Annotated in this window: 31 protein-coding genes (1 of these 31 running past the window's edge); 12 read left to right on the top strand and 19 right to left on the bottom strand. The window is 54.3% G+C overall.

Going from position 1 to position 51132, the window contains the following annotated elements; genetic code table 11:
* Positions 1-91 precede the first annotated feature (91 nt).
* The 4 genes from EVX52_RS10945 (at position 92) to EVX52_RS10930 (ending at position 18251) form a co-directional block, all read left to right on the top strand.
* Positions 92-13312, top strand: coding sequence for an Ig-like domain-containing protein (locus tag EVX52_RS10945; RefSeq protein ID WP_255466709.1), 13221 nt, complete (start codon positions 92-94; stop codon positions 13310-13312).
* A 231-nt stretch (positions 13313-13543) separates the two neighbouring features.
* On the top strand, positions 13544-14836 hold the full coding sequence (locus EVX52_RS10940; protein WP_370278332.1) for a TolC family outer membrane protein: 1293 nt from the start codon (positions 13544-13546) through the stop codon (positions 14834-14836).
* 50 nt (positions 14837-14886) lie between these two features.
* On the top strand, positions 14887-17064 hold the full coding sequence (locus EVX52_RS10935; RefSeq protein ID WP_129991268.1) for a type I secretion system permease/ATPase: 2178 nt from the start codon (positions 14887-14889) through the stop codon (positions 17062-17064).
* Between the two features lie 17 nt (positions 17065-17081).
* Entirely contained in the window at positions 17082-18251 is a 1170-nt protein-coding gene (locus EVX52_RS10930) for an HlyD family efflux transporter periplasmic adaptor subunit (RefSeq protein WP_129952363.1), read from the top strand.
* Between the two features lie 105 nt (positions 18252-18356).
* On the opposite strand, the gene EVX52_RS10925 is transcribed toward EVX52_RS10930, so the two are convergent.
* Positions 18357-20345 (bottom strand): DUF4034 domain-containing protein, encoded by a 1989-nt coding sequence (locus EVX52_RS10925; protein ID WP_129991267.1) that lies wholly within the window; start codon positions 20343-20345, stop codon positions 18357-18359.
* A 772-nt stretch (positions 20346-21117) separates the two neighbouring features.
* Between EVX52_RS10925 and ompC the strand changes: the two genes are divergently transcribed.
* Both ompC and EVX52_RS10915 read left to right on the top strand, forming a co-directional pair.
* Entirely contained in the window at positions 21118-22245 is a 1128-nt protein-coding gene (gene ompC / locus EVX52_RS10920; protein WP_129952365.1) for a porin OmpC, read from the top strand.
* A 183-nt stretch (positions 22246-22428) separates the two neighbouring features.
* Positions 22429-22896, top strand: a complete 468-nt coding sequence (locus EVX52_RS10915; RefSeq protein ID WP_129952366.1) for a nuclear transport factor 2 family protein — start codon at positions 22429-22431, stop codon at positions 22894-22896.
* Between the two features lie 5 nt (positions 22897-22901).
* Here EVX52_RS10915 and EVX52_RS10910 read toward each other — a convergent pair whose 3' ends face one another.
* The 6 genes from EVX52_RS10910 to EVX52_RS10885 form a co-directional block, all read right to left on the bottom strand.
* Positions 22902-23288, bottom strand: coding sequence for a helix-turn-helix domain-containing protein (locus EVX52_RS10910; protein WP_013574628.1), 387 nt, complete (start codon positions 23286-23288; stop codon positions 22902-22904).
* 533 nt (positions 23289-23821) lie between these two features.
* Positions 23822-25594, bottom strand: a complete 1773-nt coding sequence (locus EVX52_RS10905; protein WP_129952367.1) for a penicillin-binding transpeptidase domain-containing protein — start codon at positions 25592-25594, stop codon at positions 23822-23824.
* Positions 25595-25815: 221 nt separating this feature from the next.
* Positions 25816-26058 carry a DinI family protein gene (locus tag EVX52_RS10900; RefSeq protein WP_129952368.1) on the bottom strand — a complete coding sequence of 81 codons (243 nt, stop codon included), beginning with the start codon at positions 26056-26058 and terminating at the stop codon, positions 25816-25818.
* A 74-nt stretch (positions 26059-26132) separates the two neighbouring features.
* Positions 26133-27098, bottom strand: coding sequence for a glutathione S-transferase family protein (locus EVX52_RS10895; RefSeq protein WP_129952369.1), 966 nt, complete (start codon positions 27096-27098; stop codon positions 26133-26135).
* Between the two features lie 194 nt (positions 27099-27292).
* On the bottom strand, positions 27293-29074 hold the full coding sequence (yejM, locus tag EVX52_RS10890; RefSeq protein WP_129952370.1) for an LPS biosynthesis-modulating metalloenzyme YejM: 1782 nt from the start codon (positions 29072-29074) through the stop codon (positions 27293-27295).
* 24 nt (positions 29075-29098) lie between these two features.
* Positions 29099-29326, bottom strand: coding sequence for a YejL family protein (locus EVX52_RS10885; protein ID WP_015696497.1), 228 nt, complete (start codon positions 29324-29326; stop codon positions 29099-29101).
* Between the two features lie 221 nt (positions 29327-29547).
* Here EVX52_RS10885 and yejK point away from each other — a divergent pair, with 221 nt between their 5' ends.
* Complete coding sequence (gene yejK, locus EVX52_RS10880) at positions 29548-30552, top strand: nucleoid-associated protein YejK (protein ID WP_129952371.1); 1005 nt, start codon at positions 29548-29550, stop codon at positions 30550-30552.
* 212 nt (positions 30553-30764) lie between these two features.
* Here the strand turns inward: yejK and rplY are convergent, their stop codons facing one another.
* Both rplY and EVX52_RS10870 read right to left on the bottom strand, forming a co-directional pair.
* Positions 30765-31055, bottom strand: coding sequence for a 50S ribosomal protein L25 (rplY, locus tag EVX52_RS10875; protein ID WP_129952372.1), 291 nt, complete (start codon positions 31053-31055; stop codon positions 30765-30767).
* Between the two features lie 160 nt (positions 31056-31215).
* Entirely contained in the window at positions 31216-32979 is a 1764-nt protein-coding gene (locus EVX52_RS10870; protein ID WP_129991266.1) for a DEAD/DEAH box helicase, read from the bottom strand.
* A gap of 332 nt (positions 32980-33311) precedes the next feature.
* On the opposite strand from EVX52_RS10870, the gene rsuA reads away from it, so the two are divergent.
* The gene (rsuA, locus tag EVX52_RS10865) at positions 33312-34019 is read left to right on the top strand and encodes a 16S rRNA pseudouridine(516) synthase RsuA (protein ID WP_013574637.1); all 708 of its coding nucleotides are present in this window, start codon (positions 33312-33314) and stop codon (positions 34017-34019) included.
* 27 nt (positions 34020-34046) lie between these two features.
* Positions 34047-35243 carry a Bcr/CflA family multidrug efflux MFS transporter gene (locus EVX52_RS10860; RefSeq protein WP_129952374.1) on the top strand — a complete coding sequence of 399 codons (1197 nt, stop codon included), beginning with the start codon at positions 34047-34049 and terminating at the stop codon, positions 35241-35243.
* Positions 35244-35424: 181 nt separating this feature from the next.
* On the opposite strand, the gene EVX52_RS10855 is transcribed toward EVX52_RS10860, so the two are convergent.
* Together EVX52_RS10855 and EVX52_RS10850 are read right to left on the bottom strand one after the other, a co-directional pair.
* Entirely contained in the window at positions 35425-36777 is a 1353-nt protein-coding gene (locus EVX52_RS10855) for an MFS transporter (RefSeq protein WP_129952375.1), read from the bottom strand.
* Positions 36778-37103: 326 nt separating this feature from the next.
* Positions 37104-38087, bottom strand: a complete 984-nt coding sequence (locus EVX52_RS10850) for a LacI family DNA-binding transcriptional regulator (protein ID WP_129952376.1) — start codon at positions 38085-38087, stop codon at positions 37104-37106.
* A 205-nt stretch (positions 38088-38292) separates the two neighbouring features.
* Here EVX52_RS10850 and idnO point away from each other — a divergent pair, with 205 nt between their 5' ends.
* Together idnO and EVX52_RS10840 are read left to right on the top strand one after the other, a co-directional pair.
* Positions 38293-39057, top strand: coding sequence for a gluconate 5-dehydrogenase (gene idnO / locus EVX52_RS10845; RefSeq protein WP_129952377.1), 765 nt, complete (start codon positions 38293-38295; stop codon positions 39055-39057).
* Between the two features lie 11 nt (positions 39058-39068).
* The gene (locus tag EVX52_RS10840; RefSeq protein WP_129952378.1) at positions 39069-39824 is read left to right on the top strand and encodes an SDR family oxidoreductase; all 756 of its coding nucleotides are present in this window, start codon (positions 39069-39071) and stop codon (positions 39822-39824) included.
* 73 nt (positions 39825-39897) lie between these two features.
* Here EVX52_RS10840 and EVX52_RS10835 read toward each other — a convergent pair whose 3' ends face one another.
* The 3 genes from EVX52_RS10835 to EVX52_RS10825 are packed head-to-tail and all read right to left on the bottom strand — an operon-like array spanning position 39898 to position 43579.
* Complete coding sequence (locus tag EVX52_RS10835) at positions 39898-41310, bottom strand: c-type cytochrome (protein WP_129991265.1); 1413 nt, start codon at positions 41308-41310, stop codon at positions 39898-39900.
* The gene (locus EVX52_RS10830; protein ID WP_129952380.1) at positions 41307-42962 is read right to left on the bottom strand and encodes a GMC family oxidoreductase; all 1656 of its coding nucleotides are present in this window, start codon (positions 42960-42962) and stop codon (positions 41307-41309) included. Before EVX52_RS10830 ends, EVX52_RS10835 begins: the two co-directional genes overlap by 4 nt.
* On the bottom strand, positions 42962-43579 hold the full coding sequence (locus EVX52_RS10825; protein ID WP_129952381.1) for a sorbitol dehydrogenase family protein: 618 nt from the start codon (positions 43577-43579) through the stop codon (positions 42962-42964). Before EVX52_RS10825 ends, EVX52_RS10830 begins: the two co-directional genes overlap by 1 nt.
* A gap of 678 nt (positions 43580-44257) precedes the next feature.
* Here EVX52_RS10825 and EVX52_RS10820 point away from each other — a divergent pair.
* The gene (locus EVX52_RS10820; RefSeq protein ID WP_129952382.1) at positions 44258-44602 is read left to right on the top strand and encodes a YejG family protein; all 345 of its coding nucleotides are present in this window, start codon (positions 44258-44260) and stop codon (positions 44600-44602) included.
* Positions 44603-44645: 43 nt separating this feature from the next.
* On the opposite strand, the gene yejF is transcribed toward EVX52_RS10820, so the two are convergent.
* From yejF to EVX52_RS10795, 5 genes are all read right to left on the bottom strand, one after another.
* Positions 44646-46265 (bottom strand): microcin C ABC transporter ATP-binding protein YejF, encoded by a 1620-nt coding sequence (gene yejF, locus EVX52_RS10815; RefSeq protein WP_129952383.1) that lies wholly within the window; start codon positions 46263-46265, stop codon positions 44646-44648.
* 1 nt (position 46266) lies between these two features.
* A complete protein-coding gene (locus EVX52_RS10810) occupies positions 46267-47316 on the bottom strand; it encodes an ABC transporter permease (RefSeq protein WP_165383709.1) in 1050 nt (349 codons plus the stop codon).
* The gene (gene yejB / locus EVX52_RS10805) at positions 47316-48410 is read right to left on the bottom strand and encodes a microcin C ABC transporter permease YejB (RefSeq protein WP_129952384.1); all 1095 of its coding nucleotides are present in this window, start codon (positions 48408-48410) and stop codon (positions 47316-47318) included. Before yejB ends, EVX52_RS10810 begins: the two co-directional genes overlap by 1 nt.
* 10 nt (positions 48411-48420) lie before the next feature.
* The gene (locus EVX52_RS10800) at positions 48421-50226 is read right to left on the bottom strand and encodes an extracellular solute-binding protein (RefSeq protein WP_129952385.1); all 1806 of its coding nucleotides are present in this window, start codon (positions 50224-50226) and stop codon (positions 48421-48423) included.
* Between the two features lie 194 nt (positions 50227-50420).
* A protein-coding gene (locus EVX52_RS10795; protein ID WP_240783458.1) for a cyclic di-GMP phosphodiesterase crosses the window boundary here: on the bottom strand, positions 50421-51132 show its 3' end. The gene runs 872 nt beyond the window's last position; the window shows 712 of its 1584 coding nt (coding positions 873-1584); its start codon lies beyond the right edge, outside the window — the gene reads right to left on this strand; the stop codon is at positions 50421-50423.

The following is a 51132-nucleotide window of genomic DNA, read 5'->3' as shown; positions in this document are numbered from 1 at the left end:
CGGGAATACCGGTGGGGGTAGCACGGGCGGAAATAGCGGTGGCAATAATGGGGGAAATAACGGCGGCACGACCGGGGGCGCTGCACCCACCCTGACGCTGTCGACCTTTGCCAACGATAACACCCTAAACCGCGTCGCCGTTGCCAGCCAGCAAACATTCAGCGGCATATCGACCAACGCGGCTGCCGGCAGCACGATAGTGCTGACGATCAACGGAAAAACCTTCACCACGACCGTGGATGGCAGCGGTCGCTGGAACGTTCCTCTTCCTGCCAGCGAACTGCAAACGCTGGCGGACGGCACCTATGTCATTTCCGTGACCCTGACTAACACGTCAGGCGAAACAGTAACCAGGAGTGTGACGGTGGTGGTGGATACCACGCCGCCAGCGCTGACGATAAATCCTGTGGATGGCGATAACGTTATTGATGCAAACGGGCATCAGCAACCGCTGATTCTCACCGGTACGGCATCTGTTTCTGAAGCAGGCCGTGCGGTGGATATCGTGCTCAACGACATTCATTACAGTGCAACCGTCGGTGCTGATGGCACCTGGTCTGTGACCATCCCGGCAAATATTGTCTCTGCGCTGGCAGAAGGGGCTTATACGCTAACGGCCTCCCTGACCGATGCGGCAGGTAACCCGACCTCTGCGCCGGAAAGTTTTATCATCAGCGACAGCGCCGGGATCCTGACCGTCAATCCGGTTTCCGGTGATGGCCAGCTCAATGCCAGCGAAGCGCAAAGCGCACTGGTGATCACCGGGACGACAGCCAATGTGCCAGCCGGAACAGAAATTACCGTCACGGTAGGCAGTGTGGTTTATCACACGACCACCACCACGGGTGGCGGATGGAGTCTGAGCATTTCTCCAGCGGACTTACAGGCACTGGCTGACGGTTCGACTACCGTGACGGTCAGCATGGTGGATTCACAAGGCAATACCCTCAGTCAGACGACGGGTCTCAATGTGGCTATCCACGGTGTACCGCCGACGCTGGATCCGGTATTCGGCGGTGACAACACCCTTGATGCCAGCGAATCCACGACCAGCCAGACACTGACAGGGAATACCGGTCTGACCGGCAACGGACAGACCGTGACTGTCACGGTGGGCGGTCAGCAAATTACCGGCACCGTAGCACCGGACGGTACGTTTACCGTCACGGTGCCATCCTCCGTACTCGGTGCCCTGCCGCAGGGCAGCAATAATATCGTGGTCGCCGTGACAGATCCGGCGGGTAACCACAGCAGCATCACGACGCCGGTGACAGTCGATACGGTGGCTCCGACGCTTGTGATCAATCCGCTGGCCGGAGACGGGCAGATCAGTCTGGCCGAAGCCGCTGGCGCACTGACTTTAACAGGTACGGCCTCGTCCGCAGACTCGGGCAGAACGGTGAATATCACGATTGACGGCCATCCGTTCACCGCCATTGTGGGTGCTGACGGTGCGTGGAGCACGTCAATCCCGGCGGGTACGCTGAGCGGGCTCAACGGTGATTTCCCGATCAGCGCTACCCTGACGGATGCCGCGGGTAATACCACGACCAGCACCCGTCCGCTGCACGTGGCTGCCGATTCCACCCTCCAGCCGGGCATTACGGTGAACGCGTTTGGTGGTGATAAGGTGGTTGATGGCGCAGAAGTGCAGACGGCGCAGGTACTGACCGGCTCCACGACGCTCGTCGAAGCCGGCCAGATCGTCACTGTTACGCTCAGCGGCCGCATCTACGAGGCCACGGTACAGGCCAGCGGCAACTGGAGTGTGATTATTCCGGCGGCTGATATGGTCACACTGACTGACGGCACCAAAACCATCAATGTCAGCGTTTCTGATAAAGCCGGTAACCCGGCGACCGGCAGCGATACCTTCGACGTTGATACCTCACAGAACGGCATTGCGATTGATCCGGTGACCGGTGATAACGTGATTAATGCCGTTGAAACCGCAAACGGCATTGAAATCAGCGGAACCACACTGGGTGTTGCGGAAAATGCCATCGTTACTGTGCGTTTCGGTTCGCTGTTTAAAACAGCCACGGTGGGGGCGAATGGCAGATGGTTCATGCTGTTAAGCACGGGTGAGATTGGGGATATTAAGGGCGCGAATCCGGACCTCAGCAGCATTTCTGCCACTGTCGAAGGGCCGGGCGGGGTGATTTTATCCAACAGCATTAATATCGGTATCGACAACACCAATCCGGTACCGACTCTCAATACGCCGTTTGGTGATGGCCTGCTCAATAGCGCAGAAGCCGCCGCCGGACAAACTCTCAGCGGCACAACGGGTAAATCTGGTGATGGTCAGACGGTGACCGTTACATTAGGCGGACACACCTATAATGCGACAGTGGCCGCAGATGGCAACTGGTCAGTTCAGGTTCCGGTCGCAGATTTGCAGGCGCTGCCGCAGGGCAATGTGGCTATCTCTGTTACCGCGACGGACAGTGCAGGTAATACCGCTGCCATAAGCGGCAATGCCACGGCTGATTTTACCTCGCCGCTTCTGACCGTTAACCCGGTTTCCGGCGACGGATATATCAACGGTACTGAAGCGGCCGCAGGCGTGGCGATCACCGGCACCGCCTCTATTTCTGAAGCAGGACGTACTGTAACCGTGACCCTCAACGGTGAAACCTATACCGGCATCGTGCAGCCCAACGGCCAGTGGAGTGTTTCCGTGCCTGCTGCCGCGTTTAGCGGGATTGCGGACGGCAACTATCCTCTGCAAGTCCAGCTGTCAGATGCAGCCGGTAATACCACCACTGTGGGTTCAAACGTGCAACTGGTCGCAGATGCGGCCAACGGTCCGACCATCACCGTGAATACTTTTGCGGGTAACAATGTACTGGATGGCGCAGAACAACAAACCGCGCAGTCACTCAGTGGCTCGACCTCACAGGTTGAAGCGGGCCAGACAGTGCTGATTTTGCTTAACGGTCATTCTTACACGGCTGTGGTACAGCCAAGCGGAAACTGGAGCATCAGTATTCCGGCTGCGGATCTGGCGACCCTCGCCAACGGTACCACCCCGATCAGCGTATCCGTGGCAGATAAAGCGGGCAATATCGCGACCGGCAGCGAAACCCTGACGGTCAACAACCAGCTCAGCGGGCTGTCGGTTAATCCGGTGGCGGGCGATAACCAGCTCAATGCCAGTGAAGCCGCCGCCGGCATTACTCTCAGCGGGACGTCCGCTAATGTGCCTGTGAACAGCGTGGTCACCATTACGCTGAACGGCAAAACGTATACGGCAACCACCGGCACTGGCGGTGCCTGGAGTACGCCGATCCCGGCCGCTGATCTGGCACTGCTCAGTGACGGTAACAACACGGTGAAAGTCAGCGCGACAGATGCCGCAGGCAATCCGGTATCCGGCAGCAGTGACTTCGGTGTGATCATTCACTCCCTCCCCGTTGCGACGCTTGATACCCCCTTTGGCGATAAACAACTGAATGCCAGTGAGGCTGCTGCCGGGCAGACACTGACCGGCAGCACCGGGATAAGCGGCGACGCACAGGCCGTCACGGTCACCGTCGGCGGTATTCTGTACACTGCCACGGTGGATGCTAACGGTAACTGGAGCGCCATCGTACCTGCCGGAGATTTGCAGGCTATCCCTCAGGGACCGGCCGCCGTACAGGTTACGGTGACCGATGCGGCGGGAAATACCAGTAATATTTCTGTGCCGGTAACCATCGATACGGTGGCACCGGTAGTTACTATCAACCCGGTCGCCGGTGACGGCATCATTAATGCCGCAGAAGCAGGGGCGGTTATTCCTGTCAGTGGCACTGCCGGTGCCGGTGAGGCCGGGGATATTGTTACCCTCAGTATTGCGGGTCATACCTATACAGGTACCGTGGTGACTGGCGGTGGCTGGACAGTCAACATTCCGGCGGATGCACTGGCGAATGTCGCCAATGGCACTTACATCCTGACGGTCACCGTCACCGATGCTGCCGGTAACGCAGGAACCGCAACCACACCGGTGACGGTGAAAGCGGATCCGGCATTATTGCCGACGATTGAGATTGATCTGTTTGCCGGAGACGGCACGCTCGATGGCGCGGAACGCACCAACCCGCAGACTGTCAGCGGCACGACAACTCAAGTTGAAGCCGGACAAATTGTCACCGTAAGTATCGGAAGCGGAACATATCAGGCGACGGTGTTAGCCAGCGGTGCATGGAGTGTCAGCGTTTCGGCGATTGACTTGCAGGCGCTGCAAAACGGCACCGCAACCATTGAGGTTTCTGTCGCCGATAAAGCCGGCAACCCGGCCAGCAACAGCGAAGACTTCACGGTTAACAGTGCGCTGGGCGGAGTGACCATCAACCCGATTACCGGCGATAATAAAATCGATGCCACCGAAGCGGGCGCAGGTTTTGACATCAGCGGTAAAACCGCCAACGTGCCGGAAGGTACGCCGGTTACCGTCAAACTGGGCACGGTGACCTATACCACGCAGACCAACGCTGACGGCAACTGGACCATTAATGTGCCCTCGGGGGATGTCGCTAACCTGGCGGACGGCACCAGCCATGTCATTGTAACTACCGTGACGACCGATCAGGGCGCGGTTACGGCGACGCAGGATCTGGGCATTTACACCACATTGCCGCAACCGACGCTGAATACGCCGTTTGGCGATGGTTTGCTGAGCAGCACGGAGGCTGCCACCGATCAGATACTGACCGGTAAAACGGGGCTGACCGGTGACGGTCAGACGGTGAGAGTCATCATTGACGGCACGCCTTACACCGGTACGGTGGCAACCGACGGTAGCTGGACCGTGACCGTCCCTTCGGCGGATTTACAGGGGCTGGGTGAAGGGACGAAAACCCTCACTGTGAATGTGACCGACGCCGCAGGCAACACCGCTACGTTGCCGGGATCGGTGGATGTGGACTTCACACCGCCTTCGCTGTCACTCGATAATGTGGCGACGGACAACGTGATTAACGCGGCCGAAGCTGGCGCGCCGATTACCCTGAGCGGGACCAGTGATCCGGCCGATGCAGGGCAGACGGTGACACTGACCTTCAATGGACAGACATATACCGCAGAAGTGCAGCCAAACGGCAGCTGGAGCACCACCATTCCGGCCAATACCCTCAACGGCTTGGCTGACGGCAGTTATCCGCTGACCGCTGAACTGACCGATGCGGCAGGTAACACCACTACGCTGCCACCGGTCAATATTGAGCTCGCGACGCAGAACGTGCCGGTGCCCACCATTGAAACGCCGTTTGGCGATACCTTCCTGAATCAGCGGGAAGCGGATACCGATCAGACGCTCACCGGTACCACCGGAGTCACAGGCGCAGGCCAGACCGTGGTGGTCAATATCGGAGGGGTGGATCATTCCGCTGTTGTTGATGCCAATGGTATCTGGACGGTGAACCTCAGTGCGGCAGATTTGCAGGCGATACCGGAAGGTCCGCAAAACGTGGTAGTGACTGCCACTGACAGTGCCGGTAACGCGGGCACCGTTAACAGCGCTATTACCGTCGACTATACCTTGCCAACGCTAACCTTTAACCCGGTGGCGACGGATGACATTATTAATGCGGCCGAATCGCTGCAACCTGTGGTAATCAGCGGAAGCGCAGATATCCCGGATGCCGGTCAAACCGTTTCCGTAGTGCTGAGTTTTAACAATGTGACGTACACCGCAGTGGTTCAGCCGGATGGTACCTGGAGCTTTACACTGCCAAGTAGTGTCGTGCAGTCGCTGACAGATACCACGTATACGCTGACCGCCACGATCACTGATGCGGCAGGGAACAGCACTACAGCCCCGCATACCTTCAGCGTGGATGCTAATCCGGTTGATTTGCCGACGCTGCTGATTACCGCGGTGTCCGGCGACGATTACATTAATGCGATCGAAAAAGGCGCGGATATTCCGATCACCGGGACATCCACCCATCTCGAAAACGGACAGATTGTGGTGGTGAGCTTTAACGGTAAAGCCTACAACGCCGTGGTTGATGCGAATGGCAACTGGACGGCTACCGTGCCTCTGGCTGATCTGGGTAACTTATCTGACGGGCCGGTTACTGTCACGGCGACCGCCACGGATCTGGCCGGTAACCCGGCATCTGCCTCGCACAACGCCACGGTTATCACCCAGCCGGGTGACCTGCCAACCCTGACCATCAATGCCATTTCCGGCGATGATTACATTAATATCATTGAGCATAATCAGGGAATGACTGTCAGCGGGACTTCCGCTCATGTTCCTGTGAATGGCACCGTCACCGTGGTCATTACCGGCGAAAACTACAGCGCGACCTATACAGCCACTGTGCAGGCCGACGGTAGCTGGAGCTTCCCGATGACGGCTGCTCAGGTTCAGGCGCTGCCAGCAGGCAATAATACCTTCACCGCCACCGCAGATGACGTGGCGCAAAACGTGGCGACGGCAACACACAATGTGGCCGTTGATACGGCGGCGCCGATACTGACCGTGACCGTCGATACCGGCGGGGATAACATCATTAATCTGGCGGAAGCCGCGCTGGGTATTCCGGTCAGTGGTTCGACGGATCCTAACCTGACCGTTACCGTCACGCTCAACGGAAAAGATTACACCACGACCGCGGACGGTACCGGTGCCTGGAGTCTCACGATTCCGGGCGGAGATGTGCAGGCCATTACTACCGATGGCAGCAAAACCATCGACGTCCGTGTCACCGATGCGGCCGGGAATAACGTGAGTACCTTTGCTGATTTCACGCTTTCGACGCACGCATTACCCGTGCTGACCTTTGGTGTGATTGCCGGGAACGGTATTCTGAATATCAGTGAAGCGGCCAACGGTTTCACCCTCAGTGGAACCAGCTCAGGTCTGGCACCGGGAACGACTGTGCAGGTGACGGTGCCGGGGCTGGCGGATCCAATTTCCGGTACGGTGAACCCTGACGGACTCGGCTGGACGGCCATCGTTTCGCCGGGCCTGCTCAGCGGACTGACCAGCGGTATCGTGCAGGTGACCGTGACGGCAGAAGATGTTGCCGGTAACCCGGCGTCTTCCAGCGCCAGTCTGGATATTGAGCTGTCTGCGTTGCCGGTACCGACCATCAATCCCCCGTTTGTGGACGGCATTCTGAACGCCACCGAAGCGGCGGGTAATCAGCTGATTACCGGTTCAACCGGCACTACCGGCGCGGGTCAGACCGTTCTGGTGACTGTCGATGGCACGCCGGTGCTGGCCACCGTGGGCAATGATGGCACCTGGACGGCGACGGTGCCTTCCGGTGTGCTTCAGGGGCTGGCGGATGCCACGCACACCATCAGTGTGACCGCAACCGACAGCGCGGGGAATACCAGTGCGGCCGGTACCCTTGATTTCACCGCTCTGACCCATGTTCTGCCCGTGGCGGGCATTAATCAGCCATTCGGCGATGGCATTCTGAATTTCGATGAAGCGTCAAACCCGGCAGGTCAGGTGATTACCGGTACCACCGGGATCACCAGTCCGGGGCAGACCGTGACCGTGGTCATCAACGGTAACGCGGTACCGGTTGTGGTCGATTCTGCGGCGGGAACCTGGAGCGTTTCGCTGACGTCCCCTGAACTGCTGGCATTGCAGGATGGCAGCTGGCCGGTGGTGGTGACCGTGACCGACAGTGCGGGCAACTCATCTGTGCTGCCGGTTTCTGTCGGTGTACAAATCCACAACGTTCCTGCACCGACCATCAATTTGCCATTCGGTGACGGTACGCTGAACATTGCCGAATCCACGGCTGTTGGTGGCCAGACGCTCACGGGTACTACCGGCGTGACCGGAGCCGGGCAAACCGTCAGTGTGGCTATCGCGGGCATAACCGGCAGTCCGTTTACAGCCATAGTGGATCCGGCTACCGGTAACTGGAGCCTGAACCTGACACCCGCCCAGCTGGCAACGCTGGGTCTGGCGACGGCGACACACGAGATTACCGTCACGGCGACAGACAGCGCGGGGAATCATACCGATGCGACACTGACCTTCACGTCCTATCTGTCCGCCCCTGTGCCGGTTATCGACCTGCCGTTTGGCGACGGCAATCTGAATATCGCTGAAGCGGCTGCCGTGAACGTGATTACCGGTAATACCGGCATCACCGGCAACAACCAGAACGTTAAACTGACCATTGATGTGGCTGGCACCACCTATACCGCGACCGTCGATCCGTCGACCGGTGACTGGTCGGTGAGTCTGCCTGCAGGCGTACTGAATTCTCTGGGCAGTGGTCTGCATGATATCAACGTGACGGTGACAGATGCCGCGGGCAACAGTACACCAGCGACGCAGCCGTTTAACAGCTATCTCACCGTGCCGGATGTCACCATCAATACGCCGTTTGGCGATGGTTATCTGAGCGCTGCGGAAGCAGCAGCGGCTGCCACAACGCCAATAGTTCTCAGCGGGACGACGGGACTGACTGGCACCGGACAAAGCGTGGTGGTGCTTGTCGGGGGGATACCTCTTCCGGGTGTGACGGTGGATGCGGACGGTAACTGGTCGGTCCCTGTGACAGCGGGTGAAATCGCCGGTCTTCCGCAGGGCGCTCAGCAAATCTCCGTGTCTGTCACGGACGGCGGCGGCAATACCGGTTCGGCTTCGGCGGATGTCGGCATTGCCGTGACCCAGTTGCCAGCCGTTGCTGTGACATCATTCGCAGGGCTGGGGTTCGACCTGACCTATGCGGAAAGTCAGAATCCGCAAACCATCACCGGTACCACGACGAACGTGCAGGCCGGACAGCAGGTGACGGTTTCAGTTGGGGGCATAAGTCATCAGGCTACCGTGCAGGGCGATGGCACCTGGAGTGCGACCTTTACCCCTGCTGAACTGGCAACGCTCGACAGTACGGATACGATCACGGCGACTGTTAATGATCTGGCGGGTAACACGGCAAATCTGCTGGTGCCTCAGGCTATTACTGTTGATCTGACGCCGCCAACATTCGCCATCACCATCGATCCGGTGACCGGTGACAACATCATTAACGTGGCGGATGGCAATCTGACGAACATTACCGTTTCCGGTAAGTCAATCGGTTTACTGGACGGTACGCCGGTCAACATCAGCATCGGGGGCATTCCGCATGTGGCGATCATCTCAGGAGGAGTTTGGTCAGTGTTGGTTCCCGCCAGTGACTTTACCGATGGCGGAACCACGCCCATTACTGCAATCGCCCCACCGGCCAGTGCGACCAGCAATGTTCTGGTGGATCTCACCGCGCCGGTGGTGACCATTAACGACTTTACCGCTGATAACACCATTAACAACCTTGAATCGAAATCGGCTCAAACCATTTCAGGAACGGTGGTTGACAACAACAATAATGACGTGGGCAGTGTGGTGACTGTCACGCTCAACGGTAAAAACTATACGGCAGTCGTGCAGACGGGCGGAACCTGGTCAGTCAGTGTACCGGCAGCCGATTTGCAGGCATTACCACAAGGCGTCGGTAACAACACTATTACTGCAACGCTGACAGATGCCGCAGGGAATACAGGGAGTGCGACACCGCATCCGATCACTGTCGATACGTCAGCGCCGTTACTGGCGCTGAATGCGGTTGCCGGTAATAACGTCATTAATCTGGCGGAATCACTGCTCAACGTGCTGGTGGGGGGGACCTCCAGCGGTGCGGACGGGCAGACAGTGAACGTCACTCTGGGCGGCGCCTCTATTGGGACAGCGCTTATCCAGCCTGGCGGTGCATGGTCGCTTAACCTGACACCTGAACAACTGATTTTGCTCAATGACGGTACCCTGACCCTGGCCGCCACCGTAACAGATGCGGCGGGTAACACCACCAGCGTCAGTACCGGTCTGGATATCTTCTTCAACAAACTGCTGGATCTGAATGTGGCCAGCGGACTGGGGCTGACCGACGGTTTCCTTAATCTGGCGGAATCACAGGTAGCGCAAACCCTCAGCGGCACGGTGATTGGCGCGGGCGTCGGGTCAGTTATCTCAACGGTAATTGACGGTACGCCATTGTCGGCAATCGTGGGCGCTAACGGATTGTGGTCACTTACCATACCGGCCGCCGTTCTCGGCGCACTGACCGATGGTGCGCAGGTTATCAATCTCACCCTGACCGATGCGGCGGGGAACACCAAGGTTGAAGCACTTAATCTTGATGTGCTGAAAACCTTGCCGGTGCTGGGCGACCTCACGCCAATCTTCGGCGGCAATGGCCTGCTGAATGCGGCGGAATCTCTGCTGGCACAAACCATCGGGGGCGCAGCGACGGCGGTTGACGGCACGCTGGTGACCGTGACCCTTGGCGGTAAAACCTATAACACTACCGTGACGGCAGGCACCTGGAATATCCAGATCCAGCCGGGCGATCTGGGCGCACTGCTGGATGGCACCCTGAATCTGGGTATCACCCTGACAGACCCGGCGGGCAACACGTCTTCTACCCCTATTCCGGTGGGGATTGCCATCCACAATCTGCCGCAGGTGGTGCTCAATACCGTGTTTGGTGACGGCGTGCTCAATATCGCTGATCTGCTGGTTAATCAGACGATTAGCGGCACGGTCTCGAACGTTGCGGCAGGTACCGCGATCGCCGTGCAGGTCGGCACACAAACCATTAACGGCGTAGTTGATGCGACCGGACATTTCCTGGTCACTGTTCCGCCGTCCGTTCTCGGCTTGCTGAGTGGCACGACCGCTGCGGTCAGTGTGACGGTGGCGGATGCGGCGGGTAATGTTGGCAGCGCGGCCGCGAATGCGGTGCTGGATCTCGTCAGGCCGGTCATTAACCTGACGTCGGTCCTGGGCGACGGCTTGCTCAACGCAGCGGACGCACTGACTACCCAGGTGATTGGCGGGACAGTCAGCGGCGTGGCGTCGGGAACGCAGGTGCAGGTCACGCTGGGCGGGAAAACCTTCCTCGGCGCGACCGACGGGACGGGCGCATTCAGCATCACCCTGCAACCGGGTGACCTGAAAGCGCTGGGCGACGGCACCTTCCCGGTCGTGGTTTCTGTTACCGACAACGGCGGTAATACCAGCACCAGCAGCAGCACGCTGACTTCCATTATTAACGCGGTACCGAAAATTGTGCTGGATCCTGTTTTCGGTGCAGATGGCATCCTGAATGCGGCTGAAGCGCTGCTGACACAGACCATCAGCGGTACGGTCACCAACGGGCACGTCGGCGAAACGGTCAACATTAACGTCGGCGGCGGCCTGATCAACCTGACAGCAACCGTTGGCAGTGACGGCAAATTCTCCGCGTCACTGACCCCGCTGCAACTTGCCGGATTGCTTGACGGCAATCTGACCCTCGTCACCACCGTGACCGATGAAGTGGGTAACACGGCGTCAAATACCGTGGGGCTGAATGTCGGTATTCACAATCTGCCATCGATTGTCCTGAATCCGGTCTTTGGCGATGGCGTGCTGAACGTGGTTGACCTGCTGACCGGTCAGACCATCAGCGGTATCGCGACCAACGTCGCGCAAGGCACCCAAGTGCAGATTTCCCTGAATGGCAAAAACTACCTTGCCAATGTGGGCGCTGGCGGCGTGTTCAGCGTGACGGTACCGGTGACGGATCTGGGCGCTATTCTCAACGGCACTCAATCGGTGGTCGCCAGCCTGGTGGACGGCTCCGGTAACCCGGCATCGGTCACCAACCTGCTGAACGTGGTATCGCAGTCACTGCCAACCATCACGCTGAATCCGTTATTTGGTGATGGCCTGCTGAACGCGGCGGATGCACTGCTCACTCAGACCATCAGCGGAACCACCACCAATGCGCAGGGATCGACCGTGACCCTGAACGTCGGCGGCAATACCCTGACGGCACTGGTGAAAGCGGATGGCACCTTCAGTGTGGCCATTCCGCAGCTTACCCTCTCCAGCCTGCTTGACGGTGCGCTGAATGTCGGTGCGTCGGTAACCAATGCTGCCGGTCATGCCGTCAGCGGCAGTGCGACAGCAACGGTGGGTATTCACACCCTGCCAACGCTGTCACTCGGCTCGTTGTTTGGCGGAGACGGTTATCTGAATGCCGCTGAAGCGGGTGCCAGTACTAATATTACCGGGACCTCCAACCTGCTCAACGGCACGGTGTCGGTCACTATTGGTGGCGTGACGCACACCGGTACCATCACCAACGGCGCGTGGAGTGTGCCGTTCACCTCGGCAGAGCTGAAAGGGCTGGCGGATGGTTCGACGCAGGTCTCTGTTTCGGTTGCGGATCTTGTGGGCAACACTGCAATCATTTCTAACCCGCTGAACGTACTGACACATGCATTGCCGCTGGTGGCGCTGAATCCACTGCTCGGCCTGACGCTCGGTGTGGTTGGCGGCATTCTCGGCGGTCAGGGTCTGACGCTGAGCGGGACCAGCCGCAACATCGCCCAAGGTGGCCTGGTCAGTGTCACTCTGCTGGGCAATACGCTGGCAGGGACCGTGCAGGCAGACGGTTCGTGGACAGTGAAACTGTCCAGTGCGCTGCTGAGCAGCTACGGACTGGTGGGCTTACTGAACGCACTGCTCGGCGCGGTGGTGGAACTGAAAGCGGTGGATGCGGCGGGTAACGGATTCGATGCCCATGTCGGGCTGACCGTCGGTTCTACCTTGCCGGCAGAGACCAGCAGTCTGGCCGTTCAGTCACTGGCCGTGGACGATACCCATACACTGGCGGCGGTTCACACCACCGATACCAGCAGTGCAACCAGCGATACTTCAGCGACGCATGCTACCAGTACGCTGACAGATCCGCTGGCCACTGCGGACAACAGCTCTTCAACTACCACTACGCCTGACACCACCACTGCAGACACCATCGCGCACGCGGATACAGCATTCTCTATTGGCGGTATGACCATTGATCTGACGGCCATTGAGGGCGTGGCCCTCGGCGGCGCGGGCAATGACACCATTTCGGTTCACACCCTCGATTTCTCGCAAATCGACGGCGGAACCGGTGTCGATGCCCTGTTGCTGGCGGGTACTCATCAGCATCTGGACCTGACGCTGCTCGGACTGAAAGTTGAACATATCGATATCTTCGATTTAGGCAATTCCGGCACTAACAGCATCTCACTGAACCTGCATGAGGCGCTGAATGTGAAGGATAACCCGTCCGACGAAGTGATCATCAGGGGGGGCGAGGGCAGTCTGGTGAATCTGCAAATGGGCACCGACGGCGCATGGAACGAAACCGGGCAACGTACGGTGGACGGACTGACCTTCGACGTTTATCACAACGCATCTTTGGATACCTCAAACACTCTGGGAGACGTTCTGGTGCAACACGGTCTGCACGTACAGCAGAGTTAATTCTGTAGGCCTCCCCCTGCGAAGGGGGAGGCGGGGAGGGGTTTTGCTGGCGACTGCGATGCCATTGATACCCCGCCCCAACTCTCCACTTCACAGGGGAGAGAGCAGTACCCACAAAAAAATCGGCGTAATTAAGTGGTGTCGGTAATGAAAAATAAGAAAGCGATGCGGTCACTGACCGCAATATTGGGCACCTTGTGTCTGACGGTTTTAACAGGGAATTCGGGGGGGATGGCGGCGGTTAAACAGCCGGAATTTAACTGGCAGGCCGCGCCGACTGAGGAGATGCGTGCCAGCCTGACGTTGCAGGATGCTATCCTGCGGGCGTTTGCGCGCAATCCGCAAATTTCTGAAGCTGCGGCGCAAATCCGCGTCGGCAGAGGCAACCTTGATGAGGCCAAAAGTGCGTGGTACCCGCAAATCTCCTTACAGGGAACCGCCGGGAAATCGCATCAGACTGACTCGGCAGGGAGCCTGAGCAACAACGCGTCGGCGGGCGTCCAGCTCAGCCAGTTGCTGTATGACTTCGGTCGTACCGGCGGCAGCATCAGTCAGCAGGAATACCTGTCTGATTCCTATCGTTATTCGCTTTACAGCACAATGACCGACGTGGCGCTCAGCACCCTGCAGGCCTATCTCTCGGTCAAACGCTATCAGGCGCTGAGCCTGGCGGCGCGTGACAATATCGCTTCTCTCGAACGTGTGCGTGACACCGCCAGACTGCGGGCAGACGCCGGGCTGAGTTCGCAGTCTGACGTGTTGCAGGCAGAAACGCGTATTGCCGGGATGAGAGCCACGGTTGAGCAATATCGCGCCCAGCAACGTTCCGCACAGGCACAACTGACGGTGCTGACCGGCGTGGTTTCCGACAATTTACCGGATCTGCCGCAAAGCCTGTTGGATCAGAAAGTCACCCTCAACAAAATCCCTTACGAAAACAGCACGCTGGTGCGGGCCGCACAGGCTAAACAGCAGGCGGCGATCGAGGAAGTTAATCAGACCGAAGCTCAGCACTGGCCGACCCTGAAAGTGCAGGCAGGACGTACGCGCTATGAAAACAGCGGCGGTGGCGGTTCCTATTGGGACGATCAGGTACAACTGGCGGTGGATGCGCCGGTGTATCAGGGCGGGGCGGTCAGTGCCAAAGTTCGCGCGGCAGAAGGTCAGCGGCAGGCGGCACAGGCCGAAGTCGAAAAAGCCAAGCTGGATATCAACCAGAAAGCATCGGCGGCTTATGCCGACATGATCGGCGGTCAGCAGCGCCAGCTCGCGGGCGAGGAACAGTTCGGCAGCGCGACGCATACCCGCAGCGTCTATCAGGACGAGTACAAACTCAGCAAGCGCAGTCTGAACGATTTGCTCAGTGTTGAGCAGGACGTTTTTCAGGCCGATACGTCGCGTATTGGTGCGCTGTATGACGGCTGGGACGCGACGGTGCGCTACGCCGCTGCCGTAGACAATCTGGTCGATATGTTAGGTATCGACCGACACAAACAAACAGGTGACACCATCCCGTCGCTGTAAGGATCGGGCAGGACGGGAATAAACCAGAAGCATTCGATATCGAGGTTGAAATGAGTCATGAAGCCCCTGCACCTTTGTCGATCGACGTCTGGATAAGCGCCATGGGGCGCGTGGCCGAAACATTCGGCAAACCAGCAGATCCGCTTTATCTTCGCCAGCAGATGCGCTGGTTTGAACATCAGCCGTTGCGGCGTCAGCTGGACCGGCTCAGCGGCCTGATGGGGCTTCAGGTCGGTATGGTCAGCTGGAATCAGGTGCGCTGGCGTCAGGAAGTATTGCCCGCCATTATTACCCTGCAACAGGGCGGCATTGCGGTACTGGAAAATCTGCACGATGACGGCACTGTCGATTACTGGCTGAGCGACGGCGGCAATTTAGTGCGTTCCGCCGAACTGGTGATGTTGCTTGAGCAAAGCACCGGCCCGGTTTTTTTGGTGGGCGTTGCCGCACGCGGGCGGGATCAGCGTATCGACCCGTTCGTTCAGCCGCATAAAAAACACTGGTTCTGGGAAAATTTCCGTGGTTCAGGACGCAAAATCGCGGAAATTTCACTGGCCTCCGTTCTCGGTAATGTACTGGCGCTGGCCGGTATTTTGTTCTCAATGCAGGTGTATGACCGTGTGATCCCGGCGCAATCTTATCCGACCTTATGGGTGCTGTTTTTCGGGGTGGTGCTGGCGGCGGCCATGGAATATATCATCCGTCTGATGCGTACGCTGGTGTCAGATCTGATGGGCAAAAAAATCGACCTGAAAGTCTCCTCGTTGTTTTTCGTGCGGGCGATGAATATTAAAAACGATGACCGGCCAAAATCCACCGGTTCCTTTATCTCTCAGTTGCGTGAAATCGATCAGGTGCGTGAACTGCTGACCTCGACCACCATCAGTGCGGCGGCGGATATGCCTTTTGTGTTGCTGTTCCTTGGCATCATGTTTTTCATCGGCGGCCCGCTGGTCATTATTCCGTTGCTGGCGATCCCGCTGATTGTCATTCCCGGCATTCTGATCCAGTGGCCGATGGCTAAACTGGCAAAAGAAGGCATGCGGGAAAGTGCGCTGCGCAATGCCGTGCTGGTGGAAACCATCGAAGGTATCGAAGACATTAAAGCGTTACAGGCGGAAGCCTATTTTCAGCGTCAGTGGGAACAGACGCATGAAGTCAGCGCCGCAGTGGGCATGAAACAACGTGTCTGGGGCGCGCGCCTGACAGGCTGGGCTTCCACCGTGCAGCAACTGACCTATGGCGGCATGCTGGTGTTCGGCGTGTATCTGGTGCTCAGCGGTGACATTACTACCGGTACGCTGGTCGCCAGCAGCATGTTGTCATCACGCACTATCGCACCGCTGATGCAACTGACCATGGTATTTTCCCGCTGGCAGCATGCTAAAAGTGCCATGCGCGGACTGGATGAATTACTGAAAAAACCGGTTGACCGGCCCGCTGATGCCGAGCTGTCACATTGCCCGACGCTCAGCGGCCATTTCAACGTGCGCAACCTGCAATATACCTACGACAAAGAGAACGCGCCGAATGTATTAGGCATCGGCCAACTGGAGATCAAACCGGGTGAACGCGTGGCCATCCTCGGAAAAGTCGGTGCGGGTAAATCGACATTGCTCAAACTGCTGGCCGGCCAGGCCAGCCCGTCACAGGGAAAAATCCTCATCGACGGCGTTGACATGACCAAAGTCGAACCGGCGGATATCCGCCGCCAGCTCGGTTATCTGTCGCAGGATTCGCGGCTGTTTTTCGGCACGTTACGTCAGAACCTGATGCTGGGTTATCCGCATGCCACGGACCAGGAAATGCTACAGGCGCTGCGTATCAGCGGCGCGCTGTCTATGGTGCAGGCCGACGCATCGAGCCTTGATAAAATTATCAACGAAGGCGGGCGGGGATTGTCCGGCGGTCAGCGTCAGATGGTGATGTTAAGCCGTATGATCCTGCGTAATCCGCAGGTGGTGCTGATGGACGAACCGACGGCATCGATGGATGAACAGCTGGAAGAATATGTCATCCGCCAGTTACACAGCTGGCTTGTAGGACGGACGCTGATTGTTGTGACGCACCGTCCGGCACTGCTCAAACTGGTGGACAGGATCGTGGTGATGGATAACGGGCGGGTGGTGGCAGACGGGCCACGTGATCAGATCCTGGCCAAAGCTGTCAGTACCACGCCCGCTGCGGCAGCAGCCGTGGGTGACAATAAAACACAAGGCGCAGCCTGAGCTGCTAAGGACACTGCATGGCACATCTGACATTGCATGATGAACTGGAGGCCGAAAGTCGCAAAGTCTCGTGGATTATCTGGGTCACGCTGGGCAGTTTGCTGGTGTTTTTCGTCTGGGCACGTTTTGCCGTGCTGGATGAAGTGACGGTCGGTACCGGCAAAGTGACACCATCGAGCAAGGCACAGCAAATTGATTCACTGGACGGCGGCGTAATTTTAAAACTGATGGTGCAGGAAGGCTCGGTAGTCAATCGCGGCCAGCTTCTGGCGCAGCTTGACCCGACGCGTTCTCAGTCGAACTACGGTGAAGCGGCTTCCCGTGTGCGGACACTTCGCGCATCTTCGGAGCGTCTGAGTGCAGAACTGACCGGCGCGCCGCTGAAATTCAGCCCTGAAACCATGAAATCGCCGGAGCTGGTGGCGCGTGAGCGTCAGTTATATTTATCGCGTAAGCAGAACCGTGATGAAACGGTGGCGAATTTGCAACAGTCGCTCAGACTGGTGAATGATGAAATCAACATGACGCAACCGCTGGTGGCAAAAGGCGCGGCAGGGCAGGTTGAGGTTATTCGTCTCAAACGTCAGGCCAGTGAACTGCGCGGAAAAATCGACGATGCAATCAACCAGTACGCGGTACGTGCGCGTGAGGAGCAGGTGAAAAACAACGCCGATCTGGATGCCGGGTTACAGGTAATGGCCGGTAAAGAAGACCAGGTTACGCGCTCTGAGCTGTATTCACCGGTTCACGGCATTGTTAAAGATATCCAGGTTTCCACCGTGGGAGGGGTGCTGCAACCGGGCGGTAAGCTGATGGAAATCGTACCGATTGAAGATCAGCTATTGATCGAAACCCGTATCAACCCGCGCGACATCGCCTATATCCGCCCCGGGCTGCCTGCCACGGTAAAAATCTCGGCGTACGATTCATCAATCTATGGTGATCTGGACGGCAAAGTTGAAGGGGTATCACCGGACACGTTGCAGGATGAAGTGAAGCGCGACCAGTATTATTACCGCGTGTATGTGCGTACCGATAAAGCTTTCCTGACCAACAAAGCCGGACGCCAGTTCCCGATTGTGCCCGGCATGGTGGCGAACGTGGACATCAAGACCGGCCAGAAAAGTGTGCTGGATTATCTGATTAAGCCGCTGAATAAAGTTAAAGAATCCCTGAGGGAGAGGTAAGCAGGACGCCGCTGCTGATGCGGCTTTAAAGTCAACACCGTGGGCGGCGAGCCCACGGTGTTGATCTTAAGGCCGGAGTGGGCGGCAACCCAAGATATCAGCCCGCTATTGCAGCGGCGCCTGCAATCTAAACTCCGCTACCGGATCTTCCATTTCCGCTTTCCGCTTATCCTGCCAAAGATTCATCCTCGCACGCAGGGAACCATTGAGGTCATCGTGAACCTGCTTCGCGGCCTCAGATGCCGGATTCAGTTCAAGCACAAATTCCATAAACCTGGCAGCGACATAACGGTTTTTCTTCACCCCGGTGCCGGTCAGCCATGCCATGCCAAGTGTATAGGCGGCTTCGGCGCGATCAGGATGGTCAGGGTTATGCAGGATTTCCGGTAGCCAGACCTCTGCGGCCTGACGTTTCTCAGCGTCTGAGCCGTTATCCAGCGCACAGCCGGCGCGGTAGTAAGCGGCGGACAGATGTCCTGCGTCCATTGCCCGCTGATACCACTGCATCGCCTGTTCATAATCCGGTTCGCCACCCAGCCCGTCGCGCAGCGCGTTAGCACAGGTAAACATGGCCGGAACCATGCCGGAGCGGGCGGCGCTGAGGACACAATCCATTGCATTACTGTCATTATGAAAATGCTCAGGCACATCATGATGCCAGCCGTTGCGGTAGAAGAAATACAGTTCGTAGCAATGAATGGCGCTGCCGTGGCGCGCCATACCGGTCATCAGAAAATGGGCGGCATCAATATCATCATTGATCGCCATATCATGCGCCAGCGTAACCAGATCGCTGACCGGCTGTTCATCGCCGGCTTGCCGGATAAGCGACCACGCATGTTCCATCAGCCCTTCACTTAATTCCGGACGGGCAGGTAGCCCGTATAATCCGAATTGCAACGCCGTGGCAGCAAAAGCCACCAGCACCGGATCAGTGGCCTGGCTGAGGCCGCGGGTCAGTAACTGGGTAAGTACCGGCAAGCCTTCTTCATGGCCGTTTGCCAGCACAGCACGGGAAATAAACATGCGGGCAGAATGGCCGGGCATGGCCTGCGGTGACACTGCAAATAACGCGTCATAAACGGCCAGACCGGCCTGATCATCATCCTGCCAGTACGCCGTACAAATTCCGGCGAGATCCAGCAGCCGGATGCGGGTGTCAGGCTCGAGCGGGCTGGCCAGTAAAGTGGCCAGCCGCTGCTCAAGTGCCAGCGCCTCTGGCGATTCGCGTTCGGCGATATCACCGGAGAGTGCATCGCACAGCGCATTCGCACGGAACTGGTTACGTTCTTCATCACTGAACTCCGCACACAACGGGCCGTCAATGATCAGCAACTGTTGCTCGTCGCTGCCACCCCAGAAAGCGGAATGGAATAACAGATAGGATTCCATCGTGCCGACGTCTGCGTGACGCACGGACATCGCCATGCGCAACCAGTAATCCAGCGCTTCTTCACCGTTTTTGCGGGTTTGCCGTAACGCGGCGGGTAACATGTGTGGCCAGTGCGTGGCGGGTTCAAAGCCGAGCGCATGAATATGCGCCACACCGGCCTGCCAGATTTCACTGCCCTGAATCGAGAACTTCTCATGCAGAGGTTTAGGTACTTCGCCCGCGAAAAGGGATTTTAGCCAGTAAGGCTCACCGAACCCTCCGCTGAGGTTCATCAGATGGCGGAATGCGTGGGTCGGTCGCGGATGTAATTCGATAGCGCGTAATAATGCCAGCACGGCGTAATCGCAACACAACTGCGCACCGAGCCACTGGTGATCTTCAATCTCATTTTCGCCCTGAGACCGGCGGATTAACCAGGCGTTTTCATGCCAGACCATGCCCAGTAATACGTGAGCGTGATAGCTCTGCGGGCATTGCTGCGCCCAGTCGCTGAGAATTTCCAGCGGATTAAGCGCAGGCGATTCCGTGCCGGTAAACAGGGTCGCCGGGTGCATCAGCAGGCCGTAATCGCTTTGACCTTCGCCCTGATTCTGCCAGCCACGCATCAGTGACAACAGCCACTCGTCGAGTTTTAAAAAACGGCGGGTTGCCAGAAGCATTCTGGCTTTAGAGAGGTTGTCGAGTTGATCCTGTTGTGGCATGAGGTTCCCTGAACTGTTGAATAAAGAAGCTGTTGCGTGGCTCTGCAGTCTATCGCTCTTCCCGGCAGTGAGCAGCGGGATTGGTCTGACTTTGGCTATAGTAACGGATCTGAAGTGTTGCTGCCCAACAAAGCCTCTCCCCAATAGGGATTAATAATCTTCCGAAAATACCTTATTAATTTAATGGATTAGATATCGACTATTAAGAAAATCGTACTTTGAAAGATGGAGATAATGTGAAGTAATTATGGATAAATACAGTTAATGTGCGCGATATAATAAGTGATGAATATCACTGTATGTAATTATATCTTTGTAAACCAAAAAAAAACCGGCCACAGAGGGCCGGCTGTTGTTTCCACAAAACGGGGAATGAGGGTAATAAAATAACAAATAATGATGATAGCAAGAGAGATTATATATTACCGGTGGATAGATCGTTTATCACTTAGTGCGGTAATTATTTGTCATAATTACTTGATAATATTGATTATTTTGTAAATTTAGCTTTGAGTGCTTTATTTTAACAAAAATAAATAGACGTAAATTTACCCGATATTAATATTTAGTTACAACTTCTAATATATAAGTAATGTCTTCACTAATTTCGTATCATTTTCTTTCTGGATTAAAAGAAATTATATCATGAGAATAGAATTGCCATGTCGGGCCAACATTTATACAGAAACAAAAACGTTATGCAGATCTAAAGCAGTAAAAACGTGTACTTTACATTCAGTGGCACGGTCCGACACCTACCGAGGATAAAAAAATGAAACTCCGTGTTCTTTCACTCATGATCCCTGCTTTAATGGTGGCAGGATCAGCAAGTGCGGCAGAAGTTTATAATAAAGATGGTAATAAACTGGACCTGTACGGTTTAGTTGATGGTTTGCACTACTTCTCTAACGACAAAGGCTCAGACGGCGACCAGAGCTACATCCGCCTTGGTTTCAAAGGCGAAACTCAGATTACTGATCAACTGACCGGTTACGGCCAGTGGGAATATCAGGTTCAGGCTAACCAGGCTGAAAGCTCGGATGACGGTGACCGTGCCTTTACCCGTTATGGTTTCGCCGGTCTGAAATTTGGTGACATGGGTTCATTCGACTACGGTCGTAACAACGGCGTGATGTATGACGTTGCCGCCTGGACTGACATGCAGCCTGAGTTCGATGGTTCTACTTACGGCGCTGACCAGTTCCTTTATCAGCGTACCAACGGCGTGGCTACTTACCGTAACGATAACTTCTTTGGTCTGGTCGATGGCCTGCATTTTGCCCTGCAATATCAGGGTAAAAACGACAGCGGTGGCGGTGAACCAGGTACCCGTGATGTGCTGACACAGAACGGCGACGGTTACGGTATGTCCCTGAGCTACGATATTGGCGCGGGCGTCAGCGTAGCGGGTGCGTTCTTCAACTCTGACCGTACTGACGAACAAAACTCCGCACCAAATATCATGGGCGACGGTAAAAAAGCGGAAGGCTACACCGGTGGTCTGAAATATGACGCCAATAACGTCTATCTGGCTGCGATGTTCACCCAGGCTTACAACGCTTCCCGTTTCGGTTCTACCGATTCAGAAGCTTACGGTTATGCTAACGAATCCCAGGCATTTGAAGCCTACGCCAGTTACCAGTTCGATTTTGGTCTGCGTCCGTTCGTAGCCTATAACCAAACCCGTGGTAAGGATTTAGGTTCAGACCGTCTGGGTAATAACTATCAGGATCAGGATCTGGTTAAATTTGTTGACCTGGGTGCGACTTACTACTTCAACAAAAATATGTCAGCCTATGTCGACTATAAAATTAACCTGATCGACAGCAGCACCTTCACCGACAACGCCGGCATCAATACCGACGATGTGACTGCGGTAGGCCTGGTGTATCAGTTCTAAGCGTGCCTTTCTCAGACACAGAATAGCGCGTTGCTTTAACAGTAAAGAACAGCAGTAAACAGCACGTTCTTCAGGAACGCGGCCTGAGAGGGCCGCGTTTTTTGTGGGCACAATTTGGCGTGAGAATGCTGTAAAACACCGCTATGGTGTTCAGGTGAATTTCTTACCCTGACCGAGGTGCTTATGTCCGTTAAACCGCCGTTACCGCCATTTACCCGCGAAAGCGCAATCGAAAAAGTGCGTCTGGCAGAAGATGCCTGGAACAGTCGCGATCCGCACCGAGTCAGCCAGGTTTACTCGGCGGATACTGTCTGGCGTAACCGCAGCGAGTTTGTGCACGGGCAGGACGCCGTGGTGAGCTTCCTGCAGCGTAAATGGGCCAGAGAACTGGAGTATCGCCTGATTAAAGAGCTGTGGGCGTTTGACGGGGCGCGGATCGCCGTGCGTTTTGCTTATGAATGGCGGGATGATTCGGGCAACTGGTTCCGCAGTTTTGGCAATGAGAACTGGGAATTCAATGAGCAGGGGCTGATGTTTGCCCGTCACGCCTGCATCAATGATCTGCCGATTCAGGAAAGCGAACGACAGTACCACTGGCCTTTGGGGCGCAGGCCGGACGAACATCCGGGCCTGAGTGATTTCGGTTTCTGACAGCCTCAGGCTGATTTCTGGTGGATCAGATGCAGCGGGGGAGACACATCGAGTTTGATGTCAGGGTTCTGGCGGAATTCATGTGGCGTTATGTTGAAACGCTTGCGGAACATGTAAGTGAAATGCGATTGCGAACCGAAGCCGAAATCCATCGCGATATCAAAAATCGGCGTTTCACTGCTGCTCAGTTGATAAACAGCACTGGCCAGACGGCGTTCCCGGATGTACTTCCCCAGAGAAATGCCGGTTGATTCTTTGAACAGTTTTTGCATGTGCCAGAGCGAATAGCCTGAATACTCAGCCAGTTCTTCAAGGTGGATCACACGACCCAGATGGCCTTCAATCCATTTGCTGAGTGCGCAGACGATAGCGATATGAATGTCTTGAGCCATAACCAGTCTGTATTAAGGTTGAATACCGCTATTATACACGAGTTCGTCAGGTTGGCGTGGCAGGTGTTGCTCAGAGATGTTCAGAGTCCCGGCGGACAATAATGGCCCGGTGGGCAGGACTGTTGTAATGACAGCCTGACGGGCCATGTTTTAACGCAACAGGATCCAGTGGATTAACCGGGCGATGCCATCGTCCACCACCACCATCCCGACGAGAATAAGAACAATCAAAATCACGAAGTTCTTACCGGTTGGCAAAATGATGTCTCCCTTTATCCCTTTTCAGGGAACGGAACTCAGTTACCACGGGCCGCTGCCCTGCATATTCAGGGCAATAACCCCCAGACAAACCGCGACAAATATCAAAAATACGATAAGAAGCCGTTTCATTCTTTTTCTTACAGAGCCTACGCTCTTCCTCCACAATGTGTCAGCCAGCAATTTCTTCAGCCAATAAACACTGCGAACGTTAACCGCTTATTTCGGTGAGATCCAGTCTGTCAGAAATGTTTAATGATTTTGATCGCGTTCGCTTAACCATCGGTGGCCGGGCGACGCACCAACTCGGTTTTCTGCCCGTCATTAATCACCGTCGTTGGTGGCGTTTCCGGCACCAGCGCATCCGGCGCTATGTTCATATGATTGAGGACTTCGCCCATAATATGTCCAAAAATCGGGCCAGCCACCGACCCGCCAAAGTGCTTGCCGGCTTGTGGATTATTGACCATCACCACCAGCGCAACGCGCGGATTACTCGCGGGCGCAACACCGGCGGTGTAGTTAATGTAACCACCGTCGTATTTGCCACTGCTCCCCATTTTTTCCGCTGTACCGGTTTTAATCGCCAGACGGTATCCCGGCACTGCAGCGCTGAGGCCTGAGCCGCCGGGTAATGCATCACTTTCCATCATATGAATCACTGTTCTGACCACGTCAGCCGACATAACGCGGGTACCGAGCACCGGCGGTGTGACTTTGGTTATCGACAGCGGACGGTAAATACCTTCCGCCCCAATCGTGGCGTATTCACGGGCGATTTGCAGTGGCGTTACACGCAGGCCGTAGCCAAAGGAAAAGGTCGCTCGTTCGATATCGGCCCAGCGGTCGCGGTGGAGTGGGAAATAGCCACTGCTTTCGCCACCGATACCCAAATCTGTCGGTTTGCCTAAACCAAAGGATTGATACAGCTGAACCAGAACGTTGGCCGGCATTGCCAGCGCAATATGCGAAACTGCAATGTCACTGGATTTTTGCAAGATACCGGTGATGGTCAGCGCAGGCCAATGGCCGACATCGCGGATCAGGTGGCCGTTAACGGTGTACGGATGGGTATCGAGAACGGAATCCGGGCGGATCATATGCCGGTTCAGACCTGCCATTACCACCAGCGGTTTGACTGTCGAACCGGGTTCGAAACTGTCGCTGATTGCCACATTGCGCATGTCTTTTGCCTGAACACCGGCATAGTTATTCGGGTTATAGGAAGGGTAGGACGCCATCCCTAAAATCTCACCGGTGTTCACATCCACCAGAACAGCCGCGCCGGATTCGGCCTGGTTAAGCGTAACGCCATCGCGCAGCCGCGAGTACAAGACGTACTGCATAAAGCTGTCGATACTCAGATTGATGGTCGGCGGCTGTTGCGGTGCGACTTCTTTCAGAATACCGATCACATTGCCATGGCGATCCTGACGGTACTCGCGCATGCCAGGTTTGCCCTGTAGCAGGGCATTAAAACCTTTTTCGACGCCTGTCAGACCTTCATTATCCGTCCCGACGACACCGACCAGATTGGCGGCGGCTTCGCTCATCGGGTAGTAACGGCTGTCATCCAGCTGACTGCTGATGCCGCCAAGGTGCAGCTGACTGATATCTGCGGCGATACCTTCTTCTATTTTGCGCCCGAGATAAACGAAGCGGCGCTGAGGATCGCTGGTGATGGTTTGCTGTAGTTGTGAAAGTGGCATATTCAGCGCGGAAGCCAGATATTGCCACTTCGGGCTGTTCAGATCACTGTGCAGTTCCAGTACACGGAACGGGTCGGCGATAATATCTTTTGAAGCGACACTCAGCGCCAGCGGATGGCCGTTACGATCGACAATGGTGCCGCGCCCGGCAGGGATAACCGTGGAGCGCAACGAGCGGGAATCGGCTTCTTTTTCCAGCATCGGCTGGTTAAGCAATTGCAGGTAGCCCACCCGGCCGAGCAGAAGCGCCAGACAACAGACAATACCGAGACAAATCAGCGCAAAGCGCTTGGTGTAGAAATTAGGTTGGGCGCTGGATTTTTTTAGGCTCGGTGGCATGGCAGTTTCGCAAAGTCATTGGCGCATGTGAAGCGAAAAGCGAAGGTGCGGAGAACAACTTACCGGATGAAAATAGCCCGGTTTGTCCCTCATTATGTGCAACTCATCGCTCTGATTGATAATGAATTTCGTATAACATGCACATCTTATATTAAGCCATAGCGATGGATTGTTTATTTCAATTGCGCTTTGTAAGCAAGTGCAACGGCAAAGCGGATTATTTACTCCACGGCGAGCCAGTCATCGGCTTCTTCGAACATTTCCTCTAGCATTTGGTTTAATTGCGAACGTTCCTGCTTGCTGGCGCCGTGGGTATTCAGGCCATTAGCCTGCATCGGTTTCACTTTGACTTCAGCGTCAGGAAACAACCGGTGCACCCGTTTAACCAGTTCTGCTTCAATTTTTTTGCTGGCATCAGGGATGCCGGCGACATTCCGTTTGTCAAAAATCAGTTCGACCCGCATAGCTTTCCTCATAAAAGACAGGGAGAAATAACTGTTGAAATATACAGTGTTATCCGTGCGGGTCCAAGCAATTTTTAGTGTGTTATCTGCATCACGCCGCGCCCGCTGAGACGCTGACGATCGTGAGGGCGACGCAGGTCCAGTTCCGGGCCTGCCGGAACGATACCTGTCGGGTTCAGCCACAAAATACCGTAATAACCTTGTTTGATATGCGTCAGGTTCACCGTATCGCTGATCCCCGGCCACTGATAAAGTTCGCGCAAGTAATGGGATAAATTCGGATAATCTTCAATACGGCGAATATTACATTTGAATGCCCCATGATAGGCGCTGTCGAAACGCACCAGTGTGACGAACAGCCGCCAGTCGGCTTCGGTAATACATTCACCGGCAATGTAGCGGTGGTGGTGTAAATGCGTCTCAAGGGTATCCAGCGTACTGAAAAGTTGGGTTACGGCGGCGCTATAGCTGTCCTGCGTTTTTGCAAAACCCGTCTTATACACGCCGTTGTTAACGTCGTGATAAATCACCTCGTTCCAGCGGTCAATGTCTTCGCGCAGGGCAGCAGGGTAGAAGTCATCCTGATTGCCGGTCAGTGCATCAAACGCATGGTTAAGGATGCGGATAATATCAGCTGATTCATTATTGATGATACGCCCTTCGCGGCGGTCCCACAGCACGGGCACGGAGACTTTGCCGGTGTAGTGTGCATCGCTGGCGGTGTAGAGTTGATGTACATAACGCACCGGCTCAATCTTTTCGCCTGCATCCTGCGGCGTATCAAACGTCCAGCCATTTTCACCAATCACCGGCTGAGCAATGGATACCTGAATGAATTTTTCCAGCCCTTTCAGATGGCGAAAAATTAACGTGCGCGAGGCCCACGGGCACAGGTAAGAGACGAAAAGCTGATAGCGTCCGGCTTCAGGCTCAAGATGTGTCTGGCGAAACGCCGTTTCCTGACGATGAAATGCGCCATTTTTAATTTCTTCTTTTGCGACGTCGCCGCTTACCCATTGTCCGTTGACCAGTCCCGACACGATAGTGGCCCTCCGCGCTGTGTTTATAAGGTGATTAGGATGTATGGACCTACCGTAGCGGTTTCCGGCGGTGCTATAAACGACATTATTTTCAAGAAGAAGGTCAAATAATTTGACGGGGGATGCGGGCGTGGTGCCATTAAAAAAGCCAACCGCTCAGGGTTGGCTTTCATCATTTCGGTTAATGGCGAACGTCAGTTTGCCAGGAAGCGTTTTTCATCTGTCAGCACCTGAAGCAGCAAGCTAAGTTCTGGTTTCTGATCTTTAATCCGCTTGCCGTTAATATCAAAGGCGCGGTAATCACCGTTACTTTCCAGTTCCAGCGTCTGGTCTGGCGTGGTGATCACCAGCGTACCGTCGTCGCTGGTGGTGACCCAGTTATGGCGTCGCTTCGCGGCGAACAAATCTTCGCCCTGCGAGTAATCAGCCGGAGCTGTCGTCACATGCAACAGGCGTTGCATCAGCGTAGTCATCACATCCGCATTATCTGTCAGTTTATCGATATTCTGCGCGGGTGTACCGGGCCAGTGAATAATCAGCGGAACCTGTAACTGGCGACGGTTCATCGCATTGCCTGAACCCCAGGTACCGTTCTCGTTGAATTCAATACCGTGTGAAGCGGTAATGACGACCACCGTTTTATCCAGCTCCCCGCGATCTTTTAACGCCTGCAGGATAGCTTTGATTTGCGAATCCACATTCGCTGCACCGTTCTGATAACGATGAATAAAGGTATTACCGGTCGGCACACTGGCCCCGTCCTGACGCAATGCGTTACTGATCCCGCTCAGACTCAGGTAGGAGAACCACGGACCGTTGCCAGGTCCGTTCAGCCATTGTTGCCACTGATAAACGGTTTGTTGATCAGTCTGTTTGACCGGCGGCGGCAAGGTAAAATCGGTCAGTAATGCCTGGCGGTACAACGGGCTGTTAAAACCGTCTGAGGCAAATAAACCGAATTCGTAACCTTGTTGCTCCAGTGACGACACCAGTGCAGAAGGTTTACGCGCCGCCAGAATGCCCTGCATATAGCTCGGTGAAATCCCGTAGAACAGGCCGAACAGCCCGGTGTCATTACGGTTTCCGGAACTAAAATGCTGATCAAAACGAATGTTATGTTTGGCAAAATCGCTCAGCGTGGGCAGATCTTTATCCAGCGTGTCGGTATGGACACCATCTAGCACCACCATCAGCAAATTATACTTCGAACCGGTTTTCGCGAAGCTGATGGTGTTCAGCGGATATTCGACTGCCAGCGCTTCGGGATTGCCTTGTTCGATCAGCCGCTTCTGGTATTCCTCGGCATTGAGCAGGCCGTGTTTTTCAAGGAATTTACGTGCTGTCATCGGGTAGGAAAGTGGCAGATTCGCACGCTGCATGGTGATCGGACGATAGAAATTCGCATCTGCCCAGATGTACATCAGATGTGAAGCAAAGAAACTGGCTATAAACAGAACGACAATCGGTTTGGCGAAATTGCGGCGGTTCAGGCTGCGTAACTTTTGCCATGCCCAGGTACCAAACAGCATTTCGAGCAGGAATATTACCGGCACAGCAATAAACATCAGCTGCCAGTCACGGGCCATCTCACCCTGACCGGGATTAACCACCAGCTCCCACACGACCGGATTAATGTGCAGGTGGAAACGGGTAAAGACTTCGGTATCGACCAGAAGCAGTGTCAGTCCGGCAGTAGCCAGAATAGCGGATAAGAACCGCAGCAGCCGTTGCGACATCACCACGAAGGTGAGCGGGAAGATGATCAGTAAATATGTCGAGAAACCGATAAAACTGAAATGCCCAAGCCAGCTGACCAGCGCGTAAATGCGCCCCTGCAATGAAGAAGGCCAGTCAGAAACAAACAGGTAGCGGCTGCCGATCCCAAGGATGAGCAGGATATTAAACAGGGCGAACCAGTGGCCCCAGCTGATCATCTGGGATACTTTTTCGCGATAGCGCTGACGATTTGTCACCATGAGAGGTATTGGGCAAGTTGTGGATTAATGGGCTTTATCTTCTCTTATCGACGCTTGCAACGCTTTCGCAAAAGACTGCGACAAGGCTTTGCGCTGTGCAGGAGCGACGCTGGTATTAATCAGGTTTGTCACCATATTGCCCAGAACCATCAGAGACAAATCTGTCGGGGCGCGGTGTTTTTCCAGAACGGTTGCCAGCTCGGAAAGGAGCTGTTCAACGTGTTCGTCACTGTAACGGGATGATTGTGCCATAGAGTATTGTGCTTCTTGATCTGACAAAGTCCAATATCTTAGCGTATCACGCCTCTGTTTTCCGCATTTTTATAACTGAGTTAACGTTGTTGTATTGATTGTATCTATTAATCTTTATTTCAGCCTTCGCGATAGTTGCGGCCCCGGCGCTTCGGTGTTTGAATACGCCCCGCAGATCAACCCTTCTTACACGGCTGCAATTCTTACAGGAGAAAATCCCCATGAGTCTGGATCTTGAGCAGATCGCTCTGCACCAGTTGAACAAACGTGATGAGCAAACGCTGGATGTTGTGCTGCGTGATACGCTCCTGACGCCCAATGCTGCCGTTGATGAAATGATGGCAGAACTGCACCGCGTCTACAGTGCAAAAAGCAAAGCGTACGGTTTGTTCAATGAAGACAGCGAACTGGCGGTGGCATTACGCAGCTGCCGCAAAGGGGACGATGATTTTCTTTCATTCAGTCGCGCCGCCACTGGCCGTCTGCGTGACGAACTGGCGAAATACCCGTTTGCTGAAGGCGGCGTGGTACTTTTCTGTCATTATCGTTTTCTGGCGGTTGAATATCTGCTGGTCGCCGTACTCAACAGCCGCAGCAGTATGCGCGTCAATGAACAACTGGATGTCAGCAGCATTCATTATCTTGACATCAATCATGCCGATATTGTGGCGCGTATCGATCTGACCGAATGGGAAACCAATCCGGAATCGACCCGTTATCTGACTTTCCTGAAAGGCCGGGTAGGGCGCAAAGTCTCAGACTTCTTCATGGATTTTCTCGGTGCGTCCGAAGGTCTGGATACCAAGGCGCAGAACCGTGGCTTGTTGCAGGCAGTTGACGACTTTTGTAGCGAAGCGCAGCTCGATAAAAACGAGCGTCAGAACTACCGTCAGCAGGTTTATACCTATTGCAACGAACAGTTACAGGCTGGCGAAGAGATCGCGCTCGATGATTTGTCCGAAGAGTTGCCGCCGTGGAATGACAAGAAGTTTAAAGAGTTTACCCAGGAGCAGGGTTATCAGCTGGAAGAAACTTTCCCGGCCGATCGCAGCACTTTGCGTCAGCTGACTAAATTCGCCGGCAGCGGCGGCGGCCTGAGCATTAACTTTGATGCCATGCTGATGGGCGAACGTATTTTCTGGGATCCGGCCACGGATACGCTGACCATCAAAGGCACGCCGCCGAATTTGCGGGATCAGTTGCAGCGTAAAGCGGGTAATAAATAATCGCGCCCAATAAAAAACACCGCCTGGGCGGTGTTTTTTATTTGTTCTCGCACGGCGTCCCGATGCGCAACAACTTTTTACTCGTCATCCTTCACGTTGTTGCTGCGTTAGCTACGTTCGTTCACCTGAATCACTTACCAATGTAAGTTCATCAGGACTCACTCGCTTGCTACTTTGCTACAACCTGAATGATTTAGAGTAAAGTCGCGTTATTAAACGCGAACGAAGTCGATGTGAGCCAGTTTTGGCTTGAACGGGTGACGCTGTACAGCCTGAACTTTAACTTTGGTTTCTTGACCGTCGATAACCAGAGTAATAGCTTCAGAGTAGAACTCCGCTTTAACTTCCAGGTTCTTTACAGAATCATGGTCCAGTTTGATAGAAACCGGAGCAGCTGAGCCACCGTAAACGATAGCTGGGAATTTGTTAGCTGTACGCAGGCGGCGGCTCGCACCTTTGCCCTGCTCGTCCTGTGGACGTACTTCTACATTGATAGTGATCATTGTATGTTTCTCTAATAGAACTACTTCTAAAATGTGCCCCGCCACCTGCGACCGAGTGACGAGTTGAGTACTGCGACTTCCACACAAGGCGAAAGCGGGCGGTATGATACCGGAGTCCGGGCACAGCAACAACGAATAATTACCGGTTTGGTCATCCCTGTTACCCGCGCAGTTCATGAGCGCGTCGGTAGCGGCCTTCATAATCAAATATTTTCTCCCGCACCTGCCAGAACTGGCCTTTCATACGCGCGACCACAAAATCCGGATGACGCAATAACACCTGCTGCGCGGCAACATCCGCTGCGCTATTCCATTCCAGCGGTACGCCCGGTGCGCGCTGGTGCGGGCGCAGGAAGTTATGCAGAAACGCCATGCGTTGTGCAGGCGTTTGCAGACGAAAGCGCTCCGAAACGTCAGCGCCGTCTTCATCGTAATAGGTAATTTTCAGCCATTCGCCTTTGTCATCGCGTCCGTGTTCCAGATTCATACCACCGCAGCGTAAGACCAGCGCATCTTTCAGGCGCAGCGCGGCTTTCAGCATATCATCGGGGTCGACCAGAATTTCCTGGCACTGATGACAGCGCCGTGCGGCGATATCATTTTCCGCGCCACAGTGCGGGCAGCTTTTAAAACGGAAGCGGAAATCACATTGCTCACGGTTGCCCTCATCATCTTCCAGTACGCCCTGACAGCGGCGGCCAAAATGCTCAATGATCGTGCCGTCTTCGGTGGTTTTTCCCCAGAAAATATTGGCGAAGCCGCAGGCCGGGCAAAACACCTGCACGGGTTTGTTATCGCCTGCCGGCTTATGGCTGCCCACTTCCGGCGTAAAAAGGTCGTGCGGGTTTCCGGCATAATCAAGGATCAGACAATCCGTTTTACCCGGTGCGAGCCGCAACCCGCGACCAACAATTTGCTGGTACAGGCTGATGGATTCTGTCGGACGCAGGATGGCGATAAGATCCACATGCGGCGCGTCAAAGCCGGTGGTCAGCACGGATACATTCACCAGATAGCGTAACTGCTGCGCTTTAAACGCCGTGATCAGCCGGTCCCGTTCCAGCGCGTGGGTTTGCGCGCTGATCAGCGCCGCTTCCCCTGCGGGCAGCAGACCAAAAATCTCACCGGCATGTTCCACCGTGGAGGCAAAAATCATCACGCCTTTACGTTCTTGTGCGAATTCAACAATCTGGCTGATGATGTGCGGCGTGATACGTTTTTGTTGTCGCAGTTCATCATTCAGATCCGCTTCACTGAACAGACCATTACTGTTGGCCTGCAGGCGGCTGAAATCGTAACTGACCACCGGCATATCGAGCCGTTCGGGTGGCACCAGAAAGCCGTTTTTAATCATGTAACGCAACGGCAGTTCATAGATGCAGTCGCGGAACAGGCTGTTGGCATCACCGCGCACAATACCCTGATGGTGATACTGATAAATCCAGCCTTTGCCTAAACGGTAGGGCGTGGCGGTCAGGCCGAGCAATCGCAGGCGCGGGTTTTGCGCACTGAGATGACCGATAATCTGCTGATACTGACTGTTATCATCGTCGGAAATACGGTGGCATTCATCGATAATCAGCAGGGAAAATTCGCCACTGAATTCCGCCAGATTGGGCGCAACAGATTGCACGCTGCCAAACACCACTTTGCCGCTGCTTTGTTTCAGGTTCAGCCCGGCGGCGAAGATGTCCGCTTCCAGCCCGTAGGAAAGATATTTGCTGTGGTTTTGCGCCACCAGCTCTTTGACATGCGCGAGCACCAGTACACGTCCGCGGGCAACGCGCGCGAGTTCGGCAATCACCAGACTTTTTCCCGCACCGGTCGGCAGCACAATCACTGCCGGTTCGTCGTGCTGGCGGAAATGACGCAGCGTGGCATCCACGGCATCTTGCTGGTAGGGGCGGAGAGTAAAAGCAGTCACGCGATGATCACCTGTTGATTATTCCGTTAACTTACCTGTTTATAAAAACAGTAATGCAGTATGCCAAGAAATGCTGCCGATGGCGATGATCAAAGAAATCTCCCGCAGTGAATGTTTAGCCTGCTTATTTTCCTTCTTCCTTACAGGATGCACGGCTATACTATTGCCCTCAACGCGGCAGTGTTTCTGCCCCCCCGAAGTAATAATAACTCTTTGCAATTATTACGAACCGAACAACCCTGAACCCTGTCAGTTGCAGTATTGCGACGGCGGGGTCTTGTGTTTTATCAGTAACGCGATCACTCAGATCGCCATGAAGGCAAGTTGATCCAATGCGTCTGGACAAGTTTCTCTCTCAGCAATTAGGTGTAAGCCGCGCGCTGGTTTTGCGCGAACTGCGTAACAAACGCGTCACCGTAGACGGTGAAATCGTCAAAACCGGCTCAATGAAAATCAGCCCGGAACAACGTGTCGAGTTTGACGGCAATGTACTGGATCAAATCACCGGTCCGCGTTATTTCATGCTTAACAAACCGCAGGGATATGTGTGTTCCACCGATGATCCGGATCACCCGACCGTGCTGTATTTCCTCGAAGAACCCGTGGCCTACAAACTGCATGCGGCGGGCCGTCTGGATATCGACACCACCGGTCTGGTGCTGATGACCGACGACGGGCAATGGTCGCACCGCATCACCTCGCCGCGCCATCACTGCGAAAAAACTTATCTGGTAACACTCGAACATCCGCTGGCTGACGACACCGCTGCGCAGTTTGAAGCGGGTGTGCAACTGCATAACGAAGATTCCCTGACCAAACCGGCGCAGCTTGAAAAAATCGAAGACTGTCTGGTGCGCCTGACTCTCAGCGAAGGCCGTTATCATCAGGTTAAACGTATGTTTGCTGCCGTGGGTAACCGCGTGGTTGCGCTGCACCGTGAGCGTATTGGTGAGATTGTGATGGATGAAGATTTGGAACCGGGTCAGTACCGGCCGTTAACTGAGCAGGAAGTGGCCAGCGTTGGCGTTCCCTCGCGATAGATTTTTCTATAACTGGAGCAGCTGAAAGTGCAAGAAAAACCGGTCTCCCATGTCGGACTGATTTTCATCCTGGGATTGATATCGATGCTGATGCCTCTGGCTATCGATATGTATCTGCCAAGTATGCCCGTGATCGCTCAGGAATATGGCGTGCCGGCGGGCAGTGTGCAAATGACGCTCAGTGCTTACGTGCTGGGTTTTGCGATAGGGCAGCTGTTTTATGGCCCGATGGCGGACAGCCTTGGGCGTAAGCCGGTTATCTTCTGGGGCGTGATGATTTTTGCCGTCGCGGCCGGTGCCTGTGCACTGGCGCAATCCGTTGAGCAACTGGTCTGGATGCGTTTCCTGCACGGTCTGGCAGCCGCTGCCGCGAGTGTGGTCATCAACGCGCTGATGCGCGATATGTTCACAAAAGACGAATTCTCGCGAATGATGTCTTTTGTGGTACTGGTGATGACGGTAGCGCCGCTGCTGGCGCCAATGCTCGGTGGTTTGCTGATGGCTATTTTCAGCTGGCATGCCATTTTCTGGGCGATGGCGATTGCCGCGCTTATCGCCGCAACGCTGGTGGGCGTGTATATCAAAGAGACGCTGCCCAAAGAACGGCGGCAAAAATTCCACCTGCGCACCAGCGTCGGCAATTTTGCTTCCCTGTTCCGACACAAACGTGTGCTCAGTTATATGCTGGCGAGTGGTTTCTCATTTGCCGGAATGTTCTCTTTCCTCAGCGCCGGTCCGTTTGTCTACATCGAGCTCAATGGCGTTTCGCCGCAAAGTTTCGGCTTTTACTTTGCGCTGAACATCGTCGCTCTGGTGATTCTGACACTCATCAACAGCCGTAACGTACGCCGTACGGGTGCGGTAAAAATGTTCCGCTTCGGATTGTTTGTGCAACTGACGATGGGGATGTGGCTGGTGATCGTCTGTACCTTCGGATTGCCGTTCTGGGCGATGGTGATTGGTGTGGCGGGATACGTTGGTGTGATTGCGATGGTCACGTCTAACGCGATGGCGGTCATTATGGATGACTTCCCGCACATGGCGGGTACAGCCGCTTCTCTGGCCGGCACGATTCGTTTCGGCACCGGTGCGGCGATAGGTTCTGTGCTGTCACTGTTTACCGCGAAAAGCGCCTGGCCGATGGTTGGGTCGATGGCGTTCTGCATACTTGCCGCCACCTTGTTGTATCTCTATGCCAGCCGTCCGGTGAAAGTGGCTGCATAACGCCCTCCCCTGCGAAGGGGAGGGCCGGGGTGGAGTATCAAGGTCAAAACCGAAAAGGAAAAGTGTGGTTTGACAAGGTGTTAGCTCTTAAAACCCCCTCCCAACATTCGGGGTTCAGTTCATCGCAGGGGGAGGAGCAAAACCAAAACGGTCTTCTCTGCTTCATGTGGGAGCTTGAGTATTAAACCATTTCCGCTTTCACTCCCTGAACCCGTCGCGCCGCTTTAGCGCGGGCGTATTCGTCTGCCATGGCTTTGGCTTTTGCCCCCGGCACGAGCGCCATATCGCACTCTTTTGGCAGCAACGTCGTGACCGCTGCGGCAATCAGCAAGGATGCCACCAGCGCGTAGATCGCGGTGCTCTGACCGTACAGGCTGACCAGCACGCCGACCAGATACGGACCGCAGAATCCGCCCAGATTCCCCAGACCATTTATCACACCACGCGCACTGCCTGCGACTTCCGGCGTGGTGACTTTGCCCGGAATCGTCCAGAAGGCGCTGGTTGCGGCTTGCAGGAAGAAACCGGCACCGACCAGGAAACCATATGCCGCCATGATGTTATGGCCGAATGCGACAGATGCCGCCAGACAGGCTGCGAAACCACACAGCGGCAGGGCAATGAACATACGGCGCTTACCGGTTTTATCCGACAGCACGGACATCGCCAGGATCCCCAACATAGTGCCCACGTAAGGGATAATCGCCAGCATACCCACTGAACTCATATCTCCGCCGGTCAGGTTTTTCAGAATGGTGGGCAGCCACAGGGTATAGCCGTAAATCCCGGTCTGATAGAAAAAATTAATAATGATCAGTTTGACGATAGACCGGTTGCGGAACACTTCTTTCAGCGGGGCGTTATTCACCGGTGCCAGGGCTCTCAGGGCTTCGCGTTCTCGGTTCAGCTCGGTAATCAGATAGTCGCGTTCACGCTCAGACAGCCATTTTGCTTCTTCAGGCCGATCGCTGATGGTAAACCACCAGAACAGCATCACGACAAAAGATAATGCCCCTTCAATGATGAACAACCAGCGCCAGTCGAGCGTATCCAGAATAAAACCCGACAGCGGCGCGGTGATCATTCCGCCGAGCGGGGCGAACATCAGCACATAAGCATTGGCGCGGCCACGTTCTTTATCGGGGAACCAGTTACTGACCATCGTCAGCACGACCGGCAGCATCCCGCCTTCTGCCACACCCAGCGCAAAGCGCAGGAACAGCAGCTGATACTGATTCGTAATCACACCGGTCAGAATCGAAATAATTGCCCAGGCAACCAGAGAGCAGGCGATAAATTTTCGTCCGCTGCCATGTACTGCCAGACTGCCGCCCGGAACCTGCAGGAATAAATACCCGATAAAGAAAATACCGGCGGCCAGACCGGCCATTGAAGCGGTAATTCCTAATTCAGCATCCATGCCGCCAGGCATAGCAAAACTAATATTGACCCTGTCCATGAAGGAAATAATGCAAGCAATAAGAATTGGCGTTATTACGCGCAGCCAGCGTGCCTTAGGAATCTTATTATCCATTCTGTGCTCCTCGGTGATGCTCGTCATACTTCAGGCTACAGATGCGTTGTCCGCACCCGCTAACGCCGGTCACTGACTTGTTTCAGTTCCCGGGGATTAACGCTCTTGCCGCCTTCCTGTAATCTGAATTATTTAGAGCATGTTCAATGCGACGTTTTATTAAATATCTCGTCTTTCGGCGATGACTTAATAAAAGCATTTTGAGGAAAGTATTTCGTGACAGACGTCACGTTGAATTATGTTAAGAAAAGGTGTTACCACTTACGTGATCCTGCACCGGAGTTTGTGTGCAGGTCCGCAGGGGGGAAATAGAGGGAAAAGGAGAGTTAAATGGTGCCGCCGAGGGAGATCCGGTAATGCAAATCCACGCGTTCGATCGTGGGCAGGTTTCTGATTTTTTTAAGCAATATCTCCGCCACCACTTTCCCCATTTCAAAGCGCGGAGTGATAACGCTGGCTAATAATGGTGTGGTTGCCAGACCGATATCCAGCCCGTGAAAACCGGAAATTGCCATATCCTGCGGGACGCGGATCCGCAGTTTGATACATTCCTGTAACACGCCGACGGCAATATCGTCATTGGTACACAAAATCGCGTTGGTCTGCGGATATAACTGACGCGCCATGGCCAGCATGCCCGCACCGATAGATACCGACGACACTTTATTCGGCGTGATATGCACCGGCGTCAGTCCGCGTTCATTCATGGCGCGGCTGTAACCCTGATAACGCTTCTGGTCACGGGCGTCAGACATCGAACCGAAATACACCACATGTTCTTTGCCGCTGGCGAGCAAGGTATTCGCCATATCATAACCCGCCTGCTGATTATCAAAACCGACGGCGATGCGCCCGTGCGGGTCGTCGAGATCCATCACCTGGGCCACAGGAATTTCTGCCGCATTCAGGTACTTATCGGCTTTCAGCGTATGCACGGAATCAGTGAGGATCAATCCGGCCAGCTGATAACCGAGCAGATTGATGATGTGTTCTTCCTCGCGTTCTTTGCTGTAATCGTAATTGACTACCAGCGTCTGAAAGCCCTGCGCGGAAGTGACCGACTCAATGCCCGCCAGTAAGTCCGAGAAAATCTGGTTGTTAAACGACGGCACTAAAATGCCGATACGCGGCGCTCTGGCCGGTCCGCGGGCTTCTTCCAGCGGATATCCCACCTCTTCCATGACCTTCGTGATGCGATCACGGGTTTCAGGAGACACCTTTTCCGGCGTGCGCAGAAAACGGCTCACCGTCATCTTCGTGACATCCGCCAGTTGGGCGATGTCCTGTAATGTCACGCGCTGGTTTCTCATGCGGAAAGTTCCTGGTTGGGCCTGCAAATAGTCCTGATTATTGAAACAGAAAGTGCCGGAGATTGTTACCAAAATGATGATGATCACACCGGGAGTAACAGGGTTTTTTAACATTCCGGCAGGTGATCTGCATCACAGTTTAGCGCAGAGTAAACCGGTGTAGTGAAGCTAACTTTTTAAATCAGCATTCAATAAGGCCAACGTCATGACAAATCTCTTCTCACTGGATAATAAAAAGATTCTGATTACCGGCTCGACGCGCGGTCTGGGTTTCCTGCTGGCGAAAGGGCTGGCGCAGCACGGTGCAGAAATTATCATCAACGGCACCCAACAGGAATCAACGCAGAAGGCCGCTGAAGCCCTGCGGGCAGAGGGCTTTATTGCCCATGCGGTGTCGTTTGATGTCACCTGCAGTCAGGCGGTGAATCAGGCGATTGAGCATATCGAAAGCACCATCGGGCCCATTGATGTACTGATAAATAACGCCGGGATCCAGCGCCGCCATAAATTCACCGAGTTTCCGGAAAAAGACTGGGACGATGTCATTGCCGTGAATCAGAAATCCGTATTTCTGGTGTCGCAGGCGGTGGCGCGTTACATGATCCCGCGCGGGCACGGCAAAATCATTAATATCGGTTCGATGCAAAGCGAACTGGGGCGTGACACCATTACACCTTATGCGGCATCGAAAGGCGCGGTAAAAATGCTGACCCGGGGCATGTGCGTTGAGCTGGCGCGCTACAATATTCAGGTGAACGGAATCGCGCCGGGTTATTTCAAAACCGACATGACACAGGCGCTGGTAGACAACAAAGAATTCTCAGAATGGCTGTGCAAACGCACACCGGCCGCACGTTGGGGCAATCCGGAAGAGCTGGTCGGCGGTGCAGTCTATCTGTCATCCAAAGCCTCTGATTTTGTCAACGGACATCTGCTGTTTATTGATGGCGGTATGCTGGCCGCTGTGTAGAAGGAGCTGAAATGAGCACTGAAGACACCAAAATTGCATTAGTGACAGGCGGCGGGAGCGGCATCGGGTTAAGTGCTGCAAAAGCGCTGGAAGCTATCGGATTTAAAGTGATACTGGCCGGGCGTAATCAGGCAAAACTGGAGCAGGCTGTGTCGTTGTTTGCGCCGGGACAGGCGGTAGCCCGTGAGCTGGATGTGACCCGTCCGCAATCGGTCGCCGCACTGTTTGAAGATATTCAGGAAACCTTCGGACGACTGGATTTGTTATTCAATAATGCCGGTAATAACGTGAAGGATGTACCCATTGACGAACTGCCGGTAGAAGACTGGCTGTCGGTGATCAATACCAATCTGACCGGTGCATTTTTGTGTACGCAGGCGGCGGTTAAGCTGATGAAACGCCAGTCGCCGCAGGGCGGGCGTATCATCAACAACGGTTCGATTTCGGCGCAGTCACCGAGGCCGAATTCCGCACCCTATACTGCCAGTAAACATGCGATCACCGGCCTGACGAAATCAACCGCGCTGGACGGACGTGCCTTTAATATTGCCTGCGGACAAATTGATATCGGCAATGCAGCAACGGATATGGGGAATAAAGCGCTGGCAGGCAGGATGCAGGCGGACGGACATATTGCTGAAGAACCGGTTATCCCGGTGGAACGCGTCGGCGAGGCCGTGGCGTTTATGGCCGGTTTGCCGCTCGACACCAACGTACTGACCATGACCGTGATGGCGAGTGCTATGCCGCTGGTGGGAAGAGGGTAGTTTTAGCCTCCTTTCTGCCGTTCGGACCCAAAAAAACGGCCCTTTTGGGCCGTTTTGCGTTTCAGTCTGCGGATTACGCCACTTTCGTTTTGCGTTTCCGGCCGAGCCAGAAAATCAGCACCAGCAGTACAATCACCCCGGCCACCATCGCCGGCGCCATGAACGGCTGTAGTTTTGCCAGCAATGTGACCGGGCCGCCGGCGCGTAACACCGCGACATCGTGCGCACTGACCTGAATGGCTGCGTTACCGTAGTTCTTTAGCACGTAGTTGGAGATGTCAGCAATCTGCTGATCATCGAGCTGACCGACATACGAACCCACGCCAAATTTCGGCATCAGCACATGGTGGTCACCGACCTGACGATCCACGCCGTAAAGGATGGCTGAAATCAGGTTCGACGCATTGCCCATGCCGGTCGCGGTATTATTGAACAGCGACGGATAAGCCTGATTTTCACTGCCTGAGCCATCCGGCTGATGACAACTGGCGCAATAACCACTGAACAACGCTGCGCCGTTGTCGATGGTTTTATTCGCATTAAACGGATGTGCGCCGCGTAAACCTTCTTCCACATTCACCGGTTTACCGAAGGTGTCCGCCGCCTGCGTATCACGCGGGTCGCGAACCGGCGTGCTGTTTTTCAGGTAGAAGGCGATCGCGTTCAGGTCGCTGTCCGACATGTATTGCAGGCTGTTCTGAACGGCTTCTGCCATACCGCCCGCAGCCTGGTTTTTCCCGGCGGTGCGGCCGGTTTTCAGGTATTCCACCAGCTGAGCCTGCGACCAGTTGCCAATACCGCTGACCGGATCCGAACTGATATTGGGGGCATACCACGGGCCGACCATGCCGCCTGCCAGCGGTTGATCGGTCACAGAACCCATCATCAGGTTACGTGGCGTATGACAGGTATCGCAGTGACCGGCACCGTTGACCAGATACGCACCGCGGTTCCATTGCTCACTTTTCGATGTATCCGGCTTAAACGGCGTGCTGTCGAGATAAATCATGTTCCAGCCCGCCATGGCAATACGCATGCTGAACGGGAACGGCAGGGCGGTTTCAACATTCGGTTGCTCGACCGGCTTTACCCCTTGCAGGAAGTAAACATACAGCGCGTGCATGTCGGCATCGCTCATATGGCTGTAAGAGGTATAAGGCATGGCCGGATAAAGATTGGCACCATCAGGACGAACGCCTTCACGCACTGCGCGGACGAACTGTTCTTCAGTATAGTTGCCGATACCGAACTGCTTCGATGGCGTAATGTTGGTGGTATAAATCGTGCCCATCGGTGAGTGGATTTCATAACCACCGGCAAAAGGTTTTCCCCCTTCCGGCGCAGTGTGACAGGCCTGACAGTCAGCTGCTGTGGCCACTTCCTGGCCCTGACGGATCAGCGCAGCCTGGGTTTCATCTGCCGTGGCGCAGGCGGTAAAGCCTGCGGAGGCGGCGCTCAGCAGGCAGACGGTGAGAAGTGTCTTCATGCGGCACCTGCCAGTTTTTTCGCCATGTCATCGGCGGCTTTAAGACCCAGCGCAGCCATGGTCAGCGTACTGTTTACCACACTGGAAGACGGGATCGCACCGCCGCCCGGTAACCACAGGTTAGCGTGGTCATGTGTACGACAGTTGCCGTTCACCACGGAATCCTTCGGATCACTGCCCATGATGGTGCCGCCCATAATGTGGTTATTAGCATTCAGGCTGGTAGTGATATTAAATTCTTCGGCCATAAACAGGGAACCGATATGCTCGAGTTGTTTATGAGCGGCTTCTGCGCCTTTACGCACGTAATCCCCGACATCGTAATGAATGTCCGGGCAAGGTAAACCGTGGGGATCTTTACGTGTGGTGCTGAGTGTCAGGCGGTTATCCGGATCCGGTAACGGCTCAAGGCTGATGGAAAGATCTACGCCGAAAATCGCACGACGGCGAATCTCTTCATCCAGCTCTTTACCCACCAGCCCCATCTGCAACGCTTTGGACGTTGCCGGGATCACACGGCTGATATTGTTGAGGATCATTTTGTTGGCGGAATAATCTTTGCGGAAATCGCCGTCACGCGGCCCTACCAGACAACTGCTCTGCGCCGGGCCACGACCAATCCACAGCGGCTCTTTGGCGATAAAGGTACAGTGGAAACCGGAGTGATCCATCATGTTACGACCCACATGATCAGACGAATTAGCAATACCGTTCGGGTTTTTTTCGTTGGCGGCCATCAGCAACAGGCGCGGTGTCTCGATACCATTACAGGCCAGCGCGAAGACTTTACCGGTCGCTTTATGCGATTTCTTCTGATTATCCAGCCAGTGAACAGCCGTCACATTGTTGTTTTCATCGGTGTCAATTTTGTAGACCACCGCTTCAGCCAGAACCACGGCACCTTTGTTCTCAGCGCGTTCGACGTGCGCAATTCCGTTATACATTGCACCAATCGGGCAAATCGGCTGACAGTTATTATTACCACAACACGTCGGACGGCCATTCCACGGGCGGGTGCTGCGACCTTGCGGAATAGGCACGGAGCGGTAACCGTGCGGATTCACGATTTCAGCAAAACGGGTATCGCCGTAACCGTAAGGCACCTGCTCCATCGGATAGGGTTTGCTGCGCTCAGACGGTGACTGCAACTCGGGGTCATTCGGGCCGGCAACGCCAATCTCTTCTTCAGCGCGGCAGTAATAAGGTTCAAGTTCATCATAAGAAATTGGCCAGTCACGACCCACGCCGTACAAGGTTTTCATTTTGAAATCGTTGGGAACATGACGCCAGCAGGACGCGGCCCAGTGCCAGGTGGTGCCACCAACAGTGCGCAGATAACCCTGTTTGAAACTGCTGGCGCTTGGCCCGGTCAGATGGACGTAATTATTTTCCGGGAAATACAGTGGCGCGGGCGCTTTTTCCGACTGCGGATAAAGCCCCTGGAAATCAGAACCGGCCCGGTTTTCAAAGGGCATATTGCGCCAGTTTTCAACGGCCTGAGCACGTTCAATGCGCAAACCCGCTTCCAGTACCAGAACAGAATATCCCTGGCTGACCAGCTGATCGGCAATCATGCCGCCTACGATGCCGGAACCGACAACAATCACATCAGCAGACGCATCGCCGTCTGCCGTAAATTCTGGTTTTTTCATCAGGCTTTGCTCACAACGTTTGTTTCAGAAGGATGGGTAAAACGATCTGCATTCATGGATTCCGGCATGGCTGCGGCAGGAGGCGCTGCGGTGAAGTACAGCGGACCGTTACCGCAGTATGTAGGCACAATCAGGCCGTCACTGACCGGGCGATACATCAGCGCGTCTTTATAGGCAATCAAAATGGAATCGGTTCCATGTCCAACCGTGCCAGTGTACCAGGCGGTAACGATGCGGGTCACCAGTTCACCAAGGCCATTCTGTTTCGCCACTTCCTGCAAATCTTTTGCCGCCTGGCCCGGTTTCACCAGCGCATGTAACTTGCTGACCTGCGCAGGGAAGTCAGGTTGTGAGCGGTAAAAAGCGTTGAAAATCTGCGCAGAAGAACCCTCGCTGATATTCCTGTGCTCAGTGATGGCCTGTGAGACCAGATAGAACTGGCCGAAGATGACCGGATCCTGTGTGGCGGTTTCTTTCTCCGCCTGGCTCAGGAACGGGAAGCCGAGCAGGGTCGTTGCCACCATGGCTGATGTCAGACCTTTTAGAAGTTCTCGACGACTGAAACCGGTTCCATTTTCGGTGGTGTTACTTCCAATGATTGAAGGATCGTTTTCCATCTCTTTCTCGCTGGGAATGGGTTTTTGCCAAAAGGCAGGGAGTTCGCTTATCTGGTTTTTATTATAATTTGCGTAACACGAGATTTATCAGCGGGTTAAGTTCTGCTGATGTCGGTCCCGGTAGGGTATACCATTTATAACGGTGCGGATGATAAGCCAGAGAAGAGGGATTTGTGCAAACAAATTGTGCTGATTAATTAACATTAGATCCAGATTTTAACGTATGATGCGCGACGCTAAAAAATGTAACCATCTGGTTCATTTCAAAGTGAAATTAACCATCGCCTCGTTACGTTTGGTCGTTCTTATTTTTCTATACTTTTGATGTATATGAAGTTATTGCATAAAGATGAAGGTATTGACTGCCTGATTTGTATATTAAATGTAAATAAATAAGTAACGGAAAGTAGCATCAAATGATTAAAATGGTTGTGAATAAAGGCGGAAAAGGTTACAAATAAGCCAAAATGAGATCTGCATCTCAGTATGTCCGGGAGCAGAGATAAAAATAACGACAGTTTGTCATTTTGTATCCAATAACGTTAATTTAATGTTAATTATTTGGGCGTTGAGTGGGCAAAGTGCCGCCTGTCGGCTATAACTTAAACAGTGCTGTTGTAGCTATTTTGTAAAAACATGATGTAAATGATTTGCATGAATCATTGTCTGGGGAACCACGTGAATAATATCCAACTTTCGGTAGTACATCGTTTGCCGCAAAGTTATCGCTGGTTATCAGGTTTTACGGGGATTAAAGTTGAACCGATTCCGCTGCCTGGTAATGATGAAGATAACAATCTGATCGGCCTTAAATTACTCAGTCATGAAGGTGAATTCGCCTGGCAGGTGATGCATCAGCTGACCGAGGCTTTGGAAGATATACAGGTTAAAGCGGCGATTGTAGAAATTGACGGTGAGCCTTGTTTATTCGTTCATCGGGAAGATGAAAGTGCAACGCTCTGTTGCCTGAAAAATATCGGCGCAGCCATCGCAGAATCTGTGACTGCACTTTATCCTTTTTGACACGCCGGCATCATAATGCATTCCGGCGTCTTCCCCCCGCGAGTCAGGGCTGGATATCGAAAGCCTCTGATGCGGCCAGCAATGTGCGGGTGTAAGCCTCTTGCGGTGCAGTAAAAATCTGTTCACATTCTCCCTGCTCAATAACTTCTCCGTTTCGCAAAACCATCAACTGATGGCATAAAGCCCGCACCACGTGTAAATCATGGCTGATAAACAGGTACGACAGACCATAGCGTTGTTGTAACTGACTTAAAATGGTCAGAATCTGTGCCTGAACCGATTTATCCAGCGACGAAGTGGGCTCATCAAGTATCAGCATTTCCGGCTGTAAAATTAATGCGCGGGCGATCGCGATACGCTGACGCTGGCCGCCGGAAAACTCAGTCGGGTAACGGTAGCGGGATTGCGGATCCAGCCCGACTTCCTGCATTGCGCGGATCACTTCTGTATCGCGTTCCTGTTCACTGACGGCGCGATGTACCCGTAAACCTTCAGCAATGATTTGCCCGACGGTAAAACGTGGATTTAACGCAGAAAAAGGATCCTGAAACACCACCTGAATCCGGCTTCTGAACGGCAGCATTTTCTTGCGTGAGAAGGCATGCAGCGGCTGGCCGTCAAACCATATTTCGCCTTGCGATTTGAGCAAACGCAGCAATGCCAGCCCGGTGGTGCTTTTTCCCGAACCGGATTCGCCCACAACACCGAGACTTTCTCCGCGACGGAGCTGGAAACTGATCTGATTTACCGCGTGTTTGATGCCGACCGTGCGACGTAGCAGACCGCGTTTGACGGGAAAGCCGACATCCAGATTTTTCACATCCAGCAGAACAGGGGGATTGCCCTTCAGCGGCTGCGGACGCCCCTGGGGTTCGGCCTGTAACAGCTGGCGTGTATAAGAATGCTGAGGCTGACTGAACAGCGCGGTTCGCGGCTGTTGCTCAACCACACGCCCGTTTTGCATTACCGCTACGGTGTCCGCCAGACGGCGCACAATGCGCAGATTATGGGTGATAAACAGCATTGCCATCCCCATTTCCTGCTTAAGTTCATCGAGCAGGGATAAAATTTGTGCCTGCACGGACACGTCGAGCGCGGTGGTGGGTTCATCGGCAATCAGCAGCTTCGGCCTTGTCAGCACCGCCATGGCAATCATCACGCGCTGGCGTTCACCACCGGAAAGTTGGTGCGGAAAATCCCGCAGGCGCGAGGCGGCCTGCCGGATACCAACCCGATCCAGACAGCGCAATATTTCAGTGCGCGCCGCGTCACCGCGGAGATTACGGTGCAGCGTCAGCACTTCGGTCAGCTGTTTTTCAATGGTATGCAGCGGATTGAGCGACACCATCGGTTCCTGAAAAATCATCGCAATCTGGTTGCCGCGGATCTGGCGCAATGTACCGGTACTGGCTTGCAGCAAGGACTGACCGGCAAACAGAATATCACCCTGCGGATAAACCGCCGCTGAGGGCAGCAGACGCAATACTGACAGCGCCGTTACGCTTTTCCCTGAACCGGATTCACCGACCAGCGCCAGCGTTTCGCCGGCACGGATATCGAGCGACACACTACTGACGACTTCACGTTGCTGTTTTCCCTGACGGAAGGCGACGCTGAGGTTTTTGATTTGCAGTAACGGGGCGGATAACGCAGCGTCTGTCATTTCAGAGCACCTCATTGTGGTGTGCGGACGGATTGAAGGCATCACGAACGGCTTCACCAATGAAAATCAATAATGACAGCAGCGCGGCCAGCACCACGAAAGCGCTGATCCCAAGCCAGGGTGCCTGCAAGTTATTCTTACCTTCCATCAGCAATGTGCCCAAAGATGGCGAGCCCAGCGGCAGGCCGAAACCGAGGAAATCCAGTGATGTCAGCGTGGTGATCGAGCCGCAAAGAATAAACGGCAAATAAGTCAGTGTGGCGACCATCGCATTAGGCAGCATGTGACGCCACATGATGGCACGGTCGCTGACGCCCATTGCCTGGGCAGCGCGGACGTAATCATAGTTTCGGGTGCGCAGGAATTCGGCACGCACCACGCTGACCAGCATCATCCAGCCGGAAAGCACGGTGATCAACAGCAGCCACCAAAAGTTGGGTTGAATCACGCTGGCCAGAATAATAATCAGGAACAGAGTCGGAATGCTCGACCATATTTCGATAAAGCGCTGCCCGAGCAAATCGATTAATCCGCCGTAATAACCCTGCGTGGCACCGACCATAATGCCAATTACGGAGGTTATCATCGTCAATAAAATGCCAAAGAACAGCGAAATCCGCAGCCCGTAGAGAATTTGCGCCAGTACATCGTGCCCGTTACTGTCGGTGCCCAGCCAGTTCTGCGCGGATGGCGGGGAAGGGAAGGGCTGTGCAGTGGAAAAATTAATGGAGCTATAACTGCTGCGAACCGGTGCCCAAAGCGCCCAGCCGTGATCTTCGATCTGGCGCACAACAAACGGATCCTGATAATCGGCTGGCGTTTCCAGCGCGCCGCCAAATGTCGTTTCGCTGTAACTGACCATAAAGGGCACATACCAGTGCCCCTGATAGCGCGCCAGCAGGGGTTTGTCATTCGCCAGCACATTGGATAACAGCACCAGAACCAGCATCACCATGAAAATCCACAGTGACCAGAAGCCGCGACGGTTCTGACAGAAACGTGCCCAACGTGCCTGGCTGATGGTGCCCAGCTTAAAGAGTTTTATATTCATCAGTGGCGGCCCTCAAAATCAATACGCGGGTCGACCAGGGTGTAAGTGATGTCGCTGACGATATTGAGCAGCAAACCAATCAGGGTGAAAACGTACAACGTGCCGAATATGACCGGAAAATCGCGTTGCACAATGGCATCGTAGCCCAGCATTCCGAGCCCCTGTAATGAAAACATGACTTCAATCAGCAACGAACCGGTGAAAAACATACTGATAAAGGTGGCCGGGAAACCGGCGATCACCAGCAGCATCGCATTACGAAAAACGTGCCGGTATAAAATTTGCTTTTCGTTCAGCCCTTTCGCACGGGCGGTCACCACATATTGTTTTTCGATTTCATCCATAAACGCGTTTTTGGTCAGCATCGTCAGGGTTGCGAACCCGCCAATCACGGTCGCCAGCACCGGCAAGGTGATGTGCCAGAGATAATCGGTCACTTTACCGTACCAGGGTAAGGTGTCGAAATTCGGCGATGTCAGGCCACGTAGCGGGAACCAGTCGAGATAGCTGCCGCCGGTGAATAACACAATCAATAAGATTGCGAATAAAAAAGAAGGAACGGCATAACCGATGATGATGAACGAACTGCTCCAGGTATCGAATTTCGTGCCGTTGCGCACGGCTTTGCGGATACCCAGCGGGATCGACACCAGATAGATGATCAGTGTGCTCCACAGGCCGAGGCTAACGGATACGGGCAATGCACTTTTCACCAGTCCCATAACGGATGCGCCACGAAACAGACTGTCCCCGAAATTGAAGCGAACATAATTGGATAACATCTCGAAATAGCGCACATGCAGGGGTTTGTCGAAGCCGAACCGATGCGTTATTTCGGCAATGACTTCCGGGTCCAGGCCACGCGCACCACGGTACTGCCCCTCACCAAACTGCGCTAAGCCCGGTGACGCTTTGCCATTTCCGCTGCCACCGCCGGCACCCGGCAAACCGCTGGATTGACCCATCTCAATGGTGGCAATGGCCTGATCAACCGGGCCGCCGGGGGCAATCTGCACAATAAAAAAGTTAATCGTGATGATTGCCCACAACGTCGGGATCACCAGAAGCAGTCGTCTTAACAAATAGGCGGCCACAATATGCTCCTCAGCGGCGTTGCGCAGGTAAACGGGCTGCGCGGTTAACGTCGTACCACCATGTATCAAGTTCCATTCCGTTGGACGGGGTGACAGCTGGCATAGAGAACTTATCCCAGTATGCGTAGCGCTCGTGGTTGGTGTACCACATCGGGATCATGAGCATATTCCATGTCAGCACCCGGTCGAGCGCATGGCCCAGCGACAATAAAGCGTCGGGTTTTCCCTGATTGGCGGCGATGTCATCGGTCAGCTGGTCAATGGCCGGATCGCTGACGCCTGATTTGTTGTAGCTCGAATCGAGATATTGGGTGTTCCAGTAAATCTGTAAATCACTGCTCGGATAAGACGTGGCGGGGTAAACCGTCGGGATCATATCGTAATCACGCTGGCGCATACGGCGTACAAACTGTGAGTTATCCACTTCACGGATAGACATATTGATACCCAGCCGTTGTAAATTATGCTGGAACGGCAAGACGTATTGCGAGTTCCCGCCCCCCGGCAACAACAGTTCGAAAGTAAACGGCTTGCCGGTTTTGCTGTTTACCAGCACCTGGTTTTTCACTTCCCAGCCCGCTTCTTTCAGCAGTGCGGTGGCTTTGAGCAAATTCGTCCGGTCATTGCCGGAACCGTCAGAATGCGGGGGGTGATACAGCGTGGTGAAGACCTCTGCGGGGATCTTATCTTTCAGCGGCCCAAGCCAGGCCAGCTCTGCAGAGTTTGGATAATCTTTCGCCGCGTAGTCGGTATTTTGAAAATAGCTGTTCACCCGCTGGTATGCGCCGAAATACAGCGCCTTGTTCATCCAGTCAAAATCAAAAGCCAGTGTGATGGCTTCGCGAACCTTGCGGTCTGCAAATTGCGGGCGATGAATATTGAATGCCAGCCAGCGCGTATCCTGTGCCGCCTGGTTTATCACATCAGCTTTAATGATAAAGTTTTTACTGAAATTACCGCCCTGATATTGTGATGCCCATTTTTTGGGTGAAGTTTCCATACGTAAATCGAATGCACCTGACTTAAACGCCTCCAGCGCGACGTTGTCGTCGAGGTAATAGTCGTAGCGGATGGTATCGAAATTATAGCGGCCCCGGTTAACGGGCAAATTGGCAGCCCAGTAATCCGGCACGCGGGAATAGGTAATGTACTGTCCGAGTTTGTAATCGCTGATGCGGTAAGGGCCGCTGCCCGGCGGTGGTGTACTCAGCGGTTCATTGAATTTATGTTTTTCCCAGAATGCCTGCGGCAGAACAGGCAGGCCCAGCAGACCGAGCATCATGTCTTTATCCGCTTTCGGCAACACCATACGCACCGTCAGGCGCGAAATAGCTTTCACTTCCACGCCTTTATACACCACGCGAAACTGCGGAACGCCTTCGGTCATGAACTTGCGAAAGCTGAAGGCCACGTCGCTGGCGGTAATTGGCGTATTGTCGTTAAAACGTGCACGCGGATTGATATCGACTTCGACCCAGCGGTACTGACTGTCATAACGGGCTGAGTCGGCAATCAGCGGATAATAGCTACCGATTTCGTCGCTTGACGTCGTGAACAGGCTGTCGTAAAGCGATCCGCTGCGTACCGCCGGATTACCGCGTGATGCGAAGCGGTTAAAGTTGTCGTAGGTACCAATAGCCGCCAGGGTAATCTGACCGCCTTTCGGGGCGGCAGGATTGACGTAGTCAAAACTGGTGAAGTTTGAGACATACTTGGGTTCGCCTAATATGGCGAATGCGTAGCTGTCCTGTATGACTTCGGCTTGTGCGCTGAGACTCAGCAGGCACAGCACACTGGCAAAAACGCGAGAAAACATCCTGAATATGCACTCCTGTGACGACGACGGCATGATGCGGCAGTACCGCAGGCTATTTCGAGAGTAATCAATTGAAAGCTATGATTTTGTCACCCACTACTTTTCGCTTTCTTCCCTGATTTTGGCCTTTTTATCACAACCGGATGCAGACGCCTAAAAGAAAAATGGGACAAAAGATGCAGGACTGATGCAGGTCAAATCTGCCAGGTGGCTTCTTTCTCGTTGAAATCACGTATAAAGGCCACAAGTTCCGCAACACCTAACGACTTGCTGTACAGGAATCCCTGTAAATAGGTCACGCCGTGGTTACGCAGATATTCAGCCTGCATCGGGGTTTCGACACCTTCTGCCACGGTTTTGATCTTCAGTTCTTCCGTGAGCCGGAGAACGGTATCCAATACTGGCGCGATAAGGGTTTTCTGATCAATTGACATGACAAATCCGCGGTCGATTTTCAGATAATCCAGCGTAAACTTCTCAAGATAAATCAGTGCGCTATGTCCGGTACCAAAATCATCAATGGCTATTTCAATCTTGTGGCGGCGCAGCCAGTTAAATTCCCGTAATGCGCCTTGCGTATCAATCATTCCGCGTTCTGTAATCTCGAAAATCACCTGGAAAGCATTTTCAGGGAGTGCTTCAATAAAATTCATCACATCGTCATGAAAGCTGATTTTATTCATGTGGTGAGGGGAAATATTGATACTGAGTTTACCCGGAGCTGCAAACACGTGCTGCAGGGTATGAGCATCCGCCGCCACCAGTGCCATCATGTGTTGCGTCAGTTCGACGATAAGCCCCTGATTTTCAGCGTAGCTGATAAAAATATCGGGCGGAATGCGTCCCTCAATCGGATGCTGCCAGCGCAGCAGGGCTTCAACGCCGGTCACTTTCAGGCTTTTAGCG

Origin of the sequence: Rahnella sp. CFA14(1/10), from assembly GCF_004195095.1 — a bacterium.
GTDB classification, from domain to species: Bacteria; Pseudomonadota; Gammaproteobacteria; order Enterobacterales; family Enterobacteriaceae; genus Rahnella; species Rahnella perminowiae.
This window is presented reverse-complemented; position numbering and strand designations above follow the sequence as displayed.

Coding starts and splice junctions, on each gene's coding strand:
- EVX52_RS10935 (WP_129991268.1), top strand. CDS start 14,887: ATGAGTCATGAAGCCCCTGCACCTTTGTCGATCGACGTCTGGATAAGC.
- EVX52_RS10885 (WP_015696497.1), bottom strand. CDS start 29,326: ATGGCACAATCATCCCGTTACAGTGACGAACACGTTGAACAGCTCCTT.
- EVX52_RS10930 (WP_129952363.1), top strand. CDS start 17,082: ATGGCACATCTGACATTGCATGATGAACTGGAGGCCGAAAGTCGCAAA.
- EVX52_RS10940 (WP_370278332.1), top strand. CDS start 13,544: ATGGCGGCGGTTAAACAGCCGGAATTTAACTGGCAGGCCGCGCCGACT.
- EVX52_RS10915 (WP_129952366.1), top strand. CDS start 22,429: ATGTCCGTTAAACCGCCGTTACCGCCATTTACCCGCGAAAGCGCAATC.
- yejF (WP_129952383.1), bottom strand. CDS start 46,265: ATGACAGACGCTGCGTTATCCGCCCCGTTACTGCAAATCAAAAACCTC.
- EVX52_RS10830 (WP_129952380.1), bottom strand. CDS start 42,962: ATGAAAAAACCAGAATTTACGGCAGACGGCGATGCGTCTGCTGATGTG.
- EVX52_RS10810 (WP_165383709.1), bottom strand. CDS start 47,316: ATGAATATAAAACTCTTTAAGCTGGGCACCATCAGCCAGGCACGTTGG.
- ompC (WP_129952365.1), top strand. CDS start 21,118: ATGAAACTCCGTGTTCTTTCACTCATGATCCCTGCTTTAATGGTGGCA.
- EVX52_RS10835 (WP_129991265.1), bottom strand. CDS start 41,310: ATGAAGACACTTCTCACCGTCTGCCTGCTGAGCGCCGCCTCCGCAGGC.
- rplY (WP_129952372.1), bottom strand. CDS start 31,055: ATGATCACTATCAATGTAGAAGTACGTCCACAGGACGAGCAGGGCAAA.
- EVX52_RS10905 (WP_129952367.1), bottom strand. CDS start 25,594: ATGCCACCGAGCCTAAAAAAATCCAGCGCCCAACCTAATTTCTACACC.
- EVX52_RS10800 (WP_129952385.1), bottom strand. CDS start 50,226: ATGTTTTCTCGCGTTTTTGCCAGTGTGCTGTGCCTGCTGAGTCTCAGC.
- EVX52_RS10900 (WP_129952368.1), bottom strand. CDS start 26,058: ATGCGGGTCGAACTGATTTTTGACAAACGGAATGTCGCCGGCATCCCT.
- rsuA (WP_013574637.1), top strand. CDS start 33,312: ATGCGTCTGGACAAGTTTCTCTCTCAGCAATTAGGTGTAAGCCGCGCG.
- EVX52_RS10825 (WP_129952381.1), bottom strand. CDS start 43,579: ATGGAAAACGATCCTTCAATCATTGGAAGTAACACCACCGAAAATGGA.
- EVX52_RS10925 (WP_129991267.1), bottom strand. CDS start 20,345: ATGCCACAACAGGATCAACTCGACAACCTCTCTAAAGCCAGAATGCTT.
- EVX52_RS10850 (WP_129952376.1), bottom strand. CDS start 38,087: ATGAGAAACCAGCGCGTGACATTACAGGACATCGCCCAACTGGCGGAT.
- yejM (WP_129952370.1), bottom strand. CDS start 29,074: ATGGTGACAAATCGTCAGCGCTATCGCGAAAAAGTATCCCAGATGATC.
- EVX52_RS10855 (WP_129952375.1), bottom strand. CDS start 36,777: ATGGATAATAAGATTCCTAAGGCACGCTGGCTGCGCGTAATAACGCCA.
- idnO (WP_129952377.1), top strand. CDS start 38,293: ATGACAAATCTCTTCTCACTGGATAATAAAAAGATTCTGATTACCGGC.
- EVX52_RS10840 (WP_129952378.1), top strand. CDS start 39,069: ATGAGCACTGAAGACACCAAAATTGCATTAGTGACAGGCGGCGGGAGC.
- EVX52_RS10910 (WP_013574628.1), bottom strand. CDS start 23,288: ATGGCTCAAGACATTCATATCGCTATCGTCTGCGCACTCAGCAAATGG.
- yejK (WP_129952371.1), top strand. CDS start 29,548: ATGAGTCTGGATCTTGAGCAGATCGCTCTGCACCAGTTGAACAAACGT.